General features: G+C 66.5%; 58 protein-coding genes and 1 tRNA gene (2 of these 59 cut by a window edge). 35 read left to right on the forward strand and 24 right to left on the reverse strand.

Features of this window, described 5'->3' with window-relative positions:
* The 10 genes from ACW9TV_RS08460 to rsmA all read left to right on the forward strand — a co-directional run.
* Nucleotides 1–893, forward strand: partial view of an inositol-3-phosphate synthase gene (locus ACW9TV_RS08460; protein WP_494303043.1) — the 3' portion only. It extends 223 nt beyond the left edge of the window; 893 of the gene's 1116 nt are visible here — the last part of the coding sequence; its start codon lies beyond the left edge, outside the window; it ends in the stop codon at nt 891–893.
* A 30-nt stretch (nt 894–923) separates the two neighbouring features.
* Entirely contained in the window at nt 924–1631 is a 708-nt protein-coding gene (locus tag ACW9TV_RS08465) for an NTP transferase domain-containing protein (RefSeq protein WP_494303044.1), read from the forward strand.
* Nucleotides 1631–3130, forward strand: coding sequence for a capsule assembly Wzi family protein (locus ACW9TV_RS08470; protein WP_494303045.1), 1500 nt, complete (start codon nt 1631–1633; stop codon nt 3128–3130). Before ACW9TV_RS08465 ends, ACW9TV_RS08470 begins: the two co-directional genes overlap by 1 nt.
* A gap of 40 nt (nt 3131–3170) precedes the next feature.
* The gene (gene pdeM, locus ACW9TV_RS08475; RefSeq protein ID WP_494303046.1) at nt 3171–3872 is read left to right on the forward strand and encodes a ligase-associated DNA damage response endonuclease PdeM; all 702 of its coding nucleotides are present in this window, start codon (nt 3171–3173) and stop codon (nt 3870–3872) included.
* Nucleotides 3869–4528: a fumarylacetoacetate hydrolase family protein gene (locus ACW9TV_RS08480; protein ID WP_494303047.1), complete on the forward strand. Its 660-nt coding sequence runs from the start codon at nt 3869–3871 to the stop codon at nt 4526–4528. Before pdeM ends, ACW9TV_RS08480 begins: the two co-directional genes overlap by 4 nt.
* Before the next feature lie 42 nt (nt 4529–4570).
* A complete protein-coding gene (locus ACW9TV_RS08485; RefSeq protein ID WP_494303048.1) occupies nt 4571–5164 on the forward strand; it encodes a DUF1134 domain-containing protein in 594 nt (197 codons plus the stop codon).
* A 110-nt stretch (nt 5165–5274) separates the two neighbouring features.
* The gene (locus ACW9TV_RS08490) at nt 5275–7455 is read left to right on the forward strand and encodes an LPS-assembly protein LptD (protein WP_494303049.1); all 2181 of its coding nucleotides are present in this window, start codon (nt 5275–5277) and stop codon (nt 7453–7455) included.
* A gap of 108 nt (nt 7456–7563) precedes the next feature.
* The gene (locus tag ACW9TV_RS08495) at nt 7564–8943 is read left to right on the forward strand and encodes a peptidylprolyl isomerase (RefSeq protein ID WP_494303050.1); all 1380 of its coding nucleotides are present in this window, start codon (nt 7564–7566) and stop codon (nt 8941–8943) included.
* Nucleotide 8944: 1 nt separating this feature from the next.
* A complete protein-coding gene (pdxA, locus tag ACW9TV_RS08500; RefSeq protein WP_494303051.1) occupies nt 8945–9976 on the forward strand; it encodes a 4-hydroxythreonine-4-phosphate dehydrogenase PdxA in 1032 nt (343 codons plus the stop codon).
* On the forward strand, nt 9973–10848 hold the full coding sequence (rsmA, locus tag ACW9TV_RS08505) for a 16S rRNA (adenine(1518)-N(6)/adenine(1519)-N(6))-dimethyltransferase RsmA (RefSeq protein ID WP_494303052.1): 876 nt from the start codon (nt 9973–9975) through the stop codon (nt 10846–10848). Before pdxA ends, rsmA begins: the two co-directional genes overlap by 4 nt.
* Here rsmA and ACW9TV_RS08510 read toward each other — a convergent pair.
* Nucleotides 10793–11263, reverse strand: coding sequence for a DUF2141 domain-containing protein (locus ACW9TV_RS08510; protein ID WP_494303053.1), 471 nt, complete (start codon nt 11261–11263; stop codon nt 10793–10795). The genes rsmA and ACW9TV_RS08510 overlap by 56 nt on opposite strands.
* An 80-nt stretch (nt 11264–11343) precedes the next feature.
* Between ACW9TV_RS08510 and lptF the strand changes: the two genes are divergently transcribed.
* From lptF to ACW9TV_RS08550, 8 genes are all read left to right on the forward strand, one after another.
* Nucleotides 11344–12582 (forward strand): LPS export ABC transporter permease LptF, encoded by a 1239-nt coding sequence (lptF, locus tag ACW9TV_RS08515; protein WP_494303054.1) that lies wholly within the window; start codon nt 11344–11346, stop codon nt 12580–12582.
* On the forward strand, nt 12582–13676 hold the full coding sequence (lptG, locus tag ACW9TV_RS08520) for an LPS export ABC transporter permease LptG (RefSeq protein ID WP_494303055.1): 1095 nt from the start codon (nt 12582–12584) through the stop codon (nt 13674–13676). Before lptF ends, lptG begins: the two co-directional genes overlap by 1 nt.
* Nucleotides 13677–13852: 176 nt before the next feature.
* The gene (locus tag ACW9TV_RS08525; protein WP_494305069.1) at nt 13853–14593 is read left to right on the forward strand and encodes a sterol desaturase family protein; all 741 of its coding nucleotides are present in this window, start codon (nt 13853–13855) and stop codon (nt 14591–14593) included.
* Nucleotides 14594–15736, forward strand: coding sequence for an N-acetyltransferase (locus ACW9TV_RS08530; protein ID WP_494303056.1), 1143 nt, complete (start codon nt 14594–14596; stop codon nt 15734–15736).
* Nucleotides 15737–15889: 153 nt separating this feature from the next.
* Entirely contained in the window at nt 15890–16471 is a 582-nt protein-coding gene (locus ACW9TV_RS08535) for a LuxR C-terminal-related transcriptional regulator (protein WP_494303057.1), read from the forward strand.
* A gap of 61 nt (nt 16472–16532) precedes the next feature.
* On the forward strand, nt 16533–16880 hold the full coding sequence (locus ACW9TV_RS08540; protein WP_494303058.1) for a hypothetical protein: 348 nt from the start codon (nt 16533–16535) through the stop codon (nt 16878–16880).
* Nucleotides 16881–16943: 63 nt separating this feature from the next.
* On the forward strand, nt 16944–17360 hold the full coding sequence (locus ACW9TV_RS08545; RefSeq protein ID WP_494303059.1) for a hypothetical protein: 417 nt from the start codon (nt 16944–16946) through the stop codon (nt 17358–17360).
* A 79-nt stretch (nt 17361–17439) separates the two neighbouring features.
* Nucleotides 17440–18012, forward strand: a complete 573-nt coding sequence (locus tag ACW9TV_RS08550; protein WP_494303060.1) for a JAB domain-containing protein — start codon at nt 17440–17442, stop codon at nt 18010–18012.
* Between the two features lie 328 nt (nt 18013–18340).
* On the opposite strand, the gene xth is transcribed toward ACW9TV_RS08550, so the two are convergent.
* The 8 genes from xth to panC form a co-directional block, all read right to left on the reverse strand.
* On the reverse strand, nt 18341–19108 hold the full coding sequence (gene xth, locus ACW9TV_RS08555; RefSeq protein ID WP_494303061.1) for an exodeoxyribonuclease III: 768 nt from the start codon (nt 19106–19108) through the stop codon (nt 18341–18343).
* A gap of 7 nt (nt 19109–19115) precedes the next feature.
* A complete protein-coding gene (gene erpA, locus ACW9TV_RS08560) occupies nt 19116–19445 on the reverse strand; it encodes an iron-sulfur cluster insertion protein ErpA (protein WP_494303062.1) in 330 nt (109 codons plus the stop codon).
* Nucleotides 19446–19506: 61 nt separating this feature from the next.
* On the reverse strand, nt 19507–20679 hold the full coding sequence (locus tag ACW9TV_RS08565) for a M23 family metallopeptidase (RefSeq protein ID WP_494303063.1): 1173 nt from the start codon (nt 20677–20679) through the stop codon (nt 19507–19509).
* Nucleotides 20680–20817: 138 nt separating this feature from the next.
* Nucleotides 20818–21636 carry a ferritin-like domain-containing protein gene (locus tag ACW9TV_RS08570; protein WP_494303064.1) on the reverse strand — a complete coding sequence of 273 codons (819 nt, stop codon included), beginning with the start codon at nt 21634–21636 and terminating at the stop codon, nt 20818–20820.
* A 4-nt stretch (nt 21637–21640) separates the two neighbouring features.
* Nucleotides 21641–22102 carry a peroxiredoxin gene (locus ACW9TV_RS08575; protein WP_494303065.1) on the reverse strand — a complete coding sequence of 154 codons (462 nt, stop codon included), beginning with the start codon at nt 22100–22102 and terminating at the stop codon, nt 21641–21643.
* Nucleotides 22099–24762 carry a bifunctional [glutamate--ammonia ligase]-adenylyl-L-tyrosine phosphorylase/[glutamate--ammonia-ligase] adenylyltransferase gene (gene glnE / locus ACW9TV_RS08580; protein WP_494303066.1) on the reverse strand — a complete coding sequence of 888 codons (2664 nt, stop codon included), beginning with the start codon at nt 24760–24762 and terminating at the stop codon, nt 22099–22101. The genes ACW9TV_RS08575 and glnE overlap by 4 nt, the downstream gene beginning before the upstream one ends.
* Nucleotides 24759–25646, reverse strand: coding sequence for a PhzF family phenazine biosynthesis protein (locus ACW9TV_RS08585; protein ID WP_494303067.1), 888 nt, complete (start codon nt 25644–25646; stop codon nt 24759–24761). Before ACW9TV_RS08585 ends, glnE begins: the two co-directional genes overlap by 4 nt.
* Complete coding sequence (gene panC / locus ACW9TV_RS08590) at nt 25643–26485, reverse strand: pantoate--beta-alanine ligase (protein ID WP_494303068.1); 843 nt, start codon at nt 26483–26485, stop codon at nt 25643–25645. The genes ACW9TV_RS08585 and panC overlap by 4 nt, the downstream gene beginning before the upstream one ends.
* Nucleotides 26486–26592: 107 nt before the next feature.
* Between panC and ACW9TV_RS08595 the strand changes: the two genes are divergently transcribed.
* The 4 genes from ACW9TV_RS08595 (at nt 26593) to ACW9TV_RS08610 (ending at nt 30032) form a co-directional block, all read left to right on the forward strand.
* Nucleotides 26593–27414: a division plane positioning ATPase MipZ gene (locus ACW9TV_RS08595; RefSeq protein ID WP_494303069.1), complete on the forward strand. Its 822-nt coding sequence runs from the start codon at nt 26593–26595 to the stop codon at nt 27412–27414.
* A complete protein-coding gene (locus tag ACW9TV_RS08600; RefSeq protein WP_494303070.1) occupies nt 27414–27821 on the forward strand; it encodes a J domain-containing protein in 408 nt (135 codons plus the stop codon). Before ACW9TV_RS08595 ends, ACW9TV_RS08600 begins: the two co-directional genes overlap by 1 nt.
* A 69-nt stretch (nt 27822–27890) precedes the next feature.
* On the forward strand, nt 27891–29273 hold the full coding sequence (pgmG, locus tag ACW9TV_RS08605) for a phosphoglucomutase/phosphomannomutase PgmG (RefSeq protein ID WP_494303071.1): 1383 nt from the start codon (nt 27891–27893) through the stop codon (nt 29271–29273).
* Nucleotides 29274–29375: 102 nt separating this feature from the next.
* Entirely contained in the window at nt 29376–30032 is a 657-nt protein-coding gene (locus ACW9TV_RS08610) for a phasin family protein (protein ID WP_494303072.1), read from the forward strand.
* Here the strand turns inward: ACW9TV_RS08610 and ACW9TV_RS08615 are convergent.
* The 10 genes from ACW9TV_RS08615 to ACW9TV_RS08660 all read right to left on the reverse strand — a co-directional run bounded on the left by ACW9TV_RS08615 (nt 30029) and on the right by ACW9TV_RS08660 (nt 40588).
* Nucleotides 30029–30814, reverse strand: coding sequence for a TlyA family RNA methyltransferase (locus ACW9TV_RS08615; protein ID WP_494303073.1), 786 nt, complete (start codon nt 30812–30814; stop codon nt 30029–30031). The genes ACW9TV_RS08610 and ACW9TV_RS08615 overlap by 4 nt on opposite strands.
* A gap of 8 nt (nt 30815–30822) precedes the next feature.
* Nucleotides 30823–32784, reverse strand: a complete 1962-nt coding sequence (gene dxs, locus ACW9TV_RS08620; RefSeq protein ID WP_494303074.1) for a 1-deoxy-D-xylulose-5-phosphate synthase — start codon at nt 32782–32784, stop codon at nt 30823–30825.
* Between the two features lie 44 nt (nt 32785–32828).
* A complete protein-coding gene (locus tag ACW9TV_RS08625) occupies nt 32829–33329 on the reverse strand; it encodes a Fur family transcriptional regulator (RefSeq protein ID WP_494303075.1) in 501 nt (166 codons plus the stop codon).
* A gap of 7 nt (nt 33330–33336) precedes the next feature.
* Nucleotides 33337–33849 carry a tetratricopeptide repeat protein gene (locus tag ACW9TV_RS08630; RefSeq protein WP_494303076.1) on the reverse strand — a complete coding sequence of 171 codons (513 nt, stop codon included), beginning with the start codon at nt 33847–33849 and terminating at the stop codon, nt 33337–33339.
* A gap of 131 nt (nt 33850–33980) precedes the next feature.
* Nucleotides 33981–35153, reverse strand: coding sequence for an RsmB/NOP family class I SAM-dependent RNA methyltransferase (locus tag ACW9TV_RS08635; RefSeq protein ID WP_494303077.1), 1173 nt, complete (start codon nt 35151–35153; stop codon nt 33981–33983).
* A gap of 24 nt (nt 35154–35177) precedes the next feature.
* Nucleotides 35178–36650, reverse strand: a complete 1473-nt coding sequence (gene guaB / locus ACW9TV_RS08640; RefSeq protein WP_494303078.1) for an IMP dehydrogenase — start codon at nt 36648–36650, stop codon at nt 35178–35180.
* Between the two features lie 80 nt (nt 36651–36730).
* Nucleotides 36731–37966: a tetratricopeptide repeat protein gene (locus ACW9TV_RS08645; protein ID WP_494303079.1), complete on the reverse strand. Its 1236-nt coding sequence runs from the start codon at nt 37964–37966 to the stop codon at nt 36731–36733.
* A 132-nt stretch (nt 37967–38098) separates the two neighbouring features.
* On the reverse strand, nt 38099–38500 hold the full coding sequence (locus tag ACW9TV_RS08650) for a hypothetical protein (protein ID WP_494303080.1): 402 nt from the start codon (nt 38498–38500) through the stop codon (nt 38099–38101).
* Nucleotides 38497–39477: a phosphotransferase family protein gene (locus ACW9TV_RS08655; RefSeq protein WP_494303081.1), complete on the reverse strand. Its 981-nt coding sequence runs from the start codon at nt 39475–39477 to the stop codon at nt 38497–38499. The genes ACW9TV_RS08650 and ACW9TV_RS08655 overlap by 4 nt, the downstream gene beginning before the upstream one ends.
* A gap of 19 nt (nt 39478–39496) precedes the next feature.
* Nucleotides 39497–40588 carry an Rv3169 family protein gene (locus tag ACW9TV_RS08660; protein WP_494303082.1) on the reverse strand — a complete coding sequence of 364 codons (1092 nt, stop codon included), beginning with the start codon at nt 40586–40588 and terminating at the stop codon, nt 39497–39499.
* Nucleotides 40589–40674: 86 nt separating this feature from the next.
* On the opposite strand from ACW9TV_RS08660, the gene nusB reads away from it, so the two are divergent.
* The 3 genes from nusB (at nt 40675) to ACW9TV_RS08675 (ending at nt 44354) form a co-directional block, all read left to right on the forward strand.
* Entirely contained in the window at nt 40675–41151 is a 477-nt protein-coding gene (gene nusB, locus ACW9TV_RS08665; protein WP_494303083.1) for a transcription antitermination factor NusB, read from the forward strand.
* Between the two features lie 31 nt (nt 41152–41182).
* Nucleotides 41183–42094, forward strand: a complete 912-nt coding sequence (gene thiL / locus ACW9TV_RS08670; protein ID WP_494303084.1) for a thiamine-phosphate kinase — start codon at nt 41183–41185, stop codon at nt 42092–42094.
* A 157-nt stretch (nt 42095–42251) separates the two neighbouring features.
* Nucleotides 42252–44354, forward strand: coding sequence for a sodium-translocating pyrophosphatase (locus tag ACW9TV_RS08675; RefSeq protein WP_494303085.1), 2103 nt, complete (start codon nt 42252–42254; stop codon nt 44352–44354).
* Nucleotides 44355–44433: 79 nt separating this feature from the next.
* Here ACW9TV_RS08675 and ACW9TV_RS08680 read toward each other — a convergent pair whose 3' ends face one another.
* The gene (locus ACW9TV_RS08680; protein WP_494303086.1) at nt 44434–44904 is read right to left on the reverse strand and encodes an outer membrane protein assembly factor BamE; all 471 of its coding nucleotides are present in this window, start codon (nt 44902–44904) and stop codon (nt 44434–44436) included.
* A 139-nt stretch (nt 44905–45043) separates the two neighbouring features.
* Between ACW9TV_RS08680 and ACW9TV_RS08685 the strand changes: the two genes are divergently transcribed.
* Genes ACW9TV_RS08685 through ACW9TV_RS08695 form a run of 3 tightly spaced genes read left to right on the forward strand, consistent with a single transcriptional unit; the run spans nt 45044 to nt 47246 of the window.
* Complete coding sequence (locus ACW9TV_RS08685) at nt 45044–45556, forward strand: ubiquinol-cytochrome C chaperone family protein (protein WP_494303087.1); 513 nt, start codon at nt 45044–45046, stop codon at nt 45554–45556.
* On the forward strand, nt 45553–46086 hold the full coding sequence (locus ACW9TV_RS08690) for a YceD family protein (protein ID WP_494303088.1): 534 nt from the start codon (nt 45553–45555) through the stop codon (nt 46084–46086). Before ACW9TV_RS08685 ends, ACW9TV_RS08690 begins: the two co-directional genes overlap by 4 nt.
* Nucleotides 46083–47246 carry an aminotransferase class I/II-fold pyridoxal phosphate-dependent enzyme gene (locus ACW9TV_RS08695; protein WP_494303089.1) on the forward strand — a complete coding sequence of 388 codons (1164 nt, stop codon included), beginning with the start codon at nt 46083–46085 and terminating at the stop codon, nt 47244–47246. Before ACW9TV_RS08690 ends, ACW9TV_RS08695 begins: the two co-directional genes overlap by 4 nt.
* 160 nt (nt 47247–47406) lie before the next feature.
* On the opposite strand, the gene ACW9TV_RS08700 is transcribed toward ACW9TV_RS08695, so the two are convergent.
* Nucleotides 47407–47556 (reverse strand): DUF1674 domain-containing protein, encoded by a 150-nt coding sequence (locus tag ACW9TV_RS08700; RefSeq protein ID WP_494303090.1) that lies wholly within the window; start codon nt 47554–47556, stop codon nt 47407–47409.
* 53 nt (nt 47557–47609) lie between these two features.
* On the opposite strand from ACW9TV_RS08700, the gene ACW9TV_RS08705 reads away from it, so the two are divergent.
* From ACW9TV_RS08705 to ACW9TV_RS08715, 3 genes are read left to right on the forward strand one after another with little or no spacing between them, the layout of a single operon-like run.
* Nucleotides 47610–48446 (forward strand): SDR family NAD(P)-dependent oxidoreductase, encoded by an 837-nt coding sequence (locus ACW9TV_RS08705; protein ID WP_494303091.1) that lies wholly within the window; start codon nt 47610–47612, stop codon nt 48444–48446.
* 31 nt (nt 48447–48477) lie between these two features.
* Nucleotides 48478–49446, forward strand: coding sequence for a zinc metalloprotease HtpX (gene htpX / locus ACW9TV_RS08710; RefSeq protein ID WP_494303092.1), 969 nt, complete (start codon nt 48478–48480; stop codon nt 49444–49446).
* A gap of 58 nt (nt 49447–49504) precedes the next feature.
* Complete coding sequence (locus tag ACW9TV_RS08715; RefSeq protein ID WP_494303093.1) at nt 49505–50713, forward strand: RsmB/NOP family class I SAM-dependent RNA methyltransferase; 1209 nt, start codon at nt 49505–49507, stop codon at nt 50711–50713.
* An 18-nt stretch (nt 50714–50731) separates the two neighbouring features.
* Here ACW9TV_RS08715 and ACW9TV_RS08720 read toward each other — a convergent pair whose 3' ends face one another.
* Entirely contained in the window at nt 50732–51274 is a 543-nt protein-coding gene (locus ACW9TV_RS08720) for a glycine zipper 2TM domain-containing protein (RefSeq protein WP_494303094.1), read from the reverse strand.
* A 113-nt stretch (nt 51275–51387) separates the two neighbouring features.
* Here ACW9TV_RS08720 and ACW9TV_RS08725 point away from each other — a divergent pair, with 113 nt between their 5' ends.
* The gene (locus ACW9TV_RS08725; protein WP_494303095.1) at nt 51388–52428 is read left to right on the forward strand and encodes an esterase-like activity of phytase family protein; all 1041 of its coding nucleotides are present in this window, start codon (nt 51388–51390) and stop codon (nt 52426–52428) included.
* An 18-nt stretch (nt 52429–52446) separates the two neighbouring features.
* Here the strand turns inward: ACW9TV_RS08725 and rpmB are convergent, their stop codons facing one another.
* A complete protein-coding gene (gene rpmB, locus ACW9TV_RS08730) occupies nt 52447–52737 on the reverse strand; it encodes a 50S ribosomal protein L28 (RefSeq protein WP_494303096.1) in 291 nt (96 codons plus the stop codon).
* A 127-nt stretch (nt 52738–52864) separates the two neighbouring features.
* Here rpmB and ACW9TV_RS08735 point away from each other — a divergent pair, with 127 nt between their 5' ends.
* A complete protein-coding gene (locus ACW9TV_RS08735) occupies nt 52865–53203 on the forward strand; it encodes a YciI family protein (protein ID WP_494303097.1) in 339 nt (112 codons plus the stop codon).
* A 3-nt stretch (nt 53204–53206) separates the two neighbouring features.
* Here ACW9TV_RS08735 and ACW9TV_RS08740 read toward each other — a convergent pair whose 3' ends face one another.
* Entirely contained in the window at nt 53207–54397 is a 1191-nt protein-coding gene (locus tag ACW9TV_RS08740; RefSeq protein WP_494303098.1) for a serine hydrolase domain-containing protein, read from the reverse strand.
* 61 nt (nt 54398–54458) lie between these two features.
* On the opposite strand from ACW9TV_RS08740, the gene ACW9TV_RS08745 reads away from it, so the two are divergent.
* Both ACW9TV_RS08745 and ACW9TV_RS08750 read left to right on the forward strand, forming a co-directional pair.
* A tRNA-Val gene (locus tag ACW9TV_RS08745) sits at nt 54459–54533 on the forward strand.
* A gap of 254 nt (nt 54534–54787) precedes the next feature.
* Nucleotides 54788–54793 carry the start of a TonB-dependent receptor gene (locus ACW9TV_RS08750; protein ID WP_494303099.1) on the forward strand. 3330 nt of this gene lie beyond the right edge of the window, so the window shows 6 of its 3336 coding nt (coding positions 1–6); it begins with the start codon at nt 54788–54790; its stop codon lies beyond the right edge, outside the window.

Raw genomic sequence — 54793 nt, forward strand, 5'->3', positions numbered from 1 at the left:
ACTGCACGGCGAAATTCTGCGATCATGTGCCGCCCTCCGGGACGCTGGTGCAGATGGGGGCGGTGCTGGACGGCGTTGCCCCGCACATGCTGGACGCGCCGGCGGCGCGGAGCTTCCGCGTGGCCGATGCGCCGCAGCCCAGCCTGGATGAAGTGGTCGAAATCCTGAAGCGTGCCGATGCGCATGTGCTGATGAACTATCTGCCGGTCGGCAGCCAGAAGGCGACGGAATTCTACGCCGAAGCCGCGCTGAAGGCGGGTGTTGCCTTCGTGAACAACATCCCGGTGTTCATCGCCAGCAATCCGGACTGGGCGAAGCGCTTTGCCGATGCGGGCGTTCCCCTGATCGGGGACGACATCAAGGCCCAGCTGGGCGCGACGATCGTGCACCGCACCCTGACCGAGCTGTTCGCAAGGCGCGGCGTGCGGCTGAAGCGCACTTATCAGCTGAACACCGGCGGCAACACGGATTTCCTGAATATGCTGGCGCGGGACCGGCTGGAATCGAAGAAGAAATCCAAGACCGAAGCGGTGCAGTCCGCCACCGATCGCCGGCTGGAGGATGACAATATCCATGTCGGCCCGTCGGACTATGTCGCCTGGCAGAATGACAACAAGGTCTGTTTCCTGCGCATGGAGGGCGAGCTGTTCGGCGGTGTGCCGATGAACCTTGAACTGCGTCTGTCGGTGGAGGACAGCCCGAATTCGGCCGGCGTCGCCATTGACCTGGTGCGCTGCGCGGCCCTGGCCCGTGCGCGGGGGATCGGCGGCGTGATCGAAGCGCCTTCGGCGGCCTTTTGCAAGCATCCGCCCGTGCAGATCGAGGATGGCGAGGCGCATGCGGCGCTGGAAGCCTTCATCGCCGGCCCCGGGGATGAGCCGATCCGCCATTAAACCGTAACGGCGAGGCGGCAGGAGGCGGGCATGTCCAGCCAGATCCAGACCGGACGCCATGCGATCGTCCTTGCGGCCGGGGCCGGTTCCCGCTTGTCGAACGTGGAGCCGGTGAAACCGCTGGCGCGGGTGAACGGGCGGCCGCTGCTGCTGCATGTGCTGGATACGCTGGCCGCGGCCGGTGCGTCTTCCGCCAGCGTTGTTGTCGGGCATCGCGCCGCCGAGGTGGCGGCTGTTCTTACCGATGCGCCGATCCCGGCCATGGCGGTTTCGAACCCCCGCTGGGCTGAGGCACCCAACGGCGTGTCCGTTCTGGCGGCGGCCGAGGCGGTTCGGCCCGGAACCTTCCTGTGCATGTCGGATCATCTGATCGACCCGGTCCTGGCACAGCGGCTGGTGGCCGGTGCGTCGGCACCCCTGGCGCTGGCGGTGGACAGGCGGCTTGGCCATGGCTGGGTCGACGAAGCGGATGTGACCCGCGTTCGGACGGACGGGCGCGCCATCCGCGCGATCGGCAAGCATCTGACGATCTATGACTGCTATGATACCGGCCTGTTCCTGATCGGGCCCGAACTGGTGGCGGCGCTGTGGGCGCAGACATCCCCATCGCTTTCGGAAGGTGTTGCGGCGCTTGCCGTGCGCGGGCTTGCGGAAGCTGTGGATATCGGCGACGCCCGCTGGCTGGATGTGGATGACGCCCGCGCGCTGGCGCTGGCACGCGCGAAGTGGAGACATTGATGATCCGGTTTCTCGCCCTCGCGCTGCTGCTGTTTGCTGCGCCCGCAATGGCGGCCCCGCTTGCCGCCCCCGGAGACGCGCGGTTTCGCACCGATGTCGAGCTGTTGCGCGCCCATGGCTATATCCTTGGGCCGGTGGATGCCTGGCCGCTGCCCTGGGCGCAGATCGATCGCGGAATCGAGCGGGCGCGGAACGACCCGGCGCTGCCCCCGCACCTGCTGGCGGCCGTGAACCGGGTTGCCGCGCTTTCGGATCATCATGGCCGCCGCACCACCTATCAGGTGCGCGGCTCGGTCACCAACGACGCCGCGCTGGTGCGGACGTTCGATCGGGTCGCGCGCAACCCCGGCGAAGTCAGCGTGTCGGCCGCGCATGATCGTGGTGCGCTGTTCGTGCAATGGGGTGGCACCTGGCAGAGCGACGGCACCGACCGGCAGGAGGCGACCCGGCACAAGAACGGCTTTTCGCCCGATCCGACGCAGGTGGTGCTGACCGTGGGGCGCAACTGGGCCTTCTATGGCGGCTGGATGGATAACTGGTGGGGTGCAGGGCAGGACGGTGCGATGCTGTTTTCCACCAGCGCGCGACCGATGCCGCGCGTGGGCTTCCGGCGGCTGGAGCCGTTCAGCATCGACGCCCCGGTGCTGAGCTGGCTGGGGCCGACGACGTTCGACATCTTCGTGGCGATCGCCAACGAACAGCGCGACTGGAACAATCCAGCGGTGATCGGCATGCGCTTCGCCTTCCAGCCGACGCCCTGGTTCGAGATCGGGCTGGTGCGGGGCATCCAGGTCTGCGGCAGCGGCCGCCCCTGCGATTTCCGCACCATCGCCAAGTCTTTGGTGGGTGTGGGTGATTTCGACAACACGGGAACGCTGGACGAGCCGGGCAACCAGCTGGCCGGCTTCGACATGAGCTACAAGCGGCCGATCGGCTACACCGGGCAGATCCTGAAGCTGCATTTCTCGACCACGGCGGAGGATGCCGACAACATCCTGATCGAGCAGTTCGCCCGGCAGATCGGGGCGGGGATTTCCGGGCCGGTGGGCACGAAGGGCGCGCTGCTGGACGCCGGTTTCGAATATGTGGACAGCCAGGCCGCGAAGTTCCTGGGCCGCCTGATGGGCAGCAAGGCCTATCCCGGCTCTACCTACAACAATTTCATCTATCATGATGGCTGGACCTACGGCCGCCGTCCGCTGGGCCATTCGCTGGATGGCGACGCGCGCGCGATGACGGTGCACTGGGCGCTGACGGATCCGCAGAACCGCCGCTGGAACCTGACCGCGCGCCATATCGTGCTGAATCTGAACAACTTCGACAGCTACCGGATCTCGAAGAATCGGGAAGAGATCGTGCAGGTGGAGGGCGGGGTGAACTGGCCGACACGGATCGGCGACGTGAAGGCTTCGGCCCGGGTTCAGAAGAATGGCCCGGACACGCCGGATCGGGAACCGACCTGGGTTCAGGGCGAGCTGAGCTGGACGACACGTTTCTGAAGGCATTGCCGTGTGCAACTGCCGCCGCTAAAGCCCGGCCATGGGCGATGTTTCCCTTTCGTTCCCCAGCCTCACCCTGGGTGGCCAGCTGTTCCGGGCACTGCCCTGCGGCGCGCTGTACTGGGAAGCGGAATCCATGTTGCTGGTGGCCGACCTGCATCTGGAGAAGGGGTCGTCCTTCGCGGCGAAGGGGTGGCTTCTGCCCCCGCACGACAGCCAGGAGACATTGCAGCGCCTGCGCGAGGCGATCCGCATGACGGGCGCGCGCCGCGTCGCCGCGCTGGGGGACAGTTTCCACGATCGCACTGGCGCCGGGCGGCTGCCGGCGCCGGCGCAAGCCTTGCTGACGGATCTGCTGGCCGGGGCGGACTGGCTTTGGGTGACTGGGAATCATGATGGCGACAGTGCGGCTGGCCTTGGGGGAAGGGCCGTCGCGGAGGTGCGGATCGGGGGAATCTGGCTGCGGCACGAAGCCGTGCCTGGCTGGGCAGGCCCGGAAATCAGCGGCCATTTCCACCCAAAGGCCCGTGTGCCCTTGCGTGGCGGGCGGCAGGTGTCGCGGAGATGCCTTGCCCGGGCCGGCGAACGTCTGGTGCTTCCTGCCTATGGCGCCTATGCGGGGGGCCTGTTCGTGGACGACCCGGCATTTGCCGAGGCGCTGGGGCGGCAGCCGGATGCGCTGGTGCCGCTTGCGCACGGGTTCGTGCACCTGAATGCAACCCTATGGGAGAATGCCGGATGAGCTGGTTTCCGAAGCCCGAGGCGCGGATCTTCTGCGCCGCAGTGAACTATGCGGCCCACCGTGAGGAAATGGGGCGCGGCGAATCAGGTGCGCATCCGATGCTGTTTCTGCGCACGCCGCAATCCTTGGTCCGCGCGGGCGAGCCGCTGATCCGGCCGGCTGTTTCGGACTGTTTCGATTACGAGGGCGAACTGGCGGCCGTGATCGACAAGCCCGGCCGGCGGATCACCCGCGAAGCGGCGCTTTCGCATGTTGCCGGCTGGACACCGTTCCTGGACGGTTCCATCCGCGACTGGCAGCGGCATAATGCGCAGTTCACGCCGGGCAAGAACTTCGACGCGTCCGGCGCGATCGGGCCGGAACTGGTGCCGGCGGACGCCTTCGGGGACTACAAGGCCCATGATCTGACCACGCGGGTGAACGGCGAAGTGCTGCAGCACACCCCCATTTCCCTGATGCTGTTCGATACGGAGGCGCTGATCGCCTATATCTCGGCTTTCACCGAACTGCGCGAGGGCGACATCATCGCGACGGGAACCTGCGGCGGCGTGGGCGAAAAGCGAGTCCCCCAGCGCTGGCTGAAGCCCGGCGATATCGTCGAGGTGGAGGTTTCCGGCATCCCCATCCTGCGCAATCCGGTGGTGGCTGAGGCCTGATTCACCTGCGATTCAGGCAAGTGTGAGAGGGTCGGCGCCATGATGATCCGTCTGATTTCCGCCCTGCTTCTGGCAGGCCTGCCCGCAGTGGCGCTGGCGCAGCCGGCAACGCCGCCCGCGAGCGACGGCAGCCTGAAAGGGGATGCCGCCGCCGCCGTGTACGAGATCGGCGAGATCACGGCGGCAGCCGACGGCGCCTTCGGGGAAGCGACCGAGGGCGTCGCCATGGTCATCGAGAAGGTGTTCGCCGACCTTGGCAAGCCCAACGCCTATATCGTGGGCCGCGAAGGGGGCGGGGCCCTCGTGGTCGGCCTGCGCTATGGCAGGGGCAAGCTGTTCTCCAAGGTAGAGGGGGAGCGCGAAGTCCACTGGACGGGGCCATCCATCGGGCCGGATGTCGGCGGAGATGCCTCGCGCAGTTTCGTGCTGGTCTATAACCTCCATGACACGGAAGAGCTGTTCCAGCGCTTTCCGGCGGTGGAGGGCAGGGCCTATCTGATCGGCGGGGTTTCGGCCAATTATCATCAGCGTGGCGACATCATCCTGGTGCCGATCCGTCTGGGTGCTGGCTGGCGGCTCGGCGCCAATGTCGGCTATCTGAAATATACGAAGAATGGCAGCCTCATCCCCTTCTGATGTGGGCCCCTGATCGACACGTCTTCCAAGCGGCTGCTTGAACGCGGGCGCTGCCCCCCCTAAAGCCGCCGGTGGCCATGCTTCGCCGAACATCCATCCCATTGCCCCTGATGGCGCTGCTTCTGGCCTCTGCGGCCCATGCGCAGGTATCGGAACCGGGCCCGCCGGTGGCCGCGCCCGCCGAACCGCAACCGATGGTCGAGTTCGAGGCGGATACGCTGTCCTACGACGAGACGATCGACGTGATCACCGCGACGGGCAATGTCCGCGTCCGCCGGGATGGTCAGGTGCTGACGGCGGACACCGTCGTCTATGATCGCCGGGCGGGAACGGTTACGGCCAGTGGCAATGTTCTGGCGGATGGCGGAGACGGGTCCCGCGCGGTCGCCGACAATTTCCAGCTCAACGAAACGTTGCGCGACGGCGTGGTCGAGAATGTCCTGGTCATTCTGTCCGACGGCAGCCGCCTTGCCGCGCGGGACGGAAACCGGGAAAGCGGCCTGTCCACCCTGAACCGCGCGGTCTATTCGCCCTGCGCCGTGACTGATGACGCGGGTTGCCCGCGCGAGCCCGTGTGGCAATTGAAGGCGGTTAAGGTGGTGCATGATCCGGCGCGCGGCCGGATCTTCTACACGGGCGCCCGGCTTGAGATGTTCGGCGTGCCGGTGGTGGCCTTGCCACGGCTGTCGCACCCGGACGGATTTGAAAAGAACCAGTCCGGCCTGCTTTCGCCCGACGTGCGGATATCCCGCGAACTGGGCGGCGAACTGCGGATCCCCTATTTCTGGTCCATCGCGCCCGATCGGGACCTGACCGTCACGGGGCATGTCTATACCAACGTCGTTCCGATGGTTGAGGCGGAATATCGCCAGCTGTTCGAAGGCGGCCCCATTTCCCTGTCCGTGCTGGGCACCCATGCGAAGGGGCAGGCCCAGGATCCGCTGACAGGCAACATCGTCGAAACCGGCGCCCGCCTGCGTGGCGCGATCGACGCGCGCGGCCAGATCGAACATGGCGGCGGCTGGCGTTCCAGCTTCTCCAGCCGCCTTACCAACGACGACAATTTCCTTGGGCGCTACCAGATCAGCCTGGATTCGCGCCTGCGCTCGACCTACGCGCTCGAGCGTTTCGAGCCGAACCGCTATTTCGCGGTGCGGGGCTGGGCCTTCCAGGACCTCACCAGCGGCTCGGACGATTCGCGCGTGCCCTTCGCCCTGCCGCTCGTCGATTTCCTGTGGCGTCTGCCGGAAGCCCCGCTCGGCGGATCGGTTCTGGTGGAGGCGAACAGCCTGGGCCTTTATCGCCGCGATGGCCAGTCCATGGCGCGGGCGCTCGCCTCGGCACAGTGGACGCGCAATATCCTGACGCCCGCGGGTCAGCGCGTCACCTTCACCGGCCTTCTGCGCGGTGACGTCTACAATGCGAGCGACACGTCCATGGCGGACGTTTCCTTCTATGCCGGTCGTGACGGCTGGAGCGCGCGCTTCATTCCGCTGGCGGCCGTCGATGTGGAATGGCCGTTCGCCGGGCCGTTCCTGGGCGGCACACAGACCCTGTCGCCCCGCGTCCAGTTCGTGGGCTCCACCAGCACCGCCAACGAGGACATCCCCAACGAGGACAGCCGCGCCGTCGATCTGGAGGAATCCAACCTGTTCGCGCTGAACCGCTTTCCCGGCTATGACAGATGGGAAGGCGGCACGCGCATCACCTATGGCGTTGACTGGCGCTGGACGAAGCCCGGAATCGCGGTGCAGGCGCAACTGGGGCAGAGCTATCGGCTGGATGACAATGTCGACTTGTTCCCCGAAGGCACCGGCCTTGCTGGTCGCGTGTCCGACATCGTCGGCCGCGCCTCGGTGCGGGTGGGGCGCTATGTCGAAGTCACGCAACGGCTCAGGCTGGACAAGGACAGCCTCGCCATCCGCCGCAACGAGACCGACGTGGCGATCGGCAGCCGGCGCACCTTCCTGTCCGTCGGTTATCTGAAGTACAACCGCAACATCGCGCTGGAGGATCTGCCCGATCACGAGGAAGTGCGGGCGGGCGCCCGTGTCGCCTTCGGCCGCTATTGGGCGATCTTCGGCTCCACCGTGGTTGACCTGACGTCAACCGCCGAGGATCCGCTGACATCGAACGACGGCTGGCAGCCGATCCGTGCGCGGCTGGGCGTGAGCTATACAGATGAATGCTTCAATTTCGGCGTCACCTGGAAACGCAACTACATCGACAATCCCAATGCCCGCCGTGGCAACACCATCCTGTTCACACTGGCGCTCAGGAACCTTGGATAGCCGTTTCACCGCCGGTTCAGCCGGTGCAGCATATGGGCTGGCGCGGTACGGGCGGCTCGTCTATGCGGTCTGTACGAGGGACTTTTTGAACAGGATCGTTCGGCCCGGATGACGATTTTTCCGAATTTCAGCCGTCGGCATATTGCCGTGGCGGCAGTGATCGCTTTGGCGGCCCAAGGGCCTGCCCAGGCCCAGCAGGCATCGCTCCAGGCGGGCGGTGGCGGGCAATCCGCTTCGCAACGGCAGGCAGCGGCACTTCAGTTGCCCGATGTCACCGTGTTCGGCACCTTTGATCCGAATGTCCGCAAGGCGACGGCGATCGTGAACGGTGACATCATCACCGACACCGATGTCGATCACCGGCTGGCGCTGGTGATGATCGCGAACAGCGGCCGGGTTTCCGACGAGGAGCGCGACGTGCTGCGCCTTCAGGTGCTGCGGAACCTGATCGACGAAAAGCTGCAGATTCAGGCCGCGTCCGAAAACGAAGTCACCGTGCCCGAGGGCGAGGTGGAGCAGGCCTATGCCCGCGTTGCGGCCAATTTCCGCCAGTCGAAGGAGGCGTTCGAGGCGTTCCTGCGCGAGAATGGCTCCTCTCCGGCTTCGATCAAGCAGCAGATCCGTGCCGAGATGACCTGGAGCCGCCTTCTGAGGCGGAAGGTCGAGCCGTTCATCAACGTCGGCGACGACGAGGTGCAGGCCGTGATCCGCAACCTGGAGCAGGCCAAGGGCAAGGACGAGTTTCGCGTCGGGGAGATCTTCCTGTCCGCCACGCCGGAAACGCAGGCGCAGGTGCTGTCGGATGCGCGCCGCATCGTGGATCAGGTGCGTGCCGGCGCCAGTTTCGTCGCCTATGCGCGGCAGTTTTCAGAGGCTTCCAGCGCGGCGCTTGGCGGTGATCTCGGCTGGATTCGGGCCGAACAGCTTTCGCCAGCCCTGCAGGGCATCGTGTCGGCGTTGCCGCGTGGCTCGGTTTCCGATCCGGTCCCGGTTTCGGGCGGGGTGGCGATCATCGCCCTGGTCGACAAGCGGCAGGTGCTGGCGGCCGATCCGTCGGCGGCGATCCTCAGCCTGAAGCAGCTGACGCTGGCGTTGCCGCCTTCCATTTCCGAGGCCGAGGCGCGGAAGCTTGCCGCGAGCATGCAGGAAAAGACCCGCAACATGGGGGGCTGCGGCAAGGCCGACGAAGTCGCGCGTGCGATCGGCGCCGAGATTGTCGCCAATGACCAGCTTCGCATGGGTGATCTGCCGCCCCAGTTGCAGCAGATCCTGGGCCAGATGCCGATCGGCGCGGCGACCCCGCCCTTCGGATCGGCGCAGGACGGGCTTCGCGTGCTGGTTCTGTGTGGCCGCGACGATCCGCCGGCGAGCGCCGGGGTTCCCAGCTTCGATCAGGTCTATGGCCAGCTGAACGACGCCCGGGTGAACAGCGCGGCTCGCCGCTACCTGAGGGACCTCAGGCGCGACGCCGTCATCGATTACCGCTGAGATGTCGCCCCTGCCTGACAGCCTGGCCGCCGGCGCCACCGCGCCCCTTGCCGTTTCGCTGGGGGATCCGGCCGGTGTCGGCCCGGAGGTGATCGCCAAGGCCTGGGCGGTTCGTTCGGCCCACCGGCTGCTGCCCTTCTTCGCCATCGGGGACAGGCGCAGCCTGGAAGCCGTGTGGGACGGGCCGATCATCCAGATTTCCCATCCATCGGATGCGGTGGCCGAATTCGAACGCGGCCTTCCCCTGCTGCAGGTGGATGATCCGGGCGAGATCGATCCGGGCAAGCCGAATCTGGCCGGCGCCCGCTGCGCGCTGGATTCGCTGGAAATGGCCGTCGGGCTGGCCCGGTCGGGCGCGGCTTCCGGCCTTGTGACGGGCCCGGTCGCCAAGGCGCAACTCTACGCGATCGGCTTCACCTATCCGGGGCAGACGGAGTTCGTCGCCGAACGCTGCGGGGTCGCGGCGGAGAATGTCGCGATGATGATGGTCGGCCCGGATCTTCGCACCGTTCCGGTCACCATCCACCGTCCGTTGGCGTCGGTGCCGGGTTCACTCTCGGTGGATCTGATCCTTTCCCGCGCGCGCACGGTAGCGCGTGGCCTGATCCGCGATTTCGGCATCGCCCGCCCCCGACTGGCGGTGGCCGGGCTGAACCCCCATGCGGGGGAGGGCGGTACGATGGGCCGCGAGGAGATCGACATCATCCAGCCCGCGATCGCGCAGTTGCGGGACGAGGGGATGGACGTTTCAGGCCCGCATTCGCCGGACACGATGTTCCATGCCGCAGCCCGAACCGCCTATGATGCCGCCATCTGCATGTATCACGATCAGGCGCTGATCCCCTTGAAGACGCTGCATTTCGATACGGGCGTCAACATGACCCTGGGGCTGCCGGTGCTGCGGACATCGCCGGATCATGGCACCGCATTCGGCATCGCCGGGCGCGGAGAGGCCAACCCGCGTGCGATGATCGCGGCCATCGCGCTGGCGGGCCAGTGCGCGCAGGCGCGGACGCTGGAAGCCGCGGCTTGAGCGACGATGGCGCGCGCGCCGCGGTTGCGGCGCGGATCGCGGCGCTGCCCCCCTTGCGTGACGAGATCGCGGCCGCCGGGCTGCGGGCGGACAAGGCGCTGGGGCAGAATTTCCTGCTGGATCTGAACCTGCTGGACAGGATCGTGCGCTCGATCGGGCTGAAGCCCGGCGATCATGTGTTTGAAGTCGGCCCCGGGCCGGGCGGCCTGACGCGTGCGTTGCTGAAGACCGGCGCACGGGTGTTCGCGGTGGAACGCGATGCCCGGGCACTGCCGATTCTGGCGCGGCTTGCCGGGGCGAGCGACGGCGCGCTGACGGTGGTGCACGGCGATGCCCTGACGGTGGACGCGAGGGCGCTGGCCGGAGAGGGCGCGCATATCGCGGCGAATCTGCCCTACAATATCGGTACCCCGCTGCTGACGGGCTGGCTTGCCGCCGAGCCCTGGCCAGGCTGGTGGCGGTCGGCGACCCTGATGTTCCAGAAGGAAGTCGCGGATCGGATCGTCGCCCGGCCGGGCAGTGGCGCCTATGGCCGCCTCTCTGTCCTCGCGCAGCACAGGGCGCATGTCTCGATCGAGACGGTGCTGCCTGCGCGAGCCTTCACCCCGCCGCCCAAGGTGGACAGCGCCGTTGTCCGCCTGGTGCCAAGAACGGCCGAGCCGGACGTGCCGGTGAAACTGCTGGAGCGGGTGACGGCGGCCGCCTTCGGTCAGCGTCGTAAGATGCTGCGGCAGAGCCTGAAGGGCCTGGCTGGCGGGCTTGAAGCGCTTGAAGCGCTGGGCATTGATTCGACCCGCAGGGCCGAAACGCTCGACGTCAGCGATTTTGTCGCGCTGGCACGGGCGCTACGCGAAGCCCCCGGAGATAGTTGAGCTCGATGCGCAGCGGCGTGACACCCCGGATCGGCACTTCCACGCTTCCCAGGCGGGGCCTCGAAAGACCCAGCTTCGGGTTCCGGGAAAAGCCGACCCCGTCGGACAGGGGGTTCAGCTTCCCGGATCTGTCTCTGTCATGAAGGGCGACCACCACATGGCGCCCCGCCGACGGAACGGGGGCGCAGACCGTCATTTCTCCGCCAGGCGAAACCGGCACGTCGATCCGCTGCACATAGCGGGCAGGGGCCAGGAAATCCTCGTCGTTCGCCGGATAGATGGCGATGCGGAGATTGCCGGCCCGGTCCTTGAATCCGTGAACCGTGACCAGCGCGGCGGGGCCGCCGGCTTCGACCGAACAGGCGTCCGGCTTGCCCAGGATGGCGGCGGCGGCAAGGGTTGTCAGCAGCAGCATGGCGATGGACTAGCGGGAATCATGCCTTGTCGGAACCCGCATTGGCTTGTGCGCCGGGGTGCTGCTAAGGGCGCTCCACGATGCTGACCGCCGTCGACCGCTATCTGTTTCGGCTGATCATCGTGCCGCTTGTCGGCACGCTGGTGATCGCGGCCATGCTGCTGCTGCTTGAGAAGATGCTCAACCTGTTCGACTTCGTGGTGAACGAGGGCGGGCCGGTTTCGGTCGTGTGGCGGATGCTGGGGAACCTGATCCCGGAATATCTGTCGCTCGGCATCCCTATCGGCGTCACGCTGGGGATCCTGCTGGGCTTCCGTCGCCTCGCCCTTTCGTCGGAACTGGACGCGCTGAATTCGGTGGGCGTCGGCTATGGGCGCATGTTGCGGGTGCCCTATGTCCTCGCAGCGATCTTCGCCCTCATCAATTTCGGCATCGTCGGGTTCCTCCAGCCCTATTCCCGCTATGCCTATGAAGGCCTTCGGTTCGAGCTTCGCTCGGGCGCGCTGGGTGCATCCATCAAGGTTGGCGAGTTCACCCGCATCGCGGAACGCACCACGCTGCGGGTCGAGCAGAGCTTTGACCAGGGCGCGGATCTGAGGGGCGTGTTCGTGCGCGCAGCGCAGTCCGATGGCCGATCACTGGCGGTTTCGGCCGCGCGGGGCCAGTTCCTGATCACCGACGATCCCGACATCATCATCCTGCGGTTGAAGAATGGCACGCTTGTGCATGATGCGCCCAACACCTCGACACCGCGGGTGCTGACCTTTGTTCAGCACGACCTGCCGGTGAACCTGCCCGCGATGGAAAGCTTCCGGACCCGCGGGTCGGAAAATCTGGAGCGCACCATTCCCGAACTCTGGTCGCAGATGCGCGATCCCGGCGCTTCGCCCGAGGACAGGCAGACCTCCGCTGCCGCCTTCCATCGCCGGATGGTGCAGTGGCTGGTGATGTTCGTGCTGCCGCTGCTGGCGGTTGCGCTGGCGGTGCCGCCCAAGCGGTCGACCTCGGCGATCGGGGTTTTCATGTCTGTCGTTATTCTCGTCACCTACCACAAGGTGTCGGAATATGGGGAACGCATGGGGGCGATCGGGCGTGTGGATCCGATGCTGGCGCAATGGGTGCCATTCATCCTTTTCACCGTCATGTGTCTGTGGTTCTATCATGTGCTGGCCCACAAGCCGGGCGGCCAGCCGATCGGCGCGCTGGAGCGTCTGTTCAAGAAGCTGGGCGGCCTGTTCAAGGGGCTGAAGAAGCCTGCGGCGAAGATCGGGCTGGTGCCGGATGATCTGGGCGAAGCCGATCCGCAGGCGGCGAACTGATGCTGAACCGGATTTTCCCGTCGCGCACGCTGGCCCTTTACACCGCGAAGATGTTCGTGATGCGCACCTTCGCCTTCCTGGCGGGGCTGGCGCTGATCCTGATGACGCTCGACCTGCTGGGCGAATCCGCCCGCATTCTGGCCGTTCCCGGCAACGGAGAGGCGGAGTTGTGGAAATATGTCTCGATCCGCATGCCGCAGATCGTTGCCCTGTTCCTGCCCTTTTCGGTGCTGCTGGCGACCCTGTTGACCTTCATGACGCTGAACCAGAACAGCGAGATCACGATCTTCAAGGCGGCGGGGATCAGCGCGCACCAGATCCTGGCCCCGCTGATGCTGGCGGGCCTTCTGATCGCAGGCCTGAATTTCGCTTTCAACGAACGGGTTCTGGTGCGGGCGAATGCCGAATATGATCGTTGGAAAGCCAATGAATACAAGCCGCTCGCGCCCGAGAACAGGACCGGTCGGGAAGTGTGGGTGCGGGCCGGTGACGATCTGTGGCATGCATCGGCAGCAGAAGGCACTGGCGCGAGGACGCTGCTGAAGGACGTGACGATCTACAACCGCGAAGCGGACCGGCTGGTGGAGATCGTTCGCGCGGAAGAGGCGACGCCCAACGGACGGGGCTGGACCCTAAGCATGGTGCGCCGCTTCGAGGTTGCGACCGGACGGCTGGAAACGGTTCCCCGCCAGGATCTGATCTCGTCTGCGACGCCGCAACAGTTCACCACGCAGGGGGTGAATGCCGACCATCTGCCGATCTGGGAACTGGTGCCCGCGATTCGCGCGCTGAAAGATGCCGGAAAGCCCACGGACCAGCTTGTCGCCAAGCTGAATCACAAGATTTCCGGCCCGCTTTCGGCCGTGCTGATGCCGCTTCTGGGATCTGTTGCGGCCTTCGGGCTGGCGCGATCGGGCAAGCTCTTCATCCGCGCCGTCGCCGGGCTGGCCCTGGGCTTCGCCTTTTTCGTGGCCGACAATTTCGCCATGGCGATGGCGGATTTCGGCACTTATCCGCCGTGGGCGGCGGCCTGGGCGCCCTTCCTGCTGTTCCTTCTGGTGGGCGAAAGCGTACTTTTCCGAACAGAGGAATAGCGCCGGCGCGGCAGGCTGTCGCAGCCGGGAACCGCCTTGCTTCGGCCACCGCGCGTCCCACATTTGCCGCATTGCCGGCCTATCCGGCACACATAGATTGATATCGGAGCAGTCCCTTGTTCGTTGAACATACCAAGCGCCCGGGCATCTGGAACCGCGCCCACTTCCTGGATCGGATGACGCTGAGGGAACTCGTCGTCGCCTATTTCCAATATTATGCGATCCAGGCCTACATCCTGCTGGCTGTCGCTTCGATTGCGGTTGCGATGTGGAATCCGCCCGGCCTGCTGGCAGGCGTGGCAGCGGCCGGTTTCACCATCCTTGCCTATCCGCTGATCTGGTATCTGCTGCACCGCCATGTGCTGCACAGCCAGTGGATGTACAAATCCCAGCTGACTGCGAAGGTGTGGAAGCGGATCCATTACGATCACCACCAGGACCCCAACCATCTGGAGGTGTTGTTCGGCGCGCTCTACACCACGCTGCCCACCATCGCCGTGTCCGTCATCCCCGTGGGCTGGCTGATCGGCGGCATGGGCGGTGCGGCGGTCGCCTTCGCGACCGGGCTGATCGTCACCTGTGTCTATGAATTCGCGCACTGCATCCAGCACCTCAGCTACAAGCCGAAGCATCCGCTGCTGGTTGAGATGAAGCGCCGTCACATGGCGCACCACTTCCACGACGAGAACGGAAACTTCGGCATCACCAGCTTCTGGCCGGATCGCCTGTTCGGCACCCTGTATGAGCGCGAGGATCGCCCGGCGAAGTCCGCGACCGTCTTCAACCTGGGCTACACCGACGAAGTGGCGCAGAGCTATCCCTGGGTGTCCGACATGTCGGGCGGTGTTGCGAAGGGCCACCCCCGCAAGCGGGCCGCCGCCAATGAGAATGGGCAAAGCCGCAGGGACGCTGCCTGAATGGCGCTGGAGATCAGGCCGGTCGGCTCAAGGGCCGACCGGAATGCCTTTGTCGATCTTCCTTGGAAGCTCTACGCGAATGACCCTTGCTGGCGGCCACCGCTGAAGGATGAAGTGCACGCCCTGATTTCGGGGGCGAAGCGCAACCCCTGGTTCCTGCATGGCCGGGCTCAGTTCTTCCTCGCCCTGCGCGACGGAGAGGTTGTCGGCCGCATTTCGGCGCAGGTCTGCGATCTTGTCCAGCAGCGCCGTCCCGGCCTAGGCCAATGGGGCCTGTTCGAGACGGTCGACGATGATGAAGTCGCCTCGACCCTGATTCGCACCGCCGAATCTTGGCTGCGCGGGCAGGGCATGTCCCGGGCGCAAGGGCCCATCAGCATTTCCATCTGGGATGAACCGGGGCTGCTTGTGTCCGGGTTCGATACGCCGCCCAAGGTGATGATGGGACATCATCTGCCTTATTATGAACGACATGTCCTGGCGGCCGGCTATCAGGGCGTGAAGGATCTGTTCACCTGGAACGTTCCCGTCACCCACGGCTTTCCGGACGTGGTGAACCGGATCGTGGCCGCCGGCGAGAAGAACAGGCGGATCCGGATTCGTCCGGTGGATCTGAAACGGTTCGATGCGGAAGCGCGCATCATTCTCGACATCCTGAACGAGGCGTGGGGCAACAACTGGGGTTTCGTTCCGCTGACGGATGCCGAAGTGGCGCATGTCGGCAAGAAGCTGAAGCCGATCGTGCTGCCGTACCAGGTGCTGATCGCCGAATATGATGGCGAGCCCGTCGCCTTCATGATGTCTCTGCCGGACATCAACGAGCTGGCGAAGGATCTGGATGGCCGCCTGTTACCATTTGGCTGGGCAAAGCTGCTCTGGCGCCTGCGGAATCCGCAGACGGAGTGGTTCCGGGTGCCATTGATGGGCGTCCGTACGAAGCTGCAGGCGACGAGGACCGCTTCCCTTCTGGCCTTCATGATGATCGAATATGTCCGGCGCACGGGTATCGCGAATCATGGCGCCACCTGGGCCGAGATCGGCTGGGTGCTGGACGACAATGGCCCGATGATTTCGATTGCCCATGCAATCGAGGCGCAGCTGGGCAAGACCTACCGTATCTATGAAGCCGATCTGGCCGACTGATCGGGCCGAAAAGAACCGTGCTGCATTAACGAGTCTATGGCCCAGGCCGGAGACTGTGGTATCGCTGGCTCAATCGCGGAGGTAACAGTCTTTTGCGATTCGAGTCGCTTTGGGTAAACAGCAGGCAGGACCGTCGCAGTGGCGTCTTCACGTATGGCAGACGTGGATCTCGCAGCCCGTGTGGCCCGGCTGACTGCCGGCCAGCGAGAATGCCTTGACCTTGTCGACGATCATGCGACCTCCAAGGAGATTGCGCGACAGCTGGGTATATCGCGCCATACGGTCGACGCCCGCCTGAGGGGCGCCATCCAGACACTGGGTGTCAGCAGCCGCCGGGAAGCTGCGATCATCTATCGTGCGGCCATGCAGGCCGAGACCTATCAGCCATTCGCATATCAATCGTCGCGGATTGTTACACAGGTGCCAGAGCCGGAAGATGCCGGTGATGACGCAGATGGTGAACATTTCGAACCGACACTCGCCGTGCAGGCGGCAGCAGAACTCGCTGCTGCTCCGCAACCGGTCGCAGCCGTCGTTTCAGACAGCGCGGTATGGACGGCAGTCCCTCCGCCTGGGCTCACCTTGCGTCAGCCGTCGCTCCGTCTTTGGGGGGGCTCAAATGACCTGAGCCCATCCCAGCGAGTTGTCGGCATCCTGGTGGTTACCATTCTGGCGATGCTGGCATTCGGAGTATTCCTGACAGGAATTGAAGCCCTAGCTCTGCTTCGATCCTGACTTTTCAATCTCTCTGCTTAGGGAACTGCCACCGTATCGCGGCGGCAGAAGGAGATTACTTATGGCCAAGCATCGCAAGGAAATCGCTCTTCAAGTCGCCCGTTCGCTTTATGCTTCGGAAGATTCGATCGATGGCGCGCTGACGCAGGTCGCCAATTTCGTGGCAATGATGCCGGCCGCCCGCCAGGACGCGAAGTTCGCCGCCTGCGTCGGCCAGGACGCCCTTTCGGAAGCGATCAAGGCGATGACGCTGCTGAACCAGGCCCGTGAAGCGATGGTTCGTGCCCATGAAGCGCTCGGTGAAGTGCGCGACCAGTTCCACATCGGTCCGTTCGGTTACGGCGTCGATCCGAACAAGCCGGCCTACCCGAATCAGGCCCAGCTTCGCCCGGTTCAGGCAGTGGCCTGACGCTGAGTGGACTTCGAGCTTGACATGCGTGGTGAGTTGGCAAGCTGAGGGCAGGGGATAGCCATGTCATTCCTGTTTTTCCTCTTCATCACTGCGACCGTTAGCTCACTGGTGCTTGCTTGGTGGCTGGGCGGAAGGGACGAACGGCTTGCGGCCACCATCCTGGCGGCTGCGGCGGTGCTATCCCCATTCGTCCAGTCGCACAGCTACTCTTCGCCGGAGTTCGGGATCGTTGCGGTCGATATTGTTCTTTTCCTGGCCTTGCTCGGCATCGCGATGATCTCCCGTTCCTTTTGGCCGATCTGGGCTGCAGGCTTTCAATTGTGCGCGGTCGCCGTTCACTTTGCGGCCGCAAAGTCACCGGTGATGTTGCCGGCAACCTATGCCGAAGCACTTGCGATCTGGACCTTCCCCGTTCTGGGGGCCCTGATCGCGGGAACCTGGCTTGAAGCGAAGGCGCGTCGTCATGGCCTCAGCTAATGCGCTTCGTGTCGCGCCATCGACGGGCGCGGGTCTTAGGGCAGCCAGCCAGCATGAGCCGCGTGACAGGTGGTTACTGATGCGGCTTCTGGCGGCGGGCCAGTCCATGCCGAAGCTGGCGGATCGACTGATCGAGGAGCAGGGGTCTCTCGGATCGGTGCTGACGACCAGTGAGGAGCGACTGCGCCAGCTGGGGGCGGACACGAACGGGATCGCGATCCTGAAACTGATCCGCGAGACCATCAGCGTCGTCCTGGAACGCGGGGCGCAGGATCGGTTGCCGGTGGAAGGCGGCCCTGCGCTTGCGGAGGCCATGTTCTCCGAGATGGCGCATCTCGCAGTGGAACAGGTGCGGGTGGCGTTTCTTGATACCGGCCGGCGGCTGATCCGGATCGAGGTAATGGGGTCTGGCACGGTGCATTTCGCCCATGTCTATCCGCGTGAAATCGCCCGGCGCTGCCTGGAGCTTTCGGCCTCGTCCGTGGTGCTGGTGCACAATCATCCCTCCGGCGATCCGACGCCTTCGCCGGACGATATCCAGATGACGAAACGCATCTGCAAGGCGCTGGATGCAATCGATGTTGTCCTGTCTGACCATTTGGTGATCGGGCGCAAGGGCTACATCAGCTTTCGGGAATGCAGTTTGATATAGGGGATAAGTTATTGACATGAAAGGATAGCGACATATCAACTGTTCGTATATCAATCATCCTAGATTGTCCGTTCTCACGCCCGTGGCTCATAGGAAGGGCATGGCGGTGAGGTAGCGGCGCGAACAGGCCAGCACCTTTCCCAAGCCAACCAGTCACGGCACGTCCGGGCCCTCCCCCGGGCATGACGGAGGTGGCGGTGGCGTCCGATTTCCGACCCTGCGGACGCCACCGTCACCGAATTTCCACCAGATCGCATCGAAGCTCTTGGCGCCCGCGCAGTCTTCCGTGATTGGATCAGGCCTGCCGCAGGTCAGGCCTCTGCGGCTGTCAGCCCAGCTCTACCCACACCGGCACATGATCGCTTGCGCGTTCCGCGCCGCGAACGTCGCGGTCGATGCCGCAATCGATCATGCGGTCGGCCGCTGCGGGGGACAGCATCAGGTGATCGATCCTGAGGCCCCAGTTCTTCGCCCAGGCGCCAGCCTGATAATCCCAGTAACTGTAGCAGGGGGCGTTTGGCCGGCTGCTCCGGATGGCGTCTGTCCAGCCTGTTGCTTCCAGCGCGCGGAAACGGGCGCGGCTTTCCGGCTGCACCAGTGCGTCGCCCGCCATCATGTCGGGTCGGGCAAGATCGAGATCCGTCGGGCAGACATTCCAGTCTCCAGCCAGGATCACCGGGATTTCCTGTGCCCTGAGCTCTGCGGCGCGCGCGTTCAGCCGGTCCATCCAGCCCAGCTTGTAGTCGAACTTCGGGCCCGGCACCGGATTGCCGTTGGGCAGATAGAGACAGGCGAAATGCACGCCTTCGATTCGCGCCTCGATCCAGCGGGACTGCACATCCTCCGCATCACCGGGCAGGCTGCGGTGGATCTCCTCCGCCGGCGCGCGCGACAGGATGGCCACGCCGTTGAAGCCCTTCTGGCCATGTATCAACGATTGATATCCGGCGGCCTCGATCGCTTCGCGGGGAAAGCGGTCTGTCTCGATCTTGATTTCCTGCAGGCCCACGACGTCGGGCTTGGCGGCTTCCAGCCATTCCAGCAGGCGCGGCAACCGCGCGGTGATGCCGTTCACGTTGAAGGTTGCGAACTTCACCCGAGAGTCAGACGGAGAAAGACGTGCCGCAGCCGCAATTGGACGCGGCGTTGGGATTGCGGACCTGAAAGGCGGCACCCCCCAGATTCTCGACAAAGTCCACCACGGATCCTTCGACCAGCGGCAGACTGATGCTGTCTACCAGCAGGCCGACGCCATCCGTCATCACCTCGATGTCGTCCGCTTCCGGCGCGTCGGCCAGTTCGAATCGATACTGGAATCCGGCGCAGCCGCCGCCGTCGACCGACAGGCGCAGGCGCGGGTTGGCGCGGCCCTGCCGCGCCGCGATCACCGCCACACGGGCGGCGGCAGACGATGTGAGCGAAATGTCGGCCATGGCACAGACGTAGGCTTCCGCGCCCGGCCCCGCAAGGGTGCGGCGCGGGAGCAACAGGCGGCTATTGGGCGGAGGCGAGCTCTGGCCCGGCCTTTTCCTGGCTATAGGCGAGCAGGTAACGGGAGGATTCGATGAACGGGCGCGGGTTCACGGCCTGGCCGTCGATGCGCACCTCGTAATGCAGGTGGGTGCCGGTCGAGCGCCCCGTAGAGCCCATGCCGCCGATGCGCTGGCCGATTCCGACGCGTTCGCCCACGTTCACGGAAATGCTGGAGAGGTGGGCATAGCGGGTCATGATACCGCGGCCATGATCGATGTCGATCGCATTGCCATAGGCGCCGAAACGGCCTGCGCGGACCACGCGCCCGGCGGCGGCAGCGTAGATGGGTTCGCCATGCGAACCGGCCATGTCCAGCCCCGCATGCTGCGCGGCACGGCCGTTGAAGGGGTCATAGCGGACGCCATAGCTGGACGTCAGCGTGAAGCTTTTCGCCGGCACGAAGGAGGGCAGGGACGCCATGGCTTCTTCCAGCTGCTCGACACGCTGCCAGTTCACGAACAGTTCGGCGAAGCGGGGATCCGTGCCGCCTGCTACATTCCCGGCCGGCATGTACGGGCCGCCAAGGCCTGTCTGCGTGAAGCGTCCGGCCGACTGGGCGATGAAACGGCCTGGGTTCAGACCCAGTCGCCCGATCAGTGCTTCGGCGTCACGCAGGCGGGTTTCGGCCGTGGCGGAGGCCCGATCCACGAGCGCGAGTTGCTTCTGCTCCAGTGCGGCGAAGGGAGCGAGGACACCGGTGGCAGCGGCCACTTCGGCGGAAACCTTGCGGGTCGTGCGCGGCAGCAGGTCGGCGAGCGCTTCGCCGCGGGCCTTGCCCGTCAGCAGGGCATCCAGAAACTGCTGGCGCGCCTCGATACGCTCTGCGGTTGTCGCCACCGTCCCCTTCAGCGCAGCCGTGTCGGCTTTCAGGGCCTGAACCTGCGCCGCCATCCGGGCCAGTTCGGCCTGGGCCTGGCTGTCCGCGGCCTGATTGGCGGCAACTCCATTCACGGTGGAAACGGTCATCCACCCGGCGATCATTGCAGCAGTGCCAAGTCCCATGAGCTGTGCGTGCGTCCCGATTCTGATCGAACGGTGGCCGCTTTCGGATTCGATCCGGATTCGCCGCTCGGGGAAAAGCGAACACAACGATGCTGCGGCGCGCTCTGCGGCACGTTTCACAACGATCGGCATCTGCTTCCTTTTTTGACCCTTCGCGCCAGACCCACGAAACCTGCTCGGCCTTCGTTCGTTATGGCTTCAGTTCAGCATGATTTTCGGCCCCGCTTCGCTCCCTGCCCGGTTAACCGGTTTCAGGAACGTGACGGATGGTTACCGTTTAGTGGCGCCGTCAGGCAGGCCAAGCGTCGCATACCAATCCGTCGTCAGACCGGCTTTCCCACGCGCCGAGTCGTTGAACGGTGGCTTAACAGGGCCCCGGAAGTAACGCGACACCAGCTCTCGGAAGCGCGCCGAAGGTTCTGACACTGATTCGGCACATAGTTTCCGGAACCAGCGATTCCCGGCTTCCACATGGCCGATCTCATCCGCAAGGATACGCGACAGAACCGCTGCGGCTGGCTTGTCGCCCAGCGCTTCGAACCGTTCGATCATTCCCGGCGTGACATCCAGGCCACGTGCTTCCAGCACTTGCGGCACAACGGCGAGCCGGGCTTCCAGATCATGTGCGGTCAACTGCGCGGCTTCCCAAAGCCCGTCGTGGGCGGGAAGGTCGCCATAGCTGCCGCCGGCGCCGCGCAGCAGGTCCTGAACAGCTTGGAAATGCCGGGCTTCCTCGTCGGCGATGCGCAGCCAGTCGTCGGTGAAGGCGCGCGGCATGGCGGGGCCCCAGCGCGCAACCAGATCCACGGCCAGGTCGATGGCGTTCAGTTCGATGTGGGCCAGCGCATGCAGCAGCGCAAAGCGGGCGCGGGGGGATCCGGCCTTCTTGCGCTTGGGCATGGCGGCGGGCGGCAGCAACTCAGGCCGGGCCGGGCGAGCCGGGCGGTCCGGAACGGCGGCGCCCTCATCCCCGGGCAGGATCGAGCCCGCCAGCCAGCGGGCATAGAGGGCCCGCGCGGCATCCGCCTTGCCGTCGGCATCCGCAGTCAGCAGGACGTCCACGCACGCGTCGCGCAGCAGCTGCGGCACCGGATCAGATCGCTTCGGCGGCCTTCAGCACGGCATCCGCGTGGCCCGGAACCTTCACCTTGCGCCACAGGGCCGCGATCCGGCCATCGGGACCGATCAGGAAGGTCGAGCGGTCGATGCCCATGTATTTCCGCCCATAGAGGGTCTTTTCCACCCAGGCGCCATAGGCTTCGATCACGGTACCGTCCGGATCCGACGCCAGTGTCACCGTCAGGCTGTGCTTCTCGGCGAACTTGCGGTGCTTCGCGATGCTGTCCTTCGAAACGCCGATCACGGCGGCGCCAGCCGCCTTGAACCGGTCCAGCAGGCCGGAAAACTGGATGGCCTCTATCGTGCAGCCAGAGGTGTCGTCCTTCGGATAGAAATAGAGCACCAGCTTCCGGCCGGCGAAGTCCGACAGGCTCACAGGGCCGTCCGGTGTTTCCATCGTGAAGTCCGGGGCGGTGCTTCCAACGTCAAGGCTCATGGCTGTTCTCCCTGGAATGTGTCGGCCCAGGCGCGGGCCACGATGGCCCGAGCGGCGGACAGTTCGGATTTCAGTGCGGCGAGGCTCGGCTGTCCGCAGGCGCGCGCGATCAGCGCGCCGGCATTTGCATCCGGCGTGGCCGCCGCGTCGTGCGGCTGCACCAGCCGCAGCATCACGAGCATGTCGTTCATCAGCCGGGCCGGGGCAGCGAGATCGGGCGCCAGCAGAGCCGCGGCTTCCTCCAGCCCCGTCGGCACCGGCCGGCCGGACAGAAGCGCGCGCACGGCGACGATGAACTCGATATCGACCAGACCGCCCTTCATCAGCTTCACGTCGAAGGGCCCGGCGGGCGGCTTGTGCCGGGCCATGTGCCACCGCATGTCCTGTGCTTCCCGACGCACATGCGCGGAATCGCGCGGGGCCGTCACCAATGCGTCGATCACGGCCTGCGCGGCGGCGGCATCGGGGGCTGCGCACCCCACGGGGCGTGCCCGCGTCAGCGCCATCTGCTCCCACACGCCGGCTTCCTCCCGCTGATAGCGCAGGAAGCTGTCCAGGCTGACGACCAGCAGTCCGTCCGCGCCGGATGGCCGCAGGCGGGTGTCCACCTCGTAGAGCGGCCCGGCGGCCGTCGGGACCGTCAGCGCGGCGATCAGGCGCGGGCCCAGCCGGTTGAACCAGGCGCTGGCGGACAGCGGCGGCTCGCCGGTGGCGCGCGTTTCATGGCTGCCCGTGAACAGCAGCACCAGATCCAGATCGGACTGGGTCGTCAGTTGCCCTCCGCCGAAGCGGCCAAGCGCCAGCGGAACCAGCCGCCCGCCCGGCACCTCGCCATGCCGGGCGCTGAATTCCGCCGTCACATGATCGGCCAGCAGCCCGACGGCCGCATCCGCCATGTGCGCCAGCTCGCGGGAGGCGACGCCCGGCGAAACCGTCCCGTCGATCAGCTGCACGCCCAATGCGAAGCGCCGCTCGGCCGTCCAGATCCGCACCCTGTCCAGCAGCTGTTCGCCATCCAGCCCACGGCACAGCGAAGCCAGTTCCGCGCGCGCCGCGTCGGCGTCGGGCAGGGGGCTCGCCGGTTCCAGCAGAACGTCCAGCAGGCTAGGCCGCTTCGCCAGCGCATCCGCCAGCAACGGCGTTGTCGTCAGCAGCCGGCCCACCACCTTCGCCAGCGCCGGATGGGCGGCTAGCAGACGCCAGAACTGCACGCCGGAGGGGAGGGCGGCGATCAGCTGATCCAGTCGCAGCAGGGCTTCGCGCCCGGTACGGCCGCAACCCACCTGCTGCACCAAGGACGGGATCACCGTTTCGAAGGCGCGCTGGGATTCCGGCGCCCGCAACGAGCGCGGCCGGCCGGAGCGCCAGCCTTCAACCAGGGTCGCCAGCAGGCGCGCATTCTTCACCCTGGCCCTGGCACCCCAGGCTTCCACTTCGGCAGGTTGCTGCGGCAGGCGCGGCCCGCGCTGCCCCTCGCCGGTTTCCAGCAGCCGGTCATACAGCTTCGCCACGGCCTTCAGGCGCGGCGCAAGCGCGGCTTCGACCGCGCGCCAGTTAGCCTCTCCGCACAGCCCGGCCACCTGCGCCCGATCCGCCGCCTGCTTCGGCACGCTGTGGGTCTGCTGGTCGGCCACCATCTGGATGCGGTGCTCGACGGTGCGGTAATGGCGATAGGCGTCCGTCAGCAGGGCGGCTTCCTCAGCGCCGATACGCCCGGCCACAGCCAGCGCCTGCAGGGCATCTACCGTCGCGCCCGCGCGCAGCGCCGGATCACGCCCGCCGAAGATCATCTGATGCACCTGGGCATAGAATTCGCATTCGCGGATGCCCCCCCGCCCACGCTTCAGGTCGAAGCCCGGCCCCAGCTTTTCCACCTCGCCGAAATGGTCGCGGATCTGATGGGAAACCTCGCGGATCTCGGCCAGCGCCGAATAATCCAGGCTGCGCCGCCAGATGAAGGGATCGATCGCCTTCAGGAAAGCCTGGCCCATGGCGATGTCGCCGGCGGCCGCGCGCGCGCGGATGAAGGCGGAACGCTCCCACGCGAGCGCCTGCGACTGGTAATAATGCTCCGCGGCCCCGATCGGCAGGGAGGACGGCGTCGAATCCGGATCCGGGCGCAGGCGCAGATCCACGCGCAGCGCATAGCCGTCGCCCGTCCGCTCGCTCAGCAGATTGGAAACGCGGCGCACGATGCGGACCGCCGCTTCCGTCGGGTCTTCCCCGGCGCGGTGCGGCAGGGTTTCGGAATCGTGCAGGAAGATCAGGTCGATGTCGGATGAATAGTTCAGCTCGAAGCTGCCCATCTTGCCCAGCGCCAGCGCCGTCAGGCCGGCTGGCGCCTGCTCGCGTTCGGCAAAGGCGCTTGTTATGGCGAAATCCAGCGCCGTGTCGGCAAAGCGGGTCAGCGCCGCCGTTACACGTTCCAGCGGCCAGTCGCCCGCCAGATCCGCAAGTGCCGCCGTCAGCGCGACGCCGGCGCGCGCCTGCCGCAGCGTCGGGGCGGGATTTGTCCGGTCAAGCCGGGCTATCGCCATGTCCAGAGCGGTATCGAAACCGCTGTCCGCCATGCAGGCCAGAAGTTCGGGTTCGCGCCGGATCAGCCCGCGCAGGAAGGGCGAATGGGCCTCGGCGCGGGCGCGGGCATCAGCAAGGCTCATGCCTGGAGCACGCCCTGGGCGAAGGCGGCGCAGCGGCCGCCGATCCACACGCCGTCGCCGCATACGTCCACCGCAATTTCGGAAGGCCGACCCACATGCCGCCCCTGCGACAGGATGAAATGCGCCTCAGCCGGGCAGAGGCTGTTCAGGTAGGCGCCGAGCGCGGCCGCCGCACTGCCGGTCGCAGGATCTTCCGGCACCCCCGAAAGCGGCGCGAACATGCGCACGTCCAGCCTGGAGGGATCGTTGCTGTCGCGCGCATGCAGGTGCAGGCCAAGCAGGCCGCCGCTCTGGCCGATCCGGCCTTCGTGGCGGCGGAACACATCGGTCACCGGTTGGGCCCGTTCCAGCGCATCGGCGGTCACCTCGACCACCAGAAACTCTGCGCCGACGGATATGAAGCGCGGGCTGAACCGGCCCGTCAGGATGTCGCCGTCCGATATCCCGGCCAGCTCCGCGACCGTGGCGCGCGCCACATCCGCGCCCACCGCCAGCGGGCGGGGTGCCCGGCAGCGCGCGCCGGTCACGGTGCTGCCATTTCGTTCGATGGTCAGCGCGACCAGCCCGGCGGCTTCCTCGAAGCGCAGGGAATCGGGAACCGGCCGACCGAACAGCGTGCCCATCCGCGCGACGACGAAGGCCGTGCCGACATTCGGATGCCCGGCAAAGGGCATTTCCTCCTCGGGGGTGAATATGCGCACATGGGCGTCGTTCGCCGGGTCTGCAGGCGGAAACAGGAAGCTTGTTTCCGCGAAATTGAACTCCCGCGCGATGGCCTGCATCGCTGCCGTGTCCAGGCCGCGCGCGTCCGTCACCACGGCCAGCTGGTTCCCGGCGCAGGCGCGCGGGGTGAACACATCGACGATTTCGAACGGATGGTTCATCGCGGGATCACCGGGAAGTTGTCGATGAGGCGGGTTGTGCCTAGCTTCGCCGCCACGAACAGGCGCGCGCCGGGTGTCGGCTGGTTCAGTGGTTGCAGGCTCTGCTCGTCTGCCAGCAGCAGGTAATCCACCCGGAAGCCGGCCGATTCCAGCCCGGCCCGCGCGGCGGACAGCGTATCGGCAACCGCAGCCCCGCCGGTGATGGTGCTGGCGGCCGCCTGAAGCGTGCGGAAAAGCGCCCCCGCCACGGCCCGCTGTTGCGGCGTCAGATAGGCGTTGCGCGAACTCATGGCCAGGCCGTCGGCTTCGCGGATGATCGGCGCGCCGACGATTTCGGCCGGGATGTTCAGGTCGGTCGTCAGCCGGCGGATGATCGCCAGCTGCTGCCAGTCCTTCTCGCCGAAGATGGCGACGTCGGGGAAGGCCATCAGCAGCAATTTGGTAACGACCGTCGCGACTCCGTCGAAGTGCCCCGGGCGCGACGCGCCCTCCATCGGCCGGTCAAGGCCGGAGACGCTTACGCTGGTCGCATAGCCGGCGGGATAGACGGCGTCGGCCGGCGGCAGGAACAGCAGATCGCACCCCGCCTGCCGCAGCAGTTCCGAGTCGCGGGCTTCCTGCCGGGGATAGCGATCCAGATCCTCGTTGGCCCCGAACTGCTTCGGGTTCACGAAAATGCTGGCGACCACGCGGTGCGCACGCCGCCTGCCGGCTTCGATCAACGACAGATGTCCGGCGTGCAGCGCGCCCATCGTCGGCACCAGTGCAATCCGGTCTCCGGCGGATCGCCAGGTCCTGATCTTTGCCCGAAGGGCCACAACCGTGCGTGCCGTTTCCATCTTTATCCTTGTTTCACCTTGCTCTTGATTGACGAAGCCCGGCCGTCACCGCATGGGAAGGAAAGTTGCGCCGGCGATGGGCCGGCAATCGCCGGAGGCAGGGCGGAATGTCAATCACGGGTCTCCAGGGAGGCTACGGCGCGCGAAGCGCCAGAAAGGGTCCGCACGTCATCGTGCTGGGCAATGAAAAGGGCGGGTCGGGCAAGTCGACCACCGCCGTGCACATCGCGCTTGCACTGGCGCAGAGCGGCATTCGCCTTGCGGTCGCCGATCTCGATCATCGCCAGCAGACGACGGCGCGCTACCTCGAGAACCGCAAGGCCTGGGCGGATCGCATGGGAATCGAGCTGTCGTCCGTTCCCGTGACGGTGCTTGGCGACGGATCCACCGGGGCGCTGGACACGCTGGTGCGCGCAGATCTGGACGCCGTCGTGATCGACACGCCGGGCCGCGACTCCGAAATCGGCCGTGCCGCCATCGCACGGGCGGATACGCTGATCACGCCCATCAACGACAGCTTCATCGATTTCGATCTGCTGGGCCAGGTCGATCCGGAAACCTACAAGGTGGTCCGCCCCAGCTTCTATGCCGAACAGGTCTGGAAGGCGCGGCAGGAACGGGCCCGCACGGATGGCGGCCAGGTGGACTGGATCGTGGTCAGGAATCGCCTGTCCACGCTGGAAGCGCGCAACCGGAAACGGGTCGGCGCGGCGCTGGAAGAGCTTTCGAAGCGCATCGGATTTCGTGTGGCGCCGGGCTTTTCCGAACGCGTCATCTATCGCGAACTGTTCCCCCGCGGGCTGACCCTGCTCGACATGGGGCAGTTCGAGGAAGCCTCCATGAGCCATGTGGCAGCCCGCGCGGAACTGCGGGAACTGATCGCGGCACTGCGCCTGCCGCTTGGTCAATCGCAGGAAGCCGCCGCCTGATGGGGTTTCTCGCGCTGTTGGTTGTGGCAGGCGTCGGCTGGCTGTGGTGGAAGGGGCATCTGGGGGCGGATGCCGGGCGCAAGCTGGCGCTGGCCGGTGGTGTTGGTCTGTCCGGCTGGCTGCTGGCAAGGGGGCAGCCGATTCCGGGCCTGGCGCTTGCGGCTGCGACGGCGGCACTGGGTTTCGGGGGATGGATGCGCGGGAAGGTGGCCGCGATTCCCATGGACGAGATCGAAGCCCGGCAGCTTCTGGGCGTGGGGCTGCGCGCCAGCCAGGAGGAGATCCAGGCGGCCCACCGGCGGCTGATCGCGGCAGCCCATCCTGACCGGGGCGGCGACGCGGAGCTTGCCCGCCGGCTGAACGCCGCGCGTGATCTTCTGCTGGCGACCCACCCATCCCGAGGTTGACGCCCGACAGGACGGCTACATATTGCACTGCAACAATCCGAACGGGTTCGCTGAACGAAGAGGGGCATGATGAAGAGCCATGATTTCCACCCGACGTCGCTGAGGGAATATGACATCCGCGGCATCATCGGGGAAACCCTGGGGGAGCAGGACGCGCGCGCCATCGGGCGCGGGTTCGGAACCATCGTCCGGCGTGCCGGCGGCAGGCTGGTCAGCGTCGGCTATGATGGCCGCCACAGCTCGCCGGGCCTGGAAGCGGCGCTTGTGGACGGGTTGCTGGAAACGGGCGTGGATGTGGTGCGCATCGGGCTGGGCTCCACCGGAATGCTCTATTTTTCGGTTCCTGAACTGGGGGCCGATGGCGGCATCATGATCACGGGCAGCCATAACCCGCCCGATTACAACGGCTTCAAGATGATGCTGAAGGATCGGCCCTTCTATGGCGCCGACATCCGGGCGCTGGGCGAGGCGGCGGCCAGGGGCGACTGGGAGAGTGGCAAGGGCAGCAGCCGCCGTGTCGCGCTTCTGGACCGCTATGTTGAGCGCCTGCAGGAAGGCAACCGGGTAAAGCCCTTCCGCATTGGCTGGGACGCGGGCAATGGCGCTACGGGCGAGGCGCTGGAAAAGCTGCTGAAAACATTGCCGGGTGAACATCATGCCCTGTTCACGAAGATCGACGGCGACTTCCCGAACCATCATCCGGATCCGACTGTCGAGAAGAACCTTGAAGATCTGCGCCAGCTGGTTTCCGAACTGAAGCTGGATTTCGGCATCGCCTTCGATGGCGACGGGGACCGGATCGGCGCGATCGACGGGCAGGGCCGGGTGGTGTGGGGCGACCAGCTTCTGGCCATCCTGGCGGAGCCGGTTCTGAAGGAATTGCCGGGTTCGACCATCATCGCGGACGTGAAGGCCAGCCAGGCGCTTTATGATCGCGTGGCGGAACTGGGCGGCAAGCCGCTGATGTGGAAGACGGGCCACAGCCTGATCAAGGCGAAGATGAAGGATGTGGATTCGCCGCTCGCGGGTGAAATGTCAGGCCACATCTTCTTCAAGCATCGCTGGTACGGGTTTGACGACGCGCTCTATGCCGCAATCCGCCTGATCGAGGCGGTGGGCGAAATGGGCGGGTCGCTGACGGCGCTGAAGTCGGCGATGCCGGCCGTGGTGAACACGCCGGAAATGCGCTTCCCCTGCTCGGAGGAGCGAAAGTTCGAAGTGGTCAGCGAAGTGCTGGCCCGGCTGAAGGCGGCCGGCGCCGAAGTGAACGACACCGACGGTGCGCGGGTGAACACGCCCGACGGCTGGTGGCTTCTGCGCGCATCCAACACGCAGGATGTGCTGGTCGCCCGCGCCGAAGCGACGGACGAGGCCGCGCTGGAACGGCTGAAGGCCGCAATCGACAGCCAGCTGGCGCAATCCGGTGTGGAGAGGGTCGAGACCGGCCACTGACGACACTTGGCGTGACGATTTGTTGCGCCGCACAAACTTCGTCTTGTTTTTTGCGCCGCAGTGCATTATTGTGCAGTGCAGCAACAAAGGAGTGTGCTGTCGATGGCCGATGCCAAGCCTGCCCGCAAGTCTGCGCCGAAAACGCCCAAGGTCCAAACGGCTACAGTCGTTAAGCCCGAAGTGTCGGCGAAGCCTGCCGTGCTGAAAGCCCTGGCGCCGAAGACGTCCGCTCCGGTCACGTCCCCTGTTCCGGAGATTGCCCCGATGAACGCCGAAACCAACTTCGCCAAGCCGTTCGAAGCTGTCGCCCCCGCCATCGAAAAGGCGACCGCCGACGTCGTTGCGCAGGCCCAGGCCGCGCAGGAACAATTTGCTGAAAAGCTCAAGGATCTGATGGAGAAGAACATGAAGTCCGTCACCGAGATGTCCGAATTCGCCAAGGGCAATGTCGAAGCGCTGATGGAAAGCGCCAAGGCCGCCGCGGCTGGCGCCGAAACGCTGACCACGCACATGGTCGAAGCCTCGAAGAAGGCTGCCGAGGAAGCCCAGGCCGCGTTCAAGACGATCAGCGCGTCCAAGACGCCCAACGAGTTCTTCGCCGCCCAGAACGAATATGCCAAGGCGCAGTTCGACAAGGCGGTGGCCAATGCCAGCCACTTCACGGAAACCTGGCTGAAGCTGGCTGGCGAAGTCGTCCAGCCGCTGTCCAGCCGCGTGGCGCTGGCGACGGAAACCGTCAAGAAGTCGATGGCCGCCTAATCGGACGTCGCTTCAGAGGTTGGGGGCGGTGGAGGCAACTCCGCCGCCCCTTCCTTTTGGGCCCCCAGCAGGAACTCCACGTTGCCCTCGGGCCCGGTGATGGGGGAGGGGGTCAGGCCCAGCACGCGCCAGCCGCGGCCCTCAACCCAGGCTGCCGCCTCGGCGCACACCCGCTCATGCACGGCCGCGTCGCGCACCACGCCGCCCTTGCCGACTTCGGCGCGCCCGGCCTCGAACTGCGGCTTCACCAGCGCCACCAGATGCGCGCCCGGCTTCGCAAATCCCAGCGCCGTATCCAGCACCTTCGCCAAAGAGATGAAGCTGGCGTCGCACACGATGATGTCGACCGGTTCGGGGACATGGTCCGCCGTCAGTGTGCGGGCGTTGGTCTGCTCATGCACCACCACGCGCGGATCCTGCCGCAGCTTCCACGCCAGCTGGTTGGTGCCCACGTCCACGGCATACACCCTTGCCGCCCCGCGTGAGAGGAGCACATCGGTAAACCCGCCGGTTGACGATCCTACGTCCAGCCCGACAGCGCCCGTCACATCGATGCCGAAATGGGCAAGCCCATGGTCCAGCTTCAGCCCCCCGCGCGAGACCCAGGGGTGATCCTTCCCCCGCACATCCAGCGCGGCGTCAGGCGCCAGCATTTCCCCCGCCTTGGCGATCTTGCGTTCGCCGGCGAACACCAGCCCTGCCATGATCAGGGCCTGGGCCCGAGACCGGCTTTCGGCGAGCCCGCGCTCCACCAGCAATTGATCGATGCGCTGTTTCGCCATGGCAGGCCTTACGCCCGCGCGCCCTCGCTCACGCTGTTGTGCCTCAGCGCTGTCAGAACCGTCTTCACGATGCCCGCCGCATCCAGTCCGGCTTCGGCATATTGCTTCGCCGGGCTTTCATGTTCCTGGAAGATATCGGGCAGGCGCATGGTGCGGATCTTCAGCCCCGTGTCCATCAGCCCCTCGTCGCTCGCCAGCGTCAGCACATGCGCACCGAAGCCGCCGACGGCGCCTTCCTCGATCGTCACCACCACGTCATGCGTGGCGCACAGCTTGCGGATCAGCGCCTCGTCCAGCGGCTTCGCGAAGCGCATGTCGGCAACCGTCGTGCTCAGCCCCTTGGCATCCAGCTCGTCGGCCGCCTTCTGCGCTTCCGCCAGCCGGGTGCCCAGCGACAGGATGGCCACGGTCTTGCCTTCGCGGACGATACGGCCCTTGCCGATTTCCAGCTTTTGCGGCGTTTCCGGCAGCGGCACGCCCACGCCTTCACCGCGCGGATAGCGGACAGCAATGGGGCCGGAATCATGCGCGTTGGCCGTGTGCACCATGTGCACCAGTTCGGCCTCGTCGGCGGCGGCCATCACCACCATGTTGGGCAGTGTCGCCAGATAGGTCACGTCGAAGCTGCCGGCGTGGGTGGAACCATCGGCCCCCACAAGGCCCGCGCGGTCGATGCCGAAGCGCACCGGCAGGTTCTGGATGCACACGTCATGCACCACCTGATCATAGGCGCGTTGCAGGAAGGTGGAATAGATGGCCGCCCAGGGGCGGTAGCCTTCGGCCGCCAGCCCCGCCGCGAAGGTCACGGCATGTTGTTCCGCGATGCCCACGTCGAAGCAGCGGTCCGGGAAGGCCTTCTGGAACTTGTCGAGCCCCGTACCCGAGGGCATGGCGGCCGTGATCGCCACCACCTTCGGGTCGCGCGTGGCTTCGGCCACCAGCGCATCCGCGAACACATTGGTATAGCTCGGCGGGCCGCCCGGCGCGGGCTTGTGCTGCTTGCCCGTCACCACGTCGAACTTCACGACGCCATGATATTTGTCGGCCGCGGCTTCGGCTGGCGCGTAGCCCTTGCCCTTCTTCGTCACCACATGGATCAGGCAGGGCCCTTCGGCGGCGTCGCGGATATTCTCCAGGATGGGCACCAGCACGTCCATGTTGTGCCCGTCGATCGGCCCGACATAGTAGAAACCCAGTTCCTCGAACAGGGTGCCGCCGGTGCCCAGCGTCCGGAAGAATTCGTCGGCGCGCTTGGCCGGGGCCTTCAGAGGCTCAGGAAGGGCCTTCTTCGCCAGTTGACGCACGGCGTCGCGGATGCCCAGGAAGGTGTTGCTGCTGTAGGTCCGCGCCAGATAGGCGGAAAGGGCGCCCACGGGCGGCGCGATCGACATGTCATTGTCGTTCAGCACCACGATCAGCCGGTTGCCGGCCTCGTGCGCATTGTTCATCGCCTCATAAGCCATGCCCGCGCTCATCGAGCCATCGCCGATCACGGCGATTGCCTTGCCCGGCGTACCGGACAGCTTGTTGGCGATGGCGAAGCCCAGTGCGGCGGAAATGGAGGTGGAGCTGTGCGCGGCCCCGAAGGGATCATATTCGGATTCGGTGCGCTTGGTGAAACCGGAAAGCCCGCCCCCCTGCCGCAGCGTGCGGATGCGATCCCGCCGGCCGGTCAGGATCTTGTGCGGATAGGCCTGGTGCCCCACGTCCCAGATCAGCTTGTCCTGCGGCGTGTTGAACACATAATGCAGCGCAACCGTCAGTTCCACGACGCCTAGGCCGGCGCCCAGATGGCCGCCCGTCACCGAAACGGCGTCGATCATCTCGGCCCGCAGTTCATCCGCCACCTGTCGCAGCTGATCAGGTTTCAGCGCCCTGAGCTCAGGGGGTGTGTTCACCTTGTCGAGAAGCGGAGTCTCGGGCCGGCGGTAGGGCGCAGCGGCGGGCGCGCCGTTGGTCTTGTCCGTCATGCCCCGGATTTAGCGCGAAGCCGGGCTGAAACAAAGCGCGATTGTTACGGCTTGTTTTCCGCTGCCGGCGCAGCGTTGCAGGCCGAGCACAGGCCCATCAGTTCCAGCACAGGCCTGCGGGGTGTGAAACCGGCGGTCATCGCCCGTTCCCGCATGCTGTTCGCCAGCCGGTCGTCATCCATGTGATCGATGTGGCCGCACTGTTCGCAAACCAGAAAAATGCAATCGTGCGAACAGGATGGATGAACATTCACCACATAGGCATTCCGGCTTTCGATGCGCTTGGCCAGATTGTTCGCCACGAACAGATCCAGAATGCGATAGACGCTGTTGGCCGCGATCCGCCGCCCTGCCGAAGCTGAAACCCGATCCGCCACATCATAGGCGGAAACAGGTCTGCCGCCCTTTGCCAGCGCGTCGAACACGGTTTCGCGCAGATCCGTCCATTGCACGCCCTGGGCGGCAAGCGCGCCGATCGCGGCCTGCTTCAGCGCGTCGCTGCCGGCTTCCCAATGATCGCCGACCCTGTGGGCGTGGCCCGCCATGGCGCCGTCAGTCCTGCTGCTTGTCCAGCGCGGCGGTCTGTGCTGTCGGCGTCTTGGGTCCGCGGGCGATCGCGGCGGCCAGTCGGTCCGCCTGCGGGCAGGGGCCGTCGCACAGCTTCTTCACCCGTTCCAGGTTGGATTCGGCGCGGGCCTTCGCGCCGCGCTCCACCAGCGCCATCCCCTGAAGTTCCAGTGCGGCGAGATCGTTCGGGTCGATTTCCAGCGCTTCGCGATAGAAGCGCACGGCCTTGCCGGGCAGGCCTTCCGCTTCGGCAGCGCGGGCAAGCCCGATATAGGCGCGGCGGTTGCGCGGATCGGCGGCCAGCGCGGCCTCGAACTGGTCGGTCGCCTCCTGCGGTTTGCCGGCCGCCAGCAGGCTTTCCCCAAGCTTCAGCCGTTCCAGCGACAGGGGGGCGATCAGATTGTCGGGAAGGCCGCGCGCCGGGGCAGGGGCGGGTTCCGGTTCGCGCAGCTTCTCCGCTGAAAGCGGGGCCGTCAGCCCAAGGGCCAGGCCGGTCATCAGCAGAATGCGCGCAACACGCCGGCTGCGGGCTGCAAGGCCTTCGAGCATCTCAATCCCTCTCTCGGCGGCGCGGCCGCCTGTCCATTCCAGTCCTGTTCAACCCCCCGAGTCCCGATCCGGGAGCCGGATCAAGAAAGCCACGTCTGGCCGGGCTTGTCGAGCCGGGCCACGAAAAAGCCGTCGCAGCCGTCCGCCAGCGGGGTCAGCGCCCGGCTGCCTGCCGGTGTCAGCTGCAGCCGCGCGGCGGCAGCCATGGCCTGATCCGGCCCTTCCTCGGCCAGCACGGAGCAAACGGCATAGACAAGCCGCCCGCCCGGCTTCAGCAGCGATGCGCCAAGATCGATGAGCCGCGCCTGAACATTGGCCAGCCGCACCAGCCGGTCCTCCGTCAGCCGCCAGCGCAGCTCCGGGTTGCGCCGCCAGGTACCGGTGCCGGAACAGGGGGCGTCCACCAGAACAAGGTCTGCGGCACCCGCCAGATCGGCAAGGGCCTCGGCTTCCCTGCCGGGGTTCAGCAGCCGGGGCTCCACGAAATCCGGCAGACCGGCCCGAAGCAGCCGCGGGCCCATCGCCTGCAGCCGCGAACGGTCGGTATCGGATGCGATCAGCCTGCCTTCGCGCGCCATGTCGGCCGCCAGCCCCAGCGTCTTGCCGCCCGCACCGGCGCACAGGTCGATCACCGCCTCTCCGCGTTGCGCGCCGGCAAAGGCGACAACATGCTGGCTGCCGGCGTCCTGGATTTCCACCGCGCCTGATTCCAGCAATGGATGCCGTTCAAGCGAGCGCGGTGTTTCCAGCCTCAGCGCGCGCGGCAGGCCGGGGATGGGGCTGGCGCCGAGTTCGGCGGCAACCGCCGCGATGTCCGCCCACGGGGCCACGCGAAGGTCCAGCGGCGCGCGCGCCACGAGCGCGCGGGCCTCTGCCTCATATGCATCGCCGAAGCGCGCACGAAAGCGCGGTGCAAGCCAGCCTGGCACCAGCGCCGCGCACGCCCGCGTTTCATAAGGCGCAACGGGGGAGGGCGCATGGGGGCTGCCATCGAAGAGGGCCAGTTGCGCCGGCGCATCCGCCTCCAGCCAGCCGATCAGGGCGGCCCGCCCCGAAAGCGGTCGCTCGGCCGTGAAGCGGATCGCGCCATAGACCAGTTCGCGGACGGCGGCACGATCCTTCGATCCGGCATAGCGCCGGGTCTGAAAATATCGCTGCACGATCGTGTCGGCCGCCGCACCCTGATGGGCGGCGGCTTCGATCACCTGATCGAGGATCTCGATGGCGGCCTGAAGCCGTGCATGCGGCCGCATCAGGGCTTCCCCGGCATCCGCCCGTTACCGCGTCGGATAATTCGGCGCTTCGCGGGTGATCGTCACGTCATGCACGTGGCTTTCGCGAAGCCCCGCGTTGGTGATCTGCACGAACTGGGCGCGCTTGCGCAGATCCTCCAGCGTGGCGGCGCCGGTATAGCCCATGGCCGCCTTCAGGCCGCCCACCAGCTGGTGCAGCACATCGCGCGCGGGCCCCTTGTAAGGCACCTGACCTTCGATGCCTTCGGGCACCAGCTTCAGCTGGTCCTTGATGTCCTGCTGGAAATACCGGTCGGCGCTGCCGCGCGCCATCGCGCCGACACTGCCCATCCCGCGATAGCTCTTGTAGGCCCGGCCCTGGTAGAGGAAGGTTTCGCCCGGAGCTTCCTCGGTGCCTGCCAGCAGGCTGCCGATCATCACCGCGCCCGCACCCGCCGCCATCGCCTTGGCGATGTCGCCCGATGTCCGCAGGCCGCCGTCCGCGATCACCGGAACACCATGTTTCGAGGCTTCCTCGACGGTGTCCATGATGGCCGTCAGCTGCGGGACGCCAACGCCCGCCACCACGCGCGTGGTGCAGATGCTGCCCGGCCCGATGCCCACCTTGATGCCGTCCGCGCCGGCGTCGATCAGCGCCCTGGCCGCTTCGGCGGTCGCCACATTGCCCGCGATCACCTGCGCATGGCCGGATCGCGCCTTGATCCGCCGGACAGCTTCGGAAACCTGCCGCGAATGGCCATGGGCGGTATCCACCACGATCAGGTCGCATTCGGCGTCGATCAGCGCGGCGGATCGTTCGAAGCCCGCATCGCCCACCGTGCTGGCGGCGGCCACCCGCAGCCGGCCGGCTGCGTCCTTGGTGGCGTCGGGATAGGTCACGGCCTTCTCGATGTCCTTCACCGTGATCAGGCCCACGCAACGGCCGGCGTCGTCGACCACCAGCAGCTTCTCGATCCGGCGCTGGTGCAGCAGGCGCCGGGCTTCCTCCTGCGATACGCCCGCCTTCACCGTGGCCAGATTGTGCCGCGTCATCAGCTCGGCGACCGGCTGCAGCTTGTTTTCGGCGAACCGGACGTCGCGGTTGGTCAGGATGCCGATAAGCTTGCCCGGCTGGCCGGGCTCCGAAGGCTCCACCACCGGGATGCCCGAAATCCGGTGCCGCGCCATCAGTTCCAGCGCTTCGCCAAGGGTCTGATCCGCCGTCATCGTGATCGGGTTCACCACCATGCCCGATTCGAAGCGCTTCACCTGGCGCACCGCTTCCACCTGTTCCGCGATGGTCAGGTTCCGGTGCAGCACGCCGATGCCGCCCGATTGCGCCATCACGATCGCCATCTGGCCTTCCGTCACCGTGTCCATGGCGGATGACAGCACCGGGATCTGCAGGCGGATGTTCCTGGTGATGTGCGTGGCTGTATCCGCCTGCGAAGGCAGCACGGCCGATTCCGCCGGCACCAGCAGCACGTCGTCGAAAGTCAGCCCCAGCCTGATCACCATTCCCGATTGTCCCGTTCTTCAAATGACAGAGGGGCGGGCCGTGGACGGCCCGCCCCCGAATCTCAGCCCCTATAGCGGCCTCAGCCCTTGTTGTTGAGCCACACTGCGTAATAGCGCGCCAGCTGGCCGCGTGGCGGAGCCGTCACGGCGCCCAGCGCTGCTTCGGCGCCAGCCTTGTCCCCGGCGTTGCCCAGCGCGAAGCCAAGCCGCGTGTTCACCATGTTGGCGTCCACGCCGCCCTTGGCCAGCGCCAGCTTGTACAGCTCGGCTGCCTTCGCCCAGTTGGCATAGCCGAGGTGCGCATCGGCGGTCGCCAGCGCCATCTTGCCGTTGGCGGCCGCACGCGCTTCCTTTTCTAGGCCCGCCAACGACGCCTTGTCGGCGGCGATCTTCGGATTCACCTGCGCCAGCAGTTCCTTCACGAACGGAGTCGCAGCCTTCAGCGCACCCTTGGCGACGCCTTCATCGAGCACGGCCTTGGACTCGCCGGGCAGGCCCCGGATCGTGGCCGTCTCGGCATATTCGGCATAGTCCCGCTCGCCCGTCAGCGCGCTGTTCGCTCGCATCAGGCGCATCACGTCCAGATTGCCCTGATCGTCCAGCTTCGCGGAATCGCGGAAGATGATCAGCACATCGCGCCAGTTGGTGGCGTTGGGGTGTGCCTTCAGCAGACCTTCGCTGGCGGAGACGATCTCGGCCGGCAGCTTGCTGTCATAGGCGATCGCCAGCGCGCGCCGGTACCAGCTTTCGTCCGCCTTGGCGGTCTTTTCCTGCACGCCGATTGCCTGCTGCAGCGTGGCGATCGCCTTCTGGTTCTGGCCCTGCCGGCGTTGAAGCTCGGCGATCTCGACCAGCAGGCCCGCATCGTTCGGGTTCATCGCCAGCAGTTTCTCGAACTCGGCGGCGGCCTTGCCGTAATCCTGCCGCTGAAGCGCCATCGCACCCAGATTGCGGCGGAACTTCACCTGCTCCTCGGGCGCCAGCTTGCCGGACGACAGCGCGCCTTCCAGCGACCGCTCGATCAGCGCATTGTCCTTCAGGTTGATCGCCGAATTCAGCGTCAGCATGTTGACGATATAGACATCGTCGGCATTCTTGTTCTGGATGGCTTCAGCCTGCCTCAGCAGGTCGACTGCGCCTTGCCAGTTCTGTTCGGCCTGCGCCTTCTGCGCTTGCGCCGCGAGCGACTGCACAGGCTTCGAAAGCTTCAGCGGAGCAGGCTTCTGCTCCTTCTGCGCCATCGCGGCTTCCGGCGCCGCCGCCATCAAAAGCGCAACCATCGCCGCAGCAGACGCGCGCCCGAAACCCGTCTTCATGTGCCCACTCTCCTCGTGCCCAAATATCTGTCCGGCCGGATCGGGCCGGGATCGGGGTATTTCAGGCCAGCCTTTGCGGTCCGGCCCGTTTCCCGAAGCTGAACGGGCTCCTCGCACCCAGCCCGCGCATCGTCAAGCGGGAGGGTACGCCGGATCGGCCGGTGGCGGCGGCGGAATGACAAGCCGTTCGTTCGCGGTCCATTCGATCAGCCAGTCCAGCAGCCGGGCCGCCAGCAAGGGATCCGTTGCTTCCGCCTTCTCCAGCGCCGCAGACACCAGTCCCATCAGCCGATCCAGCCCGGTGTACCAGCCTTCGCCCGGAAGGGGGGCCGTTTCCGGCAGGATCCCGGCCATTTCCGTGCGCAGATCGATGCGCCGCGCCATGCGCTGGTCCTCGCCGTCGGCCAGCATCACCAGCAGCCCGGCGATGGCGGCCCCGGATTTTCCGGCATAGCTTTCGCCCAGTGGCGGCAGCACCATCACGCCCTGCGCCATCGCGAAACAGCCCAGCGATTCGGGGTTGGAAAGGCTCATGCCCGTGCCTCCTCGCCTTGCTTCGCCGCCTTCAGCAACTGCGCCGCATGCCAGTTGTGGAAGCGATAGGGGTGCAGGGCCGCGAACAGGATCGCCGGGTCCGCTGTGCGCTGCGTCGCCACCTCGAAGGCGGAGGTGATCCAGATGGCAAGCCCCTGATAGGCGGAAAACAGCTCCCACCAGCGCCAGTGCGCCGCATCGAATGATCGGCCGGATGCCGCTTCCCAGGCCGCGATCGCGGTGTCGCGCGGGCAGGTGCCGGCCACGACATCCGCCATCCCATGGCCCCAGAGCGGGTCCATCACCCAGGCCAGATCCTCCATGGCGTCCCCCAGATGGGCCATTTCCCAGTCCAGCACGGCGAGCAGCCGGTTGTCGGCATCGACAAGGAAATTGCCCGATCGGAAATCGCCATGCACCAGCACCGACGGGCCGGACGGCGGCGGGATGTTCGCCGAAAGCCAGCGCCACACGGCATCGGCCACCGGTTCCGGCCGCAGCCTGTGGCGATCGATTTCCGCCTTCCAGTGCGCCAGCCGCCCGGCGGCATCCTGGAACGGCAGCGCCGCCCGGTCGGCCTCGTCCGGCACGATGGCGTGCAGCTTGCCCAGCGCGGTGAACAACGCCACCCCCGTTCCGGCGGCGTTTGCCCCATAGCCTTCCGGATCGAAGGGGGAAGCCGCGCGTCCGCCGGGGATTTCCTTCATCACGAATCCGGGGGAGCCGAGATCGGCGCCATCCTTATCCAGATGCACGGGCTCCGGCACGGGCAGCCCGGCGGCATGGGCGCGGCCGATGGCATGGAACTCCACCTCGCGCGATGTGTCGATCAGGCTGGCCGCCGGATCGCGCCGCATCACCAGCCATTCGGATCGCGTTCCGGCCGTGGCCCGGAAACGGAATGTCTCGCGCGCGGCGCCGCCGTGGAAGCGGCTCACCTCGTCCACGCGGACTGGCGCACCCCACAGGCGCGACATCAGCGCCGTCAGCTGCGCCTCAGGCAAGGTCGAAAAACTCGCGGAAGCCCGACGGGGCGTGTCGTCCGATGAACAGCTGTTCCAGCACGCCACGGCCCTGATGGGTGCTGCCGTCCGGCAGTCTCAGCTCGGCCTTCACCAGCGCCTGAAGGTGCGCGTTCAGCGGGTTGGTCGCATCGGATCCGCCGGCGTCGAAGCGTTCCGTCTGCACGTCCAGCTCGCCGCGCCAGCCACCATGGCCGAACTTCGGGTGACCATAGCCAATCCCGTGCATGTGGAATTCGGCTTCCGGCGTCAGCCGCACCGTCACCTCGCCGCCCGCCATCCGCCCCGTCAGCGTCGCGCTGGCGGCACGGCGGGTGCCTGGTCGATAGGGCAGGGCATAGGCCGGTGCCGCCAGCTTCGTTTCCGCCCCGCTCGCCAGATCGACCAGCACGGCAGACCGGTTCCAGGCTGTGCCGTCGCCATCGTCGTTGGTGTGGAAGAACAGGGCATGGCCGTCGAAGTTGAGCGGCGCCCAGATCCAGTAGAATTGCGGCGGCACGGGCGGTGCGACGCCCTGCGGATCGGCCGCGCCGATGGGCCGGATGCCCCAGCTGCGGTCACGCGTGCCGCGCCAGCCTTCTGCGCCGATGCGCTGGCCATTCACGGTCACCGATCCGGATACGGCCATGTTCTGGGTCAGCCGGGTCACGTCCATGATGGTGCGTGGCCCCTGCCGCCAGGTGAAGCGCGGCTCCTCGATCGGCGCGTGCCGTCCCTCGAACAGCAGATCGGCCGCCAGCCCGTCGGTTTCCGCCAGCCGCAGCCGAAGCCGCTTCAGCGGTTCCACCACCTCGACGGAGATCGGCCCGACCTGGGTATCCATCCGTTCCATGCCCATCAGGCGCGAAGCGAAGACGGATCGCTGCCTGCCGCCTTCCATCCAGCAGACCGCCGCATCCATCACGTTCAGATGCGGATAGACCCCCAGCGCCGCGGCCAGGAAGCAACTGCCATCCGGTGCCTGCGCGTTGAAGAAATAGCGGTCGTAGAAGTTCCGGTCGGTGCCCGCCGTTGCGATGGGCTCCGGGCGCTGGTGCACCGGATAGTCGTCGGCCTTGGTCAGCATGTCTCTCTCCCGCGGGGCATCGTGGCGAACGGCGGGGCCACGCTCAACCCTCGCAAAAGGGACTGGCAGCCGCTAATGGCGGCGGCATGACGCTTGAAAACACCCCCGCTACGGATGCCCGCCGCCGCCGGTCGGCCGCCCGGCTCGCCGCCGTGCAGGCGCTTTACCAGCATGCCTCCGCCCGCACGCCGCAGGCGCGGCTGATCGCCGAATTCCACGATCACCGCCTGGGCGCAGAGGTGGAGGGCGAGCAGCTCTCGGCCGCGGACCGGCCCTTCTTTGACGATCTGGTGTCCGGCACGCTCGCCCGCCTGGACGAACTGGACGCCCTCGTCGCCAGCTTCCTCGGCACCGGCTGGACACTGGACCGGCTCGACCGGCTGATGCTCCAGATCCTTCGCGCAGGCGCCTATGAACTGGTCGCGCGCCCGGATGTGCCGCGCGCAGCGGTCGTCTCGGAATATGTCGATGTCGCCCATGCCTTCTATGAAAAGCGGGAAGCGGGCTTCGTGAACGCCCTGCTGGACCGCCTCGGCCGCAGCGTCCGCGAGGGAGAGGCCTGAACTGGACCTCGAGGCCGACCTTCTCGCCCGGTTGAAGGCTGTTGCCCGCCATCCGGCGGCGCGCGGGCTTGCCGACGACGCGGCCGTCCTCGGCTGGCCGCTGGGGCAGGATCTTGTCGCCACGCATGACATGCTGGCCGAAGGGGTGCATTTCACGCCGGATTGCCCGCCCGCCGACATCGGCTGGAAGCTGGCGGCGGTGAACCTGTCCGATCTTGCCGCCATGGGCGCGCGCCCGGTCGGTGTTCTGATGGGGGCCGGCATCGGCAGCGCGCGTGGCCCGGATTGGGCGGCCGAGTTGCTGCGCGGCCTGATCCAGTGCCTCGATGCGCATGAGACGCCGCTGCTGGGCGGGGATACCATCCGCACCGGCCCGGCCAGCGTGCTGTCGCTGACGGCGCTGGGGCAGGTGGCGCCGGGCAGCGCCTTGTCGCGCGGCGGCGCGTCGGCGGGCGACGATCTGTGGGTGTCGGGCACGATCGGCGATGCCGGGCTGGGGCTCCGGTTGGCGCAGGGTTTCGCTGTCTCTGCGGGCGCGCCAGGCAGGGCTGCGCTGCTGAAACGCTATCGCCGCCCCGGCCCGCGCCTCGCGCTCGGCCTTGCGCTGCGCGGGATCGCCAGTGCTGCGATGGACGTGTCGGACGGCCTGCTGATCGATGCCGCCCGCCTCGCCGCGGCGTCTGGCCTTGCCGTTCGGCTGGATTCGGCCGCCGTTCCCCTCAGCGATGCGGCACGCGAAACGGGCGTTCCGGTCGCGGAACTCGCCGCCATGGGCGACGATTATGAACTGCTGTTCGCAGCCCCCCCTTCGGCACGCGACATGGTCGCCGCCGCCGCCGCCGCCGCCCGAACCCCTGTCGGCCGCATCGGTGCGCTTGGGCCCGGCACGGGCCTGCTGCTGGATGGCGCAACCCCTACCCGGATGGGCTATCAACATCGTTGAGCCGGCCTCCGCGCACGACGGGTTGCGCCCAGGCATCCTCAGTGTCACAACTTCGCCATTCGCCGGGCCTGTCTGCCTGGATGCGCCCGGTTGAAGGCCCGTAACTGGCGTGACCCTTGGGAGGGGGCGCGCCTCAGATATAAGGGGTAGGGGACTGATGGATTTTGTCTTGATCGCCATTCTGTGCGGCCTTGTGGCCGTGCTCTATGGCCTGTTGACCACGCGACAGGTGCTGGCCGCACCGGCGGGCAACCCGCGAATGCAGGAAATCGCAGCCGCCATCCAGGAAGGGGCGGGCGCCTATCTCAGGAAGCAGTACAGCGCCATCGCCGTCGTCGGCGTGGTGGCGCTGGTTCTGGTGTATCTGTTCTTCGGCATCCATCCGGCGATCGGGTTCCTGATCGGGGCGCTGCTGTCGGGTGTCACCGGCTTCATCGGCATGAACATCTCGGTTCGCGCCAATGTCCGAACGGCGGAGGCGGCGCGGCAGGGTCTGCAGGCGGGCCTCACGCTGGCGTTCCGGGCCGGCGCTGTTACCGGGCTTCTGGTCGCCGGCCTCGCGCTGCTCGCCATCGCGGGCTATTTCTTCGTCCTCACGCGGCAGCTCGGCTTCGCCGTCGATGACCGGGTCGTGATCGACAGCCTCGTCAGTCTCGCGCTGGGCGCCTCGCTCATCTCCATCTTCGCGCGCCTGGGCGGCGGCATCTTCACCAAGGCGGCGGACGTCGGCGCGGATCTCGTCGGCAAGGTGGAAGCCGGCATTCCGGAGGATGACCCCCGCAACCCCGCCGTCATCGCGGATAATGTCGGCGACAATGTCGGCGATTGCGCCGGCATGGCGGCCGACCTTTTCGAAACCTATGTCGTCACCGTGGGCGCCACCATGGTGCTGACGGCGTTGCTGATCGGTGGCCAGTATCTTGGCCAGCTGATGGCCCTGCCGCTTCTGGCGGGCGGGGTCTGCATCCTCACCTCGATCCTCGGCACCTTCTTCGTGAAGCTCGGCTCGTCCAGGAACATCATGGGCGCGCTCTACAAGGGCTTCATCGTGTCGGCGGTCGCCTCCATCCCGGCGCTCTATGTCGCGACGATGCTGATCTTCCCCGACATGACGGCGGTGGTCGGCGGCCAGGCGGCCGACGGCACCGGCGGTTTCACCCCCATGGACCTCTTCTGGTCGATGATGGTGGGCCTGGCCGTCACCGGCCTTATGGTGTGGATCACCGAATATTATACCGGCACAAACTATCGCCCGGTCCGTTCCATCGCCAAGGCGTCGGAAACCGGCCACGGCACCAACATCATCCAGGGCCTCGCCGTCAGCCTGGAGGCGACCGCACTTCCCACGCTGGTGATCTGCGCGGGGATGATCATCGCCTATCAGTTCGCCGGCGTGATCGGCATCGGCTTCGCCGCCACCTCGATGTTGGCGCTCGCCGGCATGGTCGTCGCGCTGGACGCCTATGGTCCGGTCACGGACAATGCCGGCGGCATCGCCGAAATGGCGGGTCTGGAGGGCGAAGTGCGGGAACGCACCGACGCGCTGGACGCGGTCGGCAACACCACCAAGGCCGTCACCAAGGGCTATGCCATCGGCTCGGCGGGCCTCGCGGCGCTGGTGCTGTTCAGCGCCTACACCGCCGACCTCGACAAGTATTTCGCCGCTCTCTCGGTGAACTTCTCGTTGAACAACCCCTATGTCATCGTCGGCCTGCTGATCGGGGCGCTGCTGCCCTACATCTTCGGCGCCATGGGGATGACGGCGGTGGGCCGCGCAGCCGGCTCGGTGGTCGAGGAGGTGCGCCAGCAGTTCCGCACCAACCCAGGCATCATGGCTGGCACGTCCAAGCCCGATTACGCCCGCACCGTGGGCCTCGTCACCCAGGCGGCCATCAAGGAGATGATCATCCCCTCGCTGCTGCCGGTGGTGGTGCCGATCCTTGTCTACTTCATCATCACCGCGGTTGCGGGGCAGGCCAACGGCTTCGCCGCGCTGGGCGCGCTGCTGCTGGGCGTGATCGTTTCGGGCATCTTCGTCGCCATCTCGATGACATCGGGCGGCGGAGCCTGGGATAATGCCAAGAAATATATCGAAGACGGCCACCACGGCGGCAAAGGTTCCGATGCGCACAAGGCGGCGGTCACCGGTGACACCGTGGGCGATCCCTACAAGGATACCGCCGGGCCTGCGGTGAACCCGATGATCAAGATCTCGAACATCGTGGCACTGCTGTTGCTGGCAGCGCTCGCACACGGCTGAGGCCGAAGCTGGAAAGCGAAGGGGCCGGAGGATATGATCCTCCGGCCCCTTTCGTTTGCGGCGGCAATGCCGGGGCGGGTTATTGCGGCCCGCCGCCGCCCGGCGCCGCGCCGACCGTGCCAATGTTCCCGAACAGGTCTTCCAGCAGGGTCGCCTCCCGGCCCAGCGTCGGCGTCTTGTCGGAATTGGGGCTGATGTTGGCCACCTGTTCCAGTCCGCGACGCTCAACCGCGGCCACTGATCCGTCGGGTGCGAAACGCACGATGATCACGCGCTGGTCCTTGGGAACCGGCCGGGCGAAGGCCAGCTGCCGCGTATTGCGCGAAACATAATACCAGACATTGGGATCCCACTGGCTTTGCAGCGTGGGCCGGCCCAGCGCCCGTTCGACGGATTGCTTGTTGTCCACCCCGGGCTGCACGGAACTCGCGAGTTCTTCGTCCGCGATATAGCCCTGATTGTTCTGCATCTGCCGGTTGGCGCAACCGGCAGCGAACAGGGCAAGGGCAGGCACCAGAAGAAGGGCCTGTCGGGCATGGGGTCGGCGCATCGGCTCTCCGGGTATCATCTCTGCCGCTTGATAGCAGCGGCTCGCGGCGTCATATGCGCTCCCGATGCCGCCCTTGCAAGCAAGCGGGCGTCGGCTCGTCGCAAGGGCCCGGCGTTCCGCACGGCCCAGGAACCTGTGAATGTCCCTTCTGAAGCGCCTGCTGAACCCGCCCGCTCCGCCGCTGATGCCGTTGTGGGTGTGGATCACCGAAACCGCGCGAGACCCCCTTTATTACACCCGCCATCAGGTGGCCGACAGCCTCGACGGCCGCTTCGACATGGTCGCGCTTGTCACCAGCCTCGTCCTAATCCGGCTGGAAACGCTGGATCTCCGCAAGGAACAGGCGCTGCTGACGGAACGTTTCGTGGAGGACATGGACGGATCCCTGCGGGACATCGGCATCGGCGACATGGTGATCGGCAAGCATATGGGCCGGATGATGGGGGCGCTCGGCGGCCGCCTCGGCGCCTACCGGGAAGCGCTGGCCGCCACGGCGCCGCCGCAGGCGCTTGCAGAGGCGCTGGCCCGCAATGTCTATCGCGGCGATCCGCCGGAAGGCGCTGCCGACGATCTTGCAGCCACGGTCCGCGCCCTTGCGGGCCGGATCGCCGCAACCCCCATTCCGCAGCTTCTTGAAGGGCGCATCCCATGACGACGCGCGAATTTTCCCATTTCGTGGCACTGGCGAAACTTTCGCCCCGGCCGCAGGCGCATCATCTGGTTGCAGGCGAAACTGCGCGCGCCGCGCTCACCGCCCGCTTCAGCCTGCAATCGATCGGGCGGCTGGAAGCCTGGCTGGATGTCAGCCGCAGCCGCGACGGAGCGGAACTGACGGGCCGGCTGGTCGCGGACGTGGTGCAGACCTGCATCGTTTCCGGGGAACCCGTTCCGGCTCATGTCGAGGAAGAACTCGCCCTGCGCTTCGAGCCGGCCGACGACGGCCGCGAGGAAGTGGAGCTGGAAGCCGGCGCGCTCGACATCCTGCCGACAGAGGGCGACTCGATCGACCTCGGGGAGGCCGTCGCGCAGTCGCTGGCGCTGGCGCTTGATCCCTGGCCGCGCGCCGCGTCCGACGTGCTGGAAAAGGCCCGTCGCCACCTCACGACAGAGGCCGAGGCCGAAGCGCAGGCGGAAGCGGACAAGAAGGCGGCGAACCCCTTCGCGAAGCTGCGCCCGCAATGACCGGGGCGGGGCCCATCCCGGTCCGCACCACCATTTTCGAGGCGATGTCGGCAAGGGCCGTCGCCACGGGCGCAATCAATCTGGGGCAGGGCTTTCCCGACTCCGCCGGGCCCGCATCCGTTCGCGCCGAAGCCGCCCGCCTGATGCTGGCGGGCCCGCACCACTATCCCCGAATGCGCGGCACCGATGCGCTGCGTGCGGCGCTGGCCGGCTTCTACGCCGACACCCAGGGGCTGGCGTTCGATCCCGCCGCGGACATCGTCGTCACCAGTGGCGCGACAGAGGCGCTGGCCGCCACGATCCTCGCCCTCGTGTCGCCTGGCGACGGAGCCATCGTGATCGAGCCCGCCTACGACGCCTACGCCCCGCTGGTGCGCCGGGCCGGCGGGCTGCCGCAGTTCGTGCGCCTGTCCCCGCCGGGCTGGCGCATCAGCCGGGACCTGCTGGAAGCGGCGGTCACGCCCGCCACCCGCCTCATCCTCGTCAACGACCCGGTGAACCCCACCGGCCGGATGCTGGATGAAGCGGAGCGGGCCGCGATCCGCGACGTCGCGCTGGCCCATGATCTGCGCATCGTCGCGGACGAGGTCTGGGAAGAGGTGCGGCCCGAAGCCCGCCCGCATGTCAGCCTTGCGACCGATCCGGCGCTGGCTGGCCGGGTGGTGAAGATCGGATCGGCGGGCAAGATCTTCCAGGTGACGGGCTGGAAGGTCGGCTGGGCGCTGGCGCCCGCGCCGCTGGCTGCAAGGATTGCGGCAACCCATCAGTATCTCACCTTCACCACGCCGCCCGCCCTTCAGGATGCGGTCGCATTCGGGCTGAACAGCGAACGCGAATGGCTGCCTGCGATGCGGGCAGAGGTGGAAGCGGGCCGCGCCCGGCTGGCGGACGGGCTGGCGGCGGCGGGCTATGCGGTGCTGCCGTCAGAGGCGACATGGTTTCTTTCCATCGACCTCGCGGCTTCGGGAATCGCCCTGACGGACGTGGATTTCTGCACCCGCCTCGTGGACCGGCACGGCGTTGCCGGCATCCCCGTCAGCGCCTTCTTCGAATACGCGGACGCGCCCGCAAGCGTGGTCCGCTTCTGCCACGCCAAGGCCCCGGCCACGATCGACGCCGCGCTGGAACGGCTGGCAGGGGCGCGCCGCGCGCTGGGCTGAGGCCCTTTCCTACGCCCGCCCGCCCGTGGCAGGGCAGGAGCATGGTGCAACCGTCTGATCGCCCGGCTCCCCGCACAGGGGAAACCCGGCCATCCGGCCACGCGCGCGCAGGGCAGTGCGAAATGTGCGAAAAGCTGAACGAAAAGGGCAGGCGCGCCGCTCAGAAGTCCGAACAGATGCCGTTCTTTTCCCAGTCTCCATAGCGGGTAGGTTCCGGTCCCTTGCGTCCACCCACTTCGGTCGGCTTCGGATTGGCGGGTTGCGGCACCTTTGGTGCCTCTTTCTTTTCGGGGGTCTCTTTATCGCGCATGCCGGTCCTCCTAGCATGGGAGCAAGGCAAACGAAAAACCGTGGGGAGGATGGATGCCCGAACTGAAGGGGAAGGTGATCGCCGTGACCGGCGCGGGCAGCGGTATCGGTCGTGCGCTGGCACTGGGGCTGGCGCGCCGGGGGGCGACCGTGGTGCTGGCCGACAAGGATGCGGCCGGCCTTGCCGAAACCGCGCGCCTGTTGGGCAATTATCCGCACAGCAGCAAGGCATTCGACGTGACGGACCATGCCGCGCTGCAAGGCTGGATCGATGGCGCGGTGGCCGAGTTCGGCGGTCTGGACGGCATCATCAACAACGCGGGCCTGTCCGTCGTCGCCCCCTTCGCGGATTGTCCGAAGGACGATTTCGACCGGGTGATGGCCGTGAACTTCGATGCGGTGGTGGAAGGCTGCCGGCAGGCGCTGCCCCATGTGAAGGCGCGCGCGGCAGCGAAGGGCAGCGGCTGGATCGTGAACATTTCCAGCGTGTTCGGGATGATGGGCTACCCCACGCAGAGTGCCTACAATGCCTCCAAATACGCCGTCCGCGGCCTGACGGAGGCGTTGCACCTGGAATTGCAGGTGACGGATCCGAACATCACGGTCATCCGCGTGCATCCGGGGGGCGTCGGCACCAATGTGGCGCGCAATTCCAAGGTGATCGCCCACATGCCCGGCACGCCCGAAGGCATCGACAGCGCAGCCGAATTCGAAAAGGCGGTGCGCACCACGCCCGACGAGGCCGCCGAAACCATCATACGGGGCATGGAAAAGGGCCAGCATCGGGTTCTGATCGGACCGGACGCCCGCTTCATCGACTGGATGGTGCGGATCTTCCCCGTGAGCTACTGGAAGCGGATCGGCAGCTTTCTTGGGGGTTCGGACCGTTGATTTTTCCTGCATGCGGGCCATGTTGCAGGGCATGAACCGGACAAAGACCTTCATGCTGATGGCCGCCATGGCGGCGCTGTTCATGGGTGTCGGCTTCCTCATCGGCGGCCGGTCGGGCATGATCGTTGCCCTGCTGTTCGCGGCGGGCATGAACGTCTTCGCCTGGTGGAACAGCGACAAGATGGTGCTGAAGATGCACCGCGCGCAGGAAGTCGGCCCGGATCATCCCCTCCACCAGATCGTCGCTCCGCTGGCGCAGCGGGCGGGGCTTCCGATGCCCCGGGTCTATATCGTCGAACAGCCGCAGCCCAATGCGTTCGCCACGGGCCGGAACCCGGAAAACGCCGCCGTCGCCGCCACCACCGGCCTGATGCAGATTCTGGACCGCGATGAAATCGCCGCCGTGATGGCGCACGAACTGGCGCATGTGAAGAACCGCGACACGCTCGTGATGACGGTGACCGCAACGCTTGCGGGCGCCATCTCCATGCTGGGCAATTTCGCCTTCTTCTTCGGCGGGAACCGGGAAAACGGCCAGTCCAACGCCCTGGCCGCGATTGTCGCCATGATCGTCGCCCCGCTGGCGGCGGCGCTGGTGCAGATGGCGATCAGCCGCACCCGCGAATATGGGGCGGATGCGATGGGCGCTGAAATTTCCGGTCAGCCGATCAAGCTGGCCTCCGCACTGGCCAAGCTTCAGGGCGCCGCGCAGCGCATCCACAATCCCGTTGCCGAAGCCAATCCGGCGGCGGCCTCGCTCTATATCGTCGCCCCCGGCCTGGGCGGTGTCCGCGACAATCTGTTCAGCACCCATCCGGCGGCCGAAAACCGGATCGCCGCGCTGGAGGCGATGGCGGGATCGTCGATTCCCGAGCTCGATGCCGCTGCCGCAAGCCCATGGCCGGTTCGCGACCAGACCGCCGCGCGAAAGCCCAGTGCGCTGGGTCTGAACGGCAACCGGGGAACCGGCAAGCGGGACACGCGCAATCCCTGGAGCTGAACGGGTTCGCGCATCAGGCGCTCAGGATGTGCCGGGGCTTGCCGCCCGGGCTGCTGCCGTGCGCCTGGTGCATGCGGTTGTCGTACTGGGCCGTCCCCTGGACGGACAGCTGGAATCCGCTCTCAAGGGGCTTGCCCCCAGCGACAGGGGGCTTGCACGGGCGCTGACAGGCGGTGTCCTGCGGAATCTTCCGGGGCTGGACAGCCTGATCGACAGCACGACCCGACAGCCACTACCGCCGGACGCACGAGCACGGCAGGTGCTGCGCGTGGCGCTGGCCGGTCTGCTGCTGCTGGAAACGCCCGCGCACGCCAGCATCGCGACGGCACTTCCCCTGCTGGAAGGCGGTCCGCGCCGGCTGGCGCACGGGATCCTTTCCACGCTGATCCGCACCCGCGCGAAACTGCCGGAACCGACGCTGCCGGGCCGCTGGGCCACCCGCTGGACGCAAAGCTGGGGCGCAGCGGAGGCACAGGCCGCCGCGCGGCGACTGGCGGAAATTCCGCCCACGGATCTTTGTCTGCGCGATCCCGCCGTCACGGCGGACTGGTGTGAACGGCTGGGGGGAACCTCATTGATGCCAGGTCATCTGCGGCTGGAAGGATCACAGCAGGTGGAACAGCTGGCCGGCTTCGCAGAAGGCCATTGGTGGGTCCAGGACATCGCCGCCAGCCTGCCCGCGCGGCTGCTCGGGGATGTAGCGGGGCGGCGGGTGCTCGATCTGTGCGCGGCGCCGGGCGGCAAGACGATGCAGCTCGCCAGCGCGGGCGCCAGCGTTACGGCGCTCGACATCAGCGCATCCCGTCTGAAGCGCCTGGCGGCCAATCTGGAACGCACCGGCCTTGCGGCGACAGTGGTGGAAGCCGACGCCCGCACCTGGCAGCCCGAAGCGCTGTTCGACGCGATTCTGCTGGATGCCCCCTGTTCGGCGACGGGTACGTTCCGGCGCCATCCCGACCTTCTGTATCTGAAGGACGATCTCGACCTGTCCGCGCTCATCGCGCTTCAGGCAGACCTTCGGGACAGGGCGGCGACCTGGCTGAAGCCGGGCGGGCGGCTTGTCTATGCCGTCTGCTCGCTGGAACCCGCGGAAGGGGAGGGGGCGTCCCCTCCCGCGGGCCTGGTACCCGACCCTGTCGAGCCCAGCGAACTCCCGGCCGGGGTGACACCGACGACCGGGGGTTTTGTGCGCACGCTGCCCAGCCATTGGGAAGAAGCAGGCGGGGCGGATGGCTTCTTCATCGCCCGCTGGCGCAAGCCAGCCTAGCGTTCGTTGCCCTCAGGCCTAGCGGCAGCGGGCATTTCCCTTGGCGATCTCGTTGCCAAGCACCGCGCCCAGCGTTCCGCCGATCACGCTGCCCAGAGTCTTGTCGCCCTGCTTTGCGATCATGTTACCCAGGGTGCCGCCAGCCAGCGCTCCCACGACAAGGCCGGCCGTGCCGTCCTGCCTGCGGCAATAGACCTGCCCGTTCGAACCCCACCAATAGGGTTGGGAGCCGCGAACGGCCGCGCCGCGATAGGTGGGATAATTATCCTGACGATAGCCCTGATCCCAGCGGCTGCCGTTGGAATAGGGCTGCCAGCTGTTGGGACCGCGATGCTGGCCATATTGCTTGTATTGGTACTGGCGGTCGCGCCGGTTTTCCGCCCGGATCCCGTCCCGATAGCCCTGAGAATAGGCATTGGCGCGCTCGCGGCGGTCATTCCGGTTTTCCCGCCATTCGCGGCGATCGCCATCGCGATCCCAGCGCCCGTCACCGGCCAGCGCAGGCGTGCCAAGGGTGAGGGCGATCATCACTGCGGCAGTCGTTGCGAGTCCGGTCTTCATGGTGGCATCCCTTTCGCATCTGATGGCTGACAGTCGCCGATTCGCGATTGCACGAAGCTGAAGTGCCCATTCATGTCACAGACAGGCCCGAACCAACTTGCTAGTCGGGATCGATGAACCCGATTCTCCGCTTCCTCTCCTCGGCCGGAGCTCTCGCCTTTGGCGGTATCCTCGGCCTGTATGTCGCCGGCCCCGCTCTCGGGGCGGGCATCGTCAGCCCCGTGGACGTGTCCGCAAGCGCCATTCCGCTGAACAACACCGATCCCGTCCAGGATAGGATCGGTCGGCTGCGCTACATGGGCGGGCTTGTTCTGAACGCAAGGAACATGCGCTTCGGCGGCATTTCGGACATGCTGTGGGAACCTGGCTGCAACCGCATTCTTGCGATCACCGACGCCGGAAGCTGGATCGTGCTGGAACCGCAGGAACAGGATGGCCGGCTGACAGGGGTTTCCGCCGCGTGGATCGCGCCGCTGAAAGGGCCCGACGGCTCTGTGCCGGCCAGCAAGCGGGCCGCCGATGCCGAAGGGATGGCCCGGCTTGCGGACGGCAGCACCTGGGTTTCCTTCGAGCAGGACCATCGGCTGGAACGGTTTGCCGATGTTTCGGCCTGCAGGCCCGAATCGCTTGCCTCGGCGCCGGACAGGGCCGTGGCGCCGCCTGAAATGGCCGGCTGGCCGGAAAATGGCGGGGCGGAAGCCATTGGCCCACAGGGGCATCGGCTGCTGGTGATTGCCGAAGGCGCCAAGGGGCCGGACGGATCGCGCGTCGGGCTTTCTGGCGTGCCTGCGCAGCTTGTTCCGGGTTTCAACTGGGCGCCCCCTGCCGGCTACGAGCCGACCGCGATGGCCAGCCTGGGTGCGGATGGCCGCGATTCCTATCTTGTGCTGCATCGCCGCTTCACGCCGCTGGAAGGCGTGTCGGCAATTCTGTCCGAGGCGGAGATCCCCTCAGACCCGCAAGGCCGGATCGAAGGGCAGGAGATTGCCCGGCTGCGGCCGCCACTGAATGTGGACAATATGGAAGCGCTCGCCATCCGGGTGGAGGGCGAGCGCAAATTTGTCTATCTGATGTCAGACAACAATTTCAACGCGTTGCAGCGCACACTTCTGCTGAAGTTTGAACTGCTGCCCGCGCCGCAGAGTCAGCCCTGACGGCGCGAGGCGGCCGGGTCAGGCGGCTTGCGCCACCTTCTTCGCCACATCGCGCTTCAGGCGACGGGCCTTCAGGCTCAGATCGTCGTCGCTGGTCTTCAGCAGCCAGTTGTCCAGACCGCCGACATGTTCCACCGAGCGGAGGCCGTGGGTGGACACGCGCAGGCGAACCGAGCGACCAAGCGCTTCGGACATCAGCGTCACATTCTGCAGGTTCGGCAGATAGGTGCGCTTCGTCTTGTTGTTGGCGTGGCTGACATTGTGGCCGATCTGGCGGCCCTTGCCCGTAAGCTCGCAAACGCGCGACATAGTGAACGTCCCTTGATAGATTCGGATGCCGGAGAATCCGGTGGCAGCCAGGTTGGCCCGCCGAAAAACGAGCGCGCGCCATAACTGCGGGGCGTCTGACAGTCAAGCTTTGCGGGTGCTCCGAAGGATGAACGATGATGGCTGGACCCATGCCTTCGGCCATGCCATGAACAATGGCGTGCCTGTTTACGCCATCCATTGTATCGACAAGCCCATGCAGCGCGAGCTGCGGGCCGCGACGCGCGCAGAGCATCTGGCCTATCTGGAGTCCGCCATTTCCCAGGTTGTCCTCGCCGGCCCCCTGCTGGACGACGAGGGCTTGCCGATCGGCTCCATGCTGCTGATGGAATTTCCCGACCGGAAGGCCGCCGTAAGTTTTGCGGCGGATGATCCCTATGCCCGGGCAGGGCTGTTTTCCAGCGTGGCCGTGACGGCCTGGCGTCAGGTTCTGCCAAAGCCGGCCTGACGGTCAGACCACTGCCGAATAGACCATCGTCCGCAGCTGCCGCCTGACCGGCCAGGTCGAAGACGGAATCAGCTGGGTCAGGAACAGGACCGACAGTTCCTCTGCCGGATCCACCCAGAAGAAGGTGGAGGCTGCGCCCCCCCAGAAATAGTCGCCGTTGTTGCCGGCGATCATCGTCTTGTGGACGGCGGTGGTGGTGGCGAAGCCAAGCCCGAAACCCACGCCTTCATAGGCGGCCTCCGAAAAGGCCGAGCGGGACAACTGCGGCAGATCCTTGCCGCCGGGCAGGTGGTTCGCCGTCATCAGTTCCAGCGTCTTGCGGCCCACGAGGCGGGGCGTGCCTGTGCGCAGCGCCTCGGCGAAGCGCATGTAGTCGTCCGCTGTCGAGACAAGGCCGCCGCCGCCGGAAACGAAGCTGGGCGGTTTCAGGAACGAGGAGGTTTCCGCCTGATCCTGCACGCTGAGCCCACCCTTGGGGTTGGGCTGATAACAGGTGGCGAACCGGTGGGCCTGGCCATCGCGCACAAGGAAGCCCGTATCCACCATGCCCAGCGGGCGGAAGATGCGCCGCTCCAGATAGTCCTCAAGCGGCATGCCGGAAATCACTTGGACCAGCCAGCCGACGACATCGGTGGCGACTGAATAATTCCACCAGTCCCCCGGGGAGAACTCCAGCGGCAGCTCGGCGAGAAGTTCGATCATGCGCGCCAGCGTCATGTCGCCTTTCTCGATCTCCCCGATGCCCAGCCGGCGATAGGCGGCATCCACATTGGTGTTCAGCTGGAAGCCGTAGGTCAGGCCGGCGGTGTGGCGCAGCAGATCGATCACCTGCATCGGCCGCCTGGGCGCGCCCGTCTTCCAGCCGGTCTTGAGGGTGCCACCTTCGTAGACCCGCAGATTCTTCCACGACGGGATGTAACGGTGGACGGGATCGTCGATCTGCAGGCGGCCTTCCTCCACCAGCATCATCAGCGCGACAGAGACGATCGGCTTCGTCATGGAATAGATGCGGAAGATGGTGTCGCGGTCGATCGGGCGGCGTGACGCCACGTCGGCGAAGCCCTGCACACTTTCGTGCACAAGCTCGCCCTTGTGCATCACGCGCACCAGGGCACAGGGCAGGCGGCTGGAATCCAGATAGGCGTTCTTCAGGAATCCGTCGATCTGTTGCAGGCGGTCACGGTCCAGCGGCATCATTTCCCCTTTGCATCGCTCGGCCAGACTGGCGTAGCAGGGCGGTGACGGCGCGCAAGGGGGGTGGTTAGCTCAGCGGTAGAGCATCTCGTTTACACCGAGAGGGCCGGGGGTTCGAAACCCTCACCACCCACCATCATGCCGACACCAAGAAGAATTGGCCCAAACCTGTTGCTGCACTGCAACAGCCCCGCAAATCCGCATGGGAACCAGCAGGCTTCATGCCGCAGCCCTTCAACTGCAACAAAACTGTCATATAAGACCGCCAATGCGTCGGCATCAGGGGTCGCATCCGACTCCAATGGTCATCGAGCGCGCGTGAATCATCACTGAACACCGTCCAGATGTTCGCAAGCCACTGGTTTAACTGCCAAAAGGGATAGTCTTCACATGGCA

This window comes from Sandaracinobacter sp. T42 (genome assembly GCF_059115405.1).

Coding starts and splice junctions, on each gene's coding strand:
- ACW9TV_RS08530 (WP_494303056.1), top strand. CDS start 14,594: ATGGCGCTGGAGATCAGGCCGGTCGGCTCAAGGGCCGACCGGAATGCC.
- ACW9TV_RS08660 (WP_494303082.1), bottom strand. CDS start 40,588: ATGCTGACCAAGGCCGACGACTATCCGGTGCACCAGCGCCCGGAGCCC.
- ACW9TV_RS08480 (WP_494303047.1), top strand. CDS start 3,869: ATGAGCTGGTTTCCGAAGCCCGAGGCGCGGATCTTCTGCGCCGCAGTG.
- ACW9TV_RS08635 (WP_494303077.1), bottom strand. CDS start 35,153: ATGCGGCCGCATGCACGGCTTCAGGCCGCCATCGAGATCCTCGATCAG.
- ACW9TV_RS08585 (WP_494303067.1), bottom strand. CDS start 25,646: ATGAACCATCCGTTCGAAATCGTCGATGTGTTCACCCCGCGCGCCTGC.
- ACW9TV_RS08720 (WP_494303094.1), bottom strand. CDS start 51,274: ATGAAGACCGGACTCGCAACGACTGCCGCAGTGATGATCGCCCTCACC.
- ACW9TV_RS08645 (WP_494303079.1), bottom strand. CDS start 37,966: ATGAAGACGGGTTTCGGGCGCGCGTCTGCTGCGGCGATGGTTGCGCTT.
- ACW9TV_RS08575 (WP_494303065.1), bottom strand. CDS start 22,102: ATGAGCCTTGACGTTGGAAGCACCGCCCCGGACTTCACGATGGAAACA.
- ACW9TV_RS08735 (WP_494303097.1), top strand. CDS start 52,865: ATGAACGATGATGGCTGGACCCATGCCTTCGGCCATGCCATGAACAAT.
- ACW9TV_RS08675 (WP_494303085.1), top strand. CDS start 42,252: ATGGATTTTGTCTTGATCGCCATTCTGTGCGGCCTTGTGGCCGTGCTC.
- pgmG (WP_494303071.1), top strand. CDS start 27,891: ATGAAGAGCCATGATTTCCACCCGACGTCGCTGAGGGAATATGACATC.
- ACW9TV_RS08565 (WP_494303063.1), bottom strand. CDS start 20,679: ATGCCGATCGTTGTGAAACGTGCCGCAGAGCGCGCCGCAGCATCGTTG.
- ACW9TV_RS08595 (WP_494303069.1), top strand. CDS start 26,593: ATGTCAATCACGGGTCTCCAGGGAGGCTACGGCGCGCGAAGCGCCAGA.
- nusB (WP_494303083.1), top strand. CDS start 40,675: ATGACGCTTGAAAACACCCCCGCTACGGATGCCCGCCGCCGCCGGTCG.
- ACW9TV_RS08610 (WP_494303072.1), top strand. CDS start 29,376: ATGGCCGATGCCAAGCCTGCCCGCAAGTCTGCGCCGAAAACGCCCAAG.
- guaB (WP_494303078.1), bottom strand. CDS start 36,650: ATGGTGATCAGGCTGGGGCTGACTTTCGACGACGTGCTGCTGGTGCCG.
- ACW9TV_RS08550 (WP_494303060.1), top strand. CDS start 17,440: ATGCGGCTTCTGGCGGCGGGCCAGTCCATGCCGAAGCTGGCGGATCGA.
- ACW9TV_RS08535 (WP_494303057.1), top strand. CDS start 15,890: ATGGCAGACGTGGATCTCGCAGCCCGTGTGGCCCGGCTGACTGCCGGC.
- ACW9TV_RS08490 (WP_494303049.1), top strand. CDS start 5,275: ATGGCGCTGCTTCTGGCCTCTGCGGCCCATGCGCAGGTATCGGAACCG.
- ACW9TV_RS08465 (WP_494303044.1), top strand. CDS start 924: ATGTCCAGCCAGATCCAGACCGGACGCCATGCGATCGTCCTTGCGGCC.
- ACW9TV_RS08630 (WP_494303076.1), bottom strand. CDS start 33,849: ATGACCGGCCTGGCCCTTGGGCTGACGGCCCCGCTTTCAGCGGAGAAG.
- ACW9TV_RS08615 (WP_494303073.1), bottom strand. CDS start 30,814: ATGGCGAAACAGCGCATCGATCAATTGCTGGTGGAGCGCGGGCTCGCC.
- ACW9TV_RS08705 (WP_494303091.1), top strand. CDS start 47,610: ATGCCCGAACTGAAGGGGAAGGTGATCGCCGTGACCGGCGCGGGCAGC.
- ACW9TV_RS08695 (WP_494303089.1), top strand. CDS start 46,083: ATGACCGGGGCGGGGCCCATCCCGGTCCGCACCACCATTTTCGAGGCG.
- rpmB (WP_494303096.1), bottom strand. CDS start 52,737: ATGTCGCGCGTTTGCGAGCTTACGGGCAAGGGCCGCCAGATCGGCCAC.
- ACW9TV_RS08510 (WP_494303053.1), bottom strand. CDS start 11,263: ATGCTGCTGCTGACAACCCTTGCCGCCGCCGCCATCCTGGGCAAGCCG.
- ACW9TV_RS08600 (WP_494303070.1), top strand. CDS start 27,414: ATGGGGTTTCTCGCGCTGTTGGTTGTGGCAGGCGTCGGCTGGCTGTGG.
- lptG (WP_494303055.1), top strand. CDS start 12,582: ATGCTGAACCGGATTTTCCCGTCGCGCACGCTGGCCCTTTACACCGCG.
- ACW9TV_RS08700 (WP_494303090.1), bottom strand. CDS start 47,556: ATGCGCGATAAAGAGACCCCCGAAAAGAAAGAGGCACCAAAGGTGCCG.
- ACW9TV_RS08690 (WP_494303088.1), top strand. CDS start 45,553: ATGACGACGCGCGAATTTTCCCATTTCGTGGCACTGGCGAAACTTTCG.
- pdxA (WP_494303051.1), top strand. CDS start 8,945: ATGTCGCCCCTGCCTGACAGCCTGGCCGCCGGCGCCACCGCGCCCCTT.
- glnE (WP_494303066.1), bottom strand. CDS start 24,762: ATGAGCCTTGCTGATGCCCGCGCCCGCGCCGAGGCCCATTCGCCCTTC.
- panC (WP_494303068.1), bottom strand. CDS start 26,485: ATGGAAACGGCACGCACGGTTGTGGCCCTTCGGGCAAAGATCAGGACC.
- ACW9TV_RS08470 (WP_494303045.1), top strand. CDS start 1,631: ATGATCCGGTTTCTCGCCCTCGCGCTGCTGCTGTTTGCTGCGCCCGCA.
- ACW9TV_RS08625 (WP_494303075.1), bottom strand. CDS start 33,329: ATGGCGGGCCACGCCCACAGGGTCGGCGATCATTGGGAAGCCGGCAGC.
- htpX (WP_494303092.1), top strand. CDS start 48,478: ATGAACCGGACAAAGACCTTCATGCTGATGGCCGCCATGGCGGCGCTG.
- ACW9TV_RS08495 (WP_494303050.1), top strand. CDS start 7,564: ATGACGATTTTTCCGAATTTCAGCCGTCGGCATATTGCCGTGGCGGCA.
- ACW9TV_RS08485 (WP_494303048.1), top strand. CDS start 4,571: ATGATCCGTCTGATTTCCGCCCTGCTTCTGGCAGGCCTGCCCGCAGTG.
- ACW9TV_RS08685 (WP_494303087.1), top strand. CDS start 45,044: ATGTCCCTTCTGAAGCGCCTGCTGAACCCGCCCGCTCCGCCGCTGATG.
- dxs (WP_494303074.1), bottom strand. CDS start 32,784: ATGACGGACAAGACCAACGGCGCGCCCGCCGCTGCGCCCTACCGCCGG.
- ACW9TV_RS08545 (WP_494303059.1), top strand. CDS start 16,944: ATGTCATTCCTGTTTTTCCTCTTCATCACTGCGACCGTTAGCTCACTG.
- ACW9TV_RS08680 (WP_494303086.1), bottom strand. CDS start 44,904: ATGCGCCGACCCCATGCCCGACAGGCCCTTCTTCTGGTGCCTGCCCTT.
- erpA (WP_494303062.1), bottom strand. CDS start 19,445: ATGGCCGACATTTCGCTCACATCGTCTGCCGCCGCCCGTGTGGCGGTG.
- ACW9TV_RS08650 (WP_494303080.1), bottom strand. CDS start 38,500: ATGAGCCTTTCCAACCCCGAATCGCTGGGCTGTTTCGCGATGGCGCAG.
- ACW9TV_RS08525 (WP_494305069.1), top strand. CDS start 13,853: ATGACGCTGAGGGAACTCGTCGTCGCCTATTTCCAATATTATGCGATC.
- ACW9TV_RS08540 (WP_494303058.1), top strand. CDS start 16,533: ATGGCCAAGCATCGCAAGGAAATCGCTCTTCAAGTCGCCCGTTCGCTT.
- pdeM (WP_494303046.1), top strand. CDS start 3,171: ATGGGCGATGTTTCCCTTTCGTTCCCCAGCCTCACCCTGGGTGGCCAG.
- lptF (WP_494303054.1), top strand. CDS start 11,344: ATGCTGACCGCCGTCGACCGCTATCTGTTTCGGCTGATCATCGTGCCG.
- ACW9TV_RS08655 (WP_494303081.1), bottom strand. CDS start 39,477: ATGTCGCGCCTGTGGGGTGCGCCAGTCCGCGTGGACGAGGTGAGCCGC.
- ACW9TV_RS08725 (WP_494303095.1), top strand. CDS start 51,388: ATGAACCCGATTCTCCGCTTCCTCTCCTCGGCCGGAGCTCTCGCCTTT.
- ACW9TV_RS08740 (WP_494303098.1), bottom strand. CDS start 54,397: ATGCCGCTGGACCGTGACCGCCTGCAACAGATCGACGGATTCCTGAAG.